Source organism: Streptomyces guryensis (genome assembly GCF_021261325.1).
Lineage (GTDB): Bacteria > Actinomycetota > Actinomycetes > Streptomycetales > Streptomycetaceae > Streptomyces > Streptomyces guryensis.
This window is the reverse complement of record NZ_JAJSBI010000021.1, coordinates 115,344-173,014: the sequence shown is the minus strand read 5'-3', so window position 1 is coordinate 173,014 and position 57,671 is coordinate 115,344. Positions and strand designations below refer to the sequence as shown.

General features: G+C 69.5%; 47 protein-coding genes and 2 pseudogenes (2 of these 49 cut by a window edge). 35 read left to right on the top strand and 14 right to left on the bottom strand.

Annotated features, from left to right (window positions below):
- The 7 genes in view from LJ657_RS33740 to LJ657_RS33710 are tightly spaced (at most 29 nt apart) and all read left to right on the top strand, a layout consistent with a single transcriptional unit that may run on beyond the window.
- Nucleotides 1-248: the 3' end of a VOC family protein gene (locus LJ657_RS33740; RefSeq protein ID WP_232652700.1), read on the top strand. The gene continues 673 nt to the left of window position 1, outside the view; only the last 248 of its 921 coding nucleotides appear in the window; its start codon lies beyond the left edge, outside the window; the stop codon is at nucleotides 246-248.
- 29 nt (nucleotides 249-277) lie between these two features.
- Nucleotides 278-1,726 carry an NAD-dependent succinate-semialdehyde dehydrogenase gene (locus LJ657_RS33735; RefSeq protein ID WP_232652699.1) on the top strand — a complete coding sequence of 483 codons (1,449 nt, stop codon included), beginning with the start codon at nucleotides 278-280 and terminating at the stop codon, nucleotides 1,724-1,726.
- On the top strand, nucleotides 1,723-2,493 hold the full coding sequence (locus LJ657_RS33730) for a fumarylacetoacetate hydrolase family protein (protein WP_232652698.1): 771 nt from the start codon (nucleotides 1,723-1,725) through the stop codon (nucleotides 2,491-2,493). The genes LJ657_RS33735 and LJ657_RS33730 overlap by 4 nt, the downstream gene beginning before the upstream one ends.
- Nucleotides 2,490-2,861, top strand: coding sequence for a VOC family protein (locus LJ657_RS33725; RefSeq protein WP_232652697.1), 372 nt, complete (start codon nucleotides 2,490-2,492; stop codon nucleotides 2,859-2,861). Before LJ657_RS33730 ends, LJ657_RS33725 begins: the two co-directional genes overlap by 4 nt.
- Before the next feature lie 26 nt (nucleotides 2,862-2,887).
- Entirely contained in the window at nucleotides 2,888-3,673 is a 786-nt protein-coding gene (locus LJ657_RS33720) for an alpha/beta fold hydrolase (protein ID WP_232652696.1), read from the top strand.
- Nucleotides 3,670-4,146 carry a GlcG/HbpS family heme-binding protein gene (locus LJ657_RS33715; RefSeq protein ID WP_232652695.1) on the top strand — a complete coding sequence of 159 codons (477 nt, stop codon included), beginning with the start codon at nucleotides 3,670-3,672 and terminating at the stop codon, nucleotides 4,144-4,146. The genes LJ657_RS33720 and LJ657_RS33715 overlap by 4 nt, the downstream gene beginning before the upstream one ends.
- Before the next feature lie 2 nt (nucleotides 4,147-4,148).
- A complete protein-coding gene (locus tag LJ657_RS33710; protein ID WP_232652694.1) occupies nucleotides 4,149-5,177 on the top strand; it encodes a uroporphyrinogen decarboxylase/cobalamine-independent methonine synthase family protein in 1,029 nt (342 codons plus the stop codon).
- Nucleotides 5,178-5,213: 36 nt separating this feature from the next.
- On the opposite strand, the gene LJ657_RS33705 is transcribed toward LJ657_RS33710, so the two are convergent.
- A complete protein-coding gene (locus LJ657_RS33705) occupies nucleotides 5,214-5,501 on the bottom strand; it encodes a putative quinol monooxygenase (RefSeq protein ID WP_232652693.1) in 288 nt (95 codons plus the stop codon).
- Nucleotides 5,502-5,700: 199 nt separating this feature from the next.
- Between LJ657_RS33705 and LJ657_RS33700 the strand changes: the two genes are divergently transcribed.
- From LJ657_RS33700 to LJ657_RS33675, 6 genes are all read left to right on the top strand, one after another.
- Entirely contained in the window at nucleotides 5,701-7,167 is a 1,467-nt protein-coding gene (locus LJ657_RS33700) for an aldehyde dehydrogenase family protein (RefSeq protein WP_232652692.1), read from the top strand.
- Nucleotides 7,160-8,377 (top strand): L-2-hydroxyglutarate dehydrogenase, encoded by a 1,218-nt coding sequence (gene lhgD / locus LJ657_RS33695; protein ID WP_232652691.1) that lies wholly within the window; start codon nucleotides 7,160-7,162, stop codon nucleotides 8,375-8,377. Before LJ657_RS33700 ends, lhgD begins: the two co-directional genes overlap by 8 nt.
- Before the next feature lie 140 nt (nucleotides 8,378-8,517).
- Nucleotides 8,518-9,378: an amidohydrolase family protein gene (locus tag LJ657_RS33690; RefSeq protein ID WP_232652690.1), complete on the top strand. Its 861-nt coding sequence runs from the start codon at nucleotides 8,518-8,520 to the stop codon at nucleotides 9,376-9,378.
- A gap of 13 nt (nucleotides 9,379-9,391) precedes the next feature.
- The gene (locus LJ657_RS33685; RefSeq protein WP_232652689.1) at nucleotides 9,392-11,101 is read left to right on the top strand and encodes a thiamine pyrophosphate-dependent enzyme; all 1,710 of its coding nucleotides are present in this window, start codon (nucleotides 9,392-9,394) and stop codon (nucleotides 11,099-11,101) included.
- A gap of 14 nt (nucleotides 11,102-11,115) precedes the next feature.
- Nucleotides 11,116-12,183, top strand: a complete 1,068-nt coding sequence (locus LJ657_RS33680; RefSeq protein ID WP_232652688.1) for an Ldh family oxidoreductase — start codon at nucleotides 11,116-11,118, stop codon at nucleotides 12,181-12,183.
- 84 nt (nucleotides 12,184-12,267) lie between these two features.
- Nucleotides 12,268-13,629, top strand: coding sequence for an aminomethyl transferase family protein (locus LJ657_RS33675; protein ID WP_232652687.1), 1,362 nt, complete (start codon nucleotides 12,268-12,270; stop codon nucleotides 13,627-13,629).
- Between the two features lie 320 nt (nucleotides 13,630-13,949).
- Here LJ657_RS33675 and LJ657_RS33670 read toward each other — a convergent pair whose 3' ends face one another.
- Both LJ657_RS33670 and LJ657_RS33665 read right to left on the bottom strand, forming a co-directional pair.
- A complete protein-coding gene (locus tag LJ657_RS33670) occupies nucleotides 13,950-14,861 on the bottom strand; it encodes a LysR family transcriptional regulator (RefSeq protein WP_232652686.1) in 912 nt (303 codons plus the stop codon).
- A 443-nt stretch (nucleotides 14,862-15,304) separates the two neighbouring features.
- Nucleotides 15,305-16,648, bottom strand: a complete 1,344-nt coding sequence (locus LJ657_RS33665; RefSeq protein WP_232652685.1) for an aminomethyl transferase family protein — start codon at nucleotides 16,646-16,648, stop codon at nucleotides 15,305-15,307.
- Between the two features lie 138 nt (nucleotides 16,649-16,786).
- Between LJ657_RS33665 and LJ657_RS33660 the strand changes: the two genes are divergently transcribed.
- Complete coding sequence (locus LJ657_RS33660) at nucleotides 16,787-17,281, top strand: MarR family winged helix-turn-helix transcriptional regulator (RefSeq protein WP_232652684.1); 495 nt, start codon at nucleotides 16,787-16,789, stop codon at nucleotides 17,279-17,281.
- Nucleotides 17,282-17,434: 153 nt separating this feature from the next.
- Here the strand turns inward: LJ657_RS33660 and LJ657_RS33655 are convergent, their stop codons facing one another.
- Genes LJ657_RS33655 through LJ657_RS33645 form a run of 3 tightly spaced genes read right to left on the bottom strand, consistent with a single transcriptional unit; the run spans nucleotide 17,435 to nucleotide 21,214 of the window.
- Entirely contained in the window at nucleotides 17,435-18,463 is a 1,029-nt protein-coding gene (locus LJ657_RS33655; protein WP_232652683.1) for an ABC transporter permease, read from the bottom strand.
- Complete coding sequence (locus LJ657_RS33650; protein WP_232652682.1) at nucleotides 18,463-20,046, bottom strand: sugar ABC transporter ATP-binding protein; 1,584 nt, start codon at nucleotides 20,044-20,046, stop codon at nucleotides 18,463-18,465. Before LJ657_RS33650 ends, LJ657_RS33655 begins: the two co-directional genes overlap by 1 nt.
- 16 nt (nucleotides 20,047-20,062) lie before the next feature.
- A complete protein-coding gene (locus LJ657_RS33645; RefSeq protein ID WP_232652681.1) occupies nucleotides 20,063-21,214 on the bottom strand; it encodes a sugar ABC transporter substrate-binding protein in 1,152 nt (383 codons plus the stop codon).
- A 1,311-nt stretch (nucleotides 21,215-22,525) separates the two neighbouring features.
- Here LJ657_RS33645 and LJ657_RS33640 point away from each other — a divergent pair.
- From LJ657_RS33640 to LJ657_RS33590, 11 genes are all read left to right on the top strand, one after another.
- Nucleotides 22,526-24,982 carry an RICIN domain-containing protein gene (locus tag LJ657_RS33640; RefSeq protein ID WP_232652680.1) on the top strand — a complete coding sequence of 819 codons (2,457 nt, stop codon included), beginning with the start codon at nucleotides 22,526-22,528 and terminating at the stop codon, nucleotides 24,980-24,982.
- 163 nt (nucleotides 24,983-25,145) lie between these two features.
- The gene (locus tag LJ657_RS33635) at nucleotides 25,146-25,316 is read left to right on the top strand and encodes a hypothetical protein (RefSeq protein WP_232652679.1); all 171 of its coding nucleotides are present in this window, start codon (nucleotides 25,146-25,148) and stop codon (nucleotides 25,314-25,316) included.
- 462 nt (nucleotides 25,317-25,778) lie between these two features.
- A complete protein-coding gene (gene folP, locus LJ657_RS33630; RefSeq protein WP_232652678.1) occupies nucleotides 25,779-26,666 on the top strand; it encodes a dihydropteroate synthase in 888 nt (295 codons plus the stop codon).
- A 148-nt stretch (nucleotides 26,667-26,814) separates the two neighbouring features.
- Complete coding sequence (locus LJ657_RS33625) at nucleotides 26,815-28,158, top strand: aminomethyl transferase family protein (RefSeq protein WP_232652677.1); 1,344 nt, start codon at nucleotides 26,815-26,817, stop codon at nucleotides 28,156-28,158.
- A gap of 144 nt (nucleotides 28,159-28,302) precedes the next feature.
- Nucleotides 28,303-29,175: a methylenetetrahydrofolate reductase gene (locus tag LJ657_RS33620; RefSeq protein WP_232652676.1), complete on the top strand. Its 873-nt coding sequence runs from the start codon at nucleotides 28,303-28,305 to the stop codon at nucleotides 29,173-29,175.
- Nucleotides 29,172-30,077 (top strand): formyltetrahydrofolate deformylase, encoded by a 906-nt coding sequence (purU, locus tag LJ657_RS33615; protein WP_232652675.1) that lies wholly within the window; start codon nucleotides 29,172-29,174, stop codon nucleotides 30,075-30,077. The genes LJ657_RS33620 and purU overlap by 4 nt, the downstream gene beginning before the upstream one ends.
- A gap of 209 nt (nucleotides 30,078-30,286) precedes the next feature.
- The gene (locus LJ657_RS33610; protein WP_232652674.1) at nucleotides 30,287-31,150 is read left to right on the top strand and encodes a bifunctional 5,10-methylenetetrahydrofolate dehydrogenase/5,10-methenyltetrahydrofolate cyclohydrolase; all 864 of its coding nucleotides are present in this window, start codon (nucleotides 30,287-30,289) and stop codon (nucleotides 31,148-31,150) included.
- 64 nt (nucleotides 31,151-31,214) lie between these two features.
- Complete coding sequence (locus LJ657_RS33605) at nucleotides 31,215-32,303, top strand: chorismate-binding protein (protein ID WP_232652673.1); 1,089 nt, start codon at nucleotides 31,215-31,217, stop codon at nucleotides 32,301-32,303.
- Nucleotides 32,304-32,534: 231 nt separating this feature from the next.
- Complete coding sequence (locus tag LJ657_RS33600; RefSeq protein ID WP_232652672.1) at nucleotides 32,535-33,443, top strand: LacI family DNA-binding transcriptional regulator; 909 nt, start codon at nucleotides 32,535-32,537, stop codon at nucleotides 33,441-33,443.
- Nucleotides 33,444-33,658: 215 nt separating this feature from the next.
- Nucleotides 33,659-34,015 (top strand): hypothetical protein, encoded by a 357-nt coding sequence (locus tag LJ657_RS33595; RefSeq protein WP_232652671.1) that lies wholly within the window; start codon nucleotides 33,659-33,661, stop codon nucleotides 34,013-34,015.
- Nucleotides 34,016-34,221: 206 nt separating this feature from the next.
- On the top strand, nucleotides 34,222-35,967 hold the full coding sequence (locus LJ657_RS33590; protein ID WP_232652670.1) for an esterase: 1,746 nt from the start codon (nucleotides 34,222-34,224) through the stop codon (nucleotides 35,965-35,967).
- A gap of 515 nt (nucleotides 35,968-36,482) precedes the next feature.
- Here LJ657_RS33590 and LJ657_RS33585 read toward each other — a convergent pair.
- The gene (locus LJ657_RS33585) at nucleotides 36,483-38,144 is read right to left on the bottom strand and encodes a hypothetical protein (protein WP_232652669.1); all 1,662 of its coding nucleotides are present in this window, start codon (nucleotides 38,142-38,144) and stop codon (nucleotides 36,483-36,485) included.
- Between the two features lie 100 nt (nucleotides 38,145-38,244).
- Nucleotides 38,245-38,382: pseudogene (locus tag LJ657_RS49395) on the bottom strand (IS630 family transposase); the annotation flags it as partial.
- Between LJ657_RS49395 and LJ657_RS33580 the strand changes: the two are divergent.
- Nucleotides 38,363-38,809: a ribosome-inactivating family protein gene (locus LJ657_RS33580; RefSeq protein ID WP_443735570.1), complete on the top strand. Its 447-nt coding sequence runs from the start codon at nucleotides 38,363-38,365 to the stop codon at nucleotides 38,807-38,809. The pseudogene LJ657_RS49395 and the gene LJ657_RS33580 sit on opposite strands and share 20 nt — an antisense overlap.
- A 90-nt stretch (nucleotides 38,810-38,899) precedes the next feature.
- Here the strand turns inward: LJ657_RS33580 and LJ657_RS33575 are convergent, their stop codons facing one another.
- Entirely contained in the window at nucleotides 38,900-39,925 is a 1,026-nt protein-coding gene (locus LJ657_RS33575) for a CoA transferase (protein WP_232652667.1), read from the bottom strand.
- Between the two features lie 81 nt (nucleotides 39,926-40,006).
- On the opposite strand from LJ657_RS33575, the gene LJ657_RS33570 reads away from it, so the two are divergent.
- From LJ657_RS33570 to LJ657_RS33565, 3 genes and pseudogenes are all read left to right on the top strand, one after another.
- Complete coding sequence (locus tag LJ657_RS33570; protein WP_232652666.1) at nucleotides 40,007-40,246, top strand: hypothetical protein; 240 nt, start codon at nucleotides 40,007-40,009, stop codon at nucleotides 40,244-40,246.
- A 24-nt stretch (nucleotides 40,247-40,270) separates the two neighbouring features.
- A pseudogene (locus tag LJ657_RS49125) lies at nucleotides 40,271-40,510 on the top strand (LLM class flavin-dependent oxidoreductase); the annotation flags it as partial.
- 28 nt (nucleotides 40,511-40,538) lie between these two features.
- Nucleotides 40,539-40,754 carry a hypothetical protein gene (locus tag LJ657_RS33565; protein WP_232652665.1) on the top strand — a complete coding sequence of 72 codons (216 nt, stop codon included), beginning with the start codon at nucleotides 40,539-40,541 and terminating at the stop codon, nucleotides 40,752-40,754.
- A gap of 292 nt (nucleotides 40,755-41,046) precedes the next feature.
- Here LJ657_RS33565 and LJ657_RS33560 read toward each other — a convergent pair whose 3' ends face one another.
- The gene (locus LJ657_RS33560) at nucleotides 41,047-41,691 is read right to left on the bottom strand and encodes a TetR/AcrR family transcriptional regulator (RefSeq protein WP_232652664.1); all 645 of its coding nucleotides are present in this window, start codon (nucleotides 41,689-41,691) and stop codon (nucleotides 41,047-41,049) included.
- Nucleotides 41,692-42,009: 318 nt separating this feature from the next.
- On the opposite strand from LJ657_RS33560, the gene LJ657_RS33555 reads away from it, so the two are divergent.
- Together LJ657_RS33555 and LJ657_RS33550 are read left to right on the top strand one after the other, a co-directional pair.
- Nucleotides 42,010-44,331: a family 78 glycoside hydrolase catalytic domain gene (locus tag LJ657_RS33555; protein WP_232652663.1), complete on the top strand. Its 2,322-nt coding sequence runs from the start codon at nucleotides 42,010-42,012 to the stop codon at nucleotides 44,329-44,331.
- Nucleotides 44,328-45,284, top strand: a complete 957-nt coding sequence (locus tag LJ657_RS33550) for an alpha/beta hydrolase (protein ID WP_232652662.1) — start codon at nucleotides 44,328-44,330, stop codon at nucleotides 45,282-45,284. The genes LJ657_RS33555 and LJ657_RS33550 overlap by 4 nt, the downstream gene beginning before the upstream one ends.
- A 147-nt stretch (nucleotides 45,285-45,431) precedes the next feature.
- Here the strand turns inward: LJ657_RS33550 and LJ657_RS33545 are convergent, their stop codons facing one another.
- Genes LJ657_RS33545 through LJ657_RS33530 form a run of 4 tightly spaced genes read right to left on the bottom strand, consistent with a single transcriptional unit; the run spans nucleotide 45,432 to nucleotide 50,665 of the window.
- Nucleotides 45,432-47,438: a beta-galactosidase gene (locus tag LJ657_RS33545; RefSeq protein WP_232652661.1), complete on the bottom strand. Its 2,007-nt coding sequence runs from the start codon at nucleotides 47,436-47,438 to the stop codon at nucleotides 45,432-45,434.
- Between the two features lie 28 nt (nucleotides 47,439-47,466).
- Entirely contained in the window at nucleotides 47,467-48,288 is an 822-nt protein-coding gene (locus tag LJ657_RS33540; RefSeq protein WP_232652660.1) for a carbohydrate ABC transporter permease, read from the bottom strand.
- Nucleotides 48,288-49,316, bottom strand: coding sequence for a carbohydrate ABC transporter permease (locus tag LJ657_RS33535; protein WP_308117101.1), 1,029 nt, complete (start codon nucleotides 49,314-49,316; stop codon nucleotides 48,288-48,290). Before LJ657_RS33535 ends, LJ657_RS33540 begins: the two co-directional genes overlap by 1 nt.
- Entirely contained in the window at nucleotides 49,313-50,665 is a 1,353-nt protein-coding gene (locus tag LJ657_RS33530) for an extracellular solute-binding protein (protein ID WP_232652659.1), read from the bottom strand. Before LJ657_RS33530 ends, LJ657_RS33535 begins: the two co-directional genes overlap by 4 nt.
- A gap of 498 nt (nucleotides 50,666-51,163) precedes the next feature.
- On the opposite strand from LJ657_RS33530, the gene LJ657_RS48745 reads away from it, so the two are divergent.
- The 4 genes from LJ657_RS48745 to LJ657_RS33510 all read left to right on the top strand — a co-directional run.
- The gene (locus LJ657_RS48745; RefSeq protein ID WP_232652658.1) at nucleotides 51,164-52,681 is read left to right on the top strand and encodes an alpha-N-arabinofuranosidase; all 1,518 of its coding nucleotides are present in this window, start codon (nucleotides 51,164-51,166) and stop codon (nucleotides 52,679-52,681) included.
- A gap of 55 nt (nucleotides 52,682-52,736) precedes the next feature.
- Nucleotides 52,737-54,266, top strand: a complete 1,530-nt coding sequence (locus LJ657_RS33520) for a glycoside hydrolase family protein (RefSeq protein WP_232652657.1) — start codon at nucleotides 52,737-52,739, stop codon at nucleotides 54,264-54,266.
- A gap of 150 nt (nucleotides 54,267-54,416) precedes the next feature.
- Nucleotides 54,417-57,242 carry a glycoside hydrolase family 2 TIM barrel-domain containing protein gene (locus tag LJ657_RS33515; RefSeq protein WP_232652656.1) on the top strand — a complete coding sequence of 942 codons (2,826 nt, stop codon included), beginning with the start codon at nucleotides 54,417-54,419 and terminating at the stop codon, nucleotides 57,240-57,242.
- 154 nt (nucleotides 57,243-57,396) lie between these two features.
- Nucleotides 57,397-57,671 carry the 5' end (the start) of an alginate lyase family protein gene (locus tag LJ657_RS33510; protein ID WP_232652655.1) on the top strand. The gene runs 997 nt beyond the window's last position, so 275 of the gene's 1,272 nt are visible here — the first part of the coding sequence; the start codon lies at nucleotides 57,397-57,399; the stop codon falls past the right edge of the window.

Sequence of the window (57,671 nt, the reverse complement as noted above, 5' to 3'; positions counted from 1 at the left end):
ACGTCATCGAGGGCGCCAACCACATGATCGACAAAGGCTGGCGTGAAGCACGTCGGCTGGGCCGGCACACCATCGGTTCGAACGTCTTCCGCTTCCTGCACGCTCCGTGCGGCGGCCGGGTCGAGTACGCCGCCGACATGGACCGCGTCGACGTCTCGTACGGAACCCGCGTGCACGAGGCCACCCCGCCGCACCACATCTGGGCGCTGCGCACCAACCGCGACCAGCAGGACGCGTCCGCCTCCTGAATCCCCCAAGCCTGAGAGGGCATCCAGCCATGACCACCGACCACGGTTACCCGGCCGTCCGCATGTACATAGCGGGCGAATGGTGCCAGGGTGCCACCGGACGTACCGCCCCGATCGTGAACCCGGCCACCGGGGAGACGATCGGCGAGGTACCGCTCGCCACCACCGCCGACCTCGACCGAGCCCTGGACGCCGCGGCCGAGGGCTTTTGGACCTGGCGTGGCACCCCCATCGCCCGGCGCACCGAGATCCTGCACACAGCCGCGGGCCTGCTCACCGAGCGCGCTGCCGAGGTCGGCCGGATCATGACCCTGGAGCAGGGCAAGCCCCTGGCCGAGGCGACCGGCGAGGCACGCCGGGTCGCGGACACGCTGCGCTGGCACGCCGACGACGCCCGCCGCGCGTACGGCCGCATCATCCCCTCCGCCCCCGGCACCGTGCTGTCCGTGCGCCGCGAACCCGTCGGACCCGTCGCCGCCTTCGTGCCGTGGAACTTCCCGGCGGGCGGGCCCATGCGGAAGATCTCCTCCGCCCTGTCCGCCGGCTGCTCGATCGTCCTCAAGGCCTCGGAGGAGACTCCGGCCACGGCGATGGAACTGGTGCGCTGCTTCGCCGACGCCGGCGTTCCGGCCGGGGTGCTGAACCTGGTGTTCGGCGAGCCCGCCGAGGTCTCCGCCCATCTGATCGCCTCGCCGGTGATCAGGCTGGTCGCCTTCACCGGCTCCGTGCCCGTCGGCAAGCTCCTCGCGGCCGAGGCGGGGAAGGTCATGAAGCCCTCCCTGATGGAGCTGGGCGGTCACGCCCCGGTGATCGTCTGCGCGGACGCGGACCCCGTGACGGCCGCCCGCCGGGCCGCCCAGGCGAAGTTCGTCAACGCGGGCCAGGTGTGCACCTCGCCGAGCCGCTTCCTCGTCCACGAGAGCCTCGCCGAGGAGTTCACCGCCGAGTTCGTCAAGGCGGCCGAGGCCCTCGTCGTCGGTGACGGCATGGCGGAGGGCACCACCATGGGGCCGCTGGCCAACGAACGCCGGCTGAAGTCCCTGGAGCGGCTAACCGCCGACGCCGTCGCCCGGGGCGCCAAGGTGCTCACGGGCGGCGAACGCCTGGACCGCCCCGGGTACTTCTTCGCGCCGACCGTCCTGACCGACGTACCCGGGGACGCGGATCTCCTGCACGAGGAGCCGTTCGGCCCGATCGCGCCCATCGTGCCGTTCACCGATCTGGACGAGGCGCTGCGCACAGCGAACGCGCTGCCGTACGGCCTGGCCGCGTACGGGTTCACCGACTCCGCGGCGACCGCCGAGAAGCTGGCGACCGAGCTGGAGGCCGGGATCCTGTCGATCAACCACTGCGGTGGCTCCGTCCACGAGGCGCCCTCCGGCGGTGTCAAGGACAGTGGTTACGGCCGCGAGGGCGGCCCGGAGGCGCTGGACGCCTACCTGGTCACCAAGCGCGTCTCCCATCTGCTGGTGCCGTGAGGTACGCGCGAGTCTCGGTGGGCGGCCGCGCGGTGTGGGGCCGGGTGCGGGAGACGGACGTCGAGCTGCTGTCCGGCTCGCCGATCGACGGTGATCCGTGCGTCCTCGGCACCGTCCGGCGTGACACGGCTGTCTGGCTGCCGCCCGTCGTCCCGTCCGTGTTCTACGCCGTCGGCCTGAACTATCCGCGGCACATCGAGCATGCCGGTGCCACGGTTCCGGACCGTCCCGAGGTCGGCTATCGCGCCAACAACGCGCTCACCGGCCACCGTTCGCCGATCGTCAAGCCCGCGGAGGTGGAAGGGCGGTTCGAGGCCGAGCCCGAACTCGTCGCCGTCATCGGCCGTACGATCCGGCACGCCACGTATGAGGAGGCGCGCAAGTCGGTCTTCGGCTGGACCATCGGCAACGACGTCAGCGCCCGCACCTGGCAGCACCAGGACCGTACGTTCTGGCGCAGCAAGAACAGCGACACGTTCAAGCCCATGGGGCCCTGGATCGAGACCGACGTCGACGCCCTCGCGCAGACCACCACGCTCCGCCTCAACGGTGAGATCCGCGCCGCGTTCCCCACTGGGGACATGGTGTTCGACCCCTTCGACTACCTCGTCGAGATCACCAGGCACATCACCGTGCATCCGGGGGACGTGCTGTGGATGGGCGCCGAGTCGACGTGCCGGATCGAACCCGGGGACACCGTGGAGGTCGAGATCAGCGGCATCGGCGTGCTGTCCAACCCCGTACAACTCGAAGGGAACCAGTCATGAGCAGTGAGCCCCGCTACATCCACCACGTCAACTTCCCCACCACCGACCCTGACCGGACCGCCGCCTGGTACACCAAGGTCTTCGGGATGAAGCGGATCATGCCCAAGTCGAACAGCCGCGTGGTGCTGATGACCCGGGGCAACTTCGACCTGCACTTCACTCCGGTCGAGGAGATGGAGCGCATGGCGCCCTACCACTTCGCCGTCGAGGTCGACGACTGGGACGACTTCCTGGCCCACCTGGCGGAGCTGGGCATCCGGCACACCCGTCCGATCCAACGCCCCGAGAACCAGTCGAAGTTCTGCTACATCCACGACCCCGACCACACCATGATCGAACTGGTCTGGCACGGCAAGCGCCCCAACTGATCGCGCCGATAGAGGAGTTCACTCCCATGCCCATCGCCGACTCCGATGGCACCTCCATCTACTACGAGCGCCACGGCAGCGGTCCGGCGATCCTGTTCGTGCACGGCAGCGGCGGTCACCACGCCGCCTGGTGGCAGCAAGTGGCCGCGCTGCGCGAGGAGTTCACGGTCGTCACCGTGGACCTGCGCGGCTTCGGCAAGTCCGACTCGTCCATGCCGGAGTTCGACGGCCAGGACTTCCCCGGGGACATCGTCGCCGTCCTCGACCAGGAGCATCTGACCGATGTGATGCTCGTCGGCCAGTCCATCGGTTCCGTCGCCGCGCTGCGGGCCGGACTGCTGCGTCCCGAACGGGTCGGCTCCGTCGTCCTCGGGCACTCCCTGGGCGGAATCAGCCACCCCGAGCTGAAGGAGCTGGCCGCCGCCGACCGCGCCGAGGCCGTCAAGCTGCCCGTCATCGACCGTCTGCTCACCAAACAGTTCCAGCGGGAGCGGGCCGGCCTCACTTTCCTGTTCCAGCAGATGGGCACCTTCAACGTGGCCAAGATGGCCGACCTGCGCAACCTCGACACGGGCGGCCCCACCCTGGAGGACATCCGCGACGCGGGCGTCACGGTGGCCTTCCTGGCCGGCGAGAAGGACGCGGTGCTCAGCGTGAGGACCGTGACCCGCGCTCACGAACTGCTGCCCGGCTCGCACCTGGAGATCGTCACCGGCGCCCCGCACTCCATGTACTGGGAAGTGCCCGACCGGTACAACGCGGCCGTCGCCCACCTGCGCCGTACCCTCACCGCACCGAAGGAAGCAGCATGAGCAGCCTCACCCTCGACGCCGCCGACACGATCGTCGACGCGGCGCTGAAGCACGCCCAGTCCGCCGGAAAGGCGGTGAGCGTCGCCGTCGTGGACGCGGGCGGATTCGTCGTCAGCGTCCGCCGCGCGGACGGGGCGCGCCCGCTCACCCCGGACATCGCGCGCGCGAAGGCGTACACCGCGGCCGTGATGCAACGGCCCGGCAAGATGCTGAAGAAGTGGCAGGAGACCCAGCCCGTCTTCTTCTCCCAGCTCTCCCAGCTCCCCGGCGCCGCCCTGCCGATCATGGCCACCGAGGGCAGCGTCACCATCAAGAAGGACGGCGAGGTCATCGGCGGCCTCGGCATCGCCGGCGGCACCGCGGACGAGGACCAGCAGATCGCCGACGAGGTCCTCGAATCCCTTGGCTACGAGCTGGAGTTCGCCGCCTGGGGCGTCGCGGGCAAGCCGGCCGTGCCCGGAAAGGACGCATGACCATGGCGGATACGTTCAACTACCGCATCGACCACCACGGCAGCCTGGTCCGCCCCGCCGAGCTGACCGCCGCCCGCGCCTCCGGCGACCCGCAGGCACTGCTGGAGGCGGAACTCCGGGCTGTCCAGGAGGCCGTGGCGTACCAGCGCAGACTGCGCTCCACCGTCGTCACCGACGGCGACTTCCCGCGCGAGGACTTCCGCGGCGCCGTCCTCGACGCCGTCTCCGGCTTCCGCCGTACGGACGAGGTGGGCGCGGACGGTCTCACCCGCTGGGTGGCGGAGTCGCTGCCCAAGGCCAACGGACCGCTGCTCGCGGACTGGGCGGCGCGGCTCGCCGAGCTGACGGTGATCGCGCCGAAGGCGTCGCTGCCGTCCCCGGCGTACCTCGCCGCGACCACGTTCCAGCCGGGCCTGGGCCTCGCGTCCGCCCGAGAGCTCGGCGAGGCCCTCGCGGAGATCATCCAAGCCGAGATAGAGCTGCTGGTCTCGCAGGGTGTACGCCTGATCCAGCTGAACAACCCGCTTCTGCTCGGTCAATTGGCCACCGCCCCGGCCGACCCGGGCGCGCTGTCCTTCGAGGACGCGCTCGCCGTCGACGCTCTGGCGGTACAGCTTGACGCGCGCCCCGAGGGCGTACGGATCGGTGTGGCACCCGGCTGGGTGGCGCCGGCGGCGGTGGACCGGGCCCGCGCCGAGAAGCTGTACGGCACGATCGCGGCCGACCGCTGGGTCCTGCCGCTGGACCAGGGGACCGAGGCCGAACTCGACCTCGTCAGGGCGCTGCCCCAGGACTGGGACGTGTGCCTGGGCGTCGTGGACGCGACCGTGCCGCAGCTGGAGGAACTCGACACGGTGATGGCCAGGATCGACGCGGTCGGCGAGTTCAAGGACCTGGAGGACGCGGCCGTGTCACCGTCCCGGGGCTTCGCCGACGTGGCGGACCGGCCGCTGCTGAGCGCGGAGGAGCAGCGCGCGAAGCTCGTGCTGGTGGAGACGGTCGCCCGCTACGTCTGGGGCAACGAGTTCTGACCGCGAGGGGGCCGGGAGTCCCGGCCCCCGACCGGCTCACACCGACTCGGCGAACGTCACCGACCGATCCGTCAGGAGCGGCCACACCATCGTCACGATCAGCTCCTGGAAGTGCTCGGCCGCCTTGTGGGCCTCGAATCCGGCCCGGCCGGTGTAGCGCTCGTAGAGGAGGAAGCCGCCGGGCTCGTCGACCACGGCGTGTACCTCGTACGCCTCGTTGGCGGGCTCCGTCCGGGTCTGCTCGCGCATCTTCTGGAGCGCGGCGCGCACCACTGTCTCGTCGGCGGGTGCGCAGCGGTAGTGGGCGACGACTGTGTAGGCCATCTGTCGGTTCCTCTCGGCTGGTTCGGCCTGCCGATTCCAGCACGGATCGTCTGCCCTCCGACCTGCGCACGGCGCAAGCATTGCCTGCCCTCGCGGGTCTGGTGGGCCGCTCCCGCAAGGTGTTTTGTCGCAATCGGCCCGCACGGCCGTTCTGAAGTGCAGCCCGCGTCACCGCGGGGGACGAAGGAAGTGAGTTCTCATGCGTACGGTGGAAATCCTCTCCGGCGGGGAGTGGGTCACGACCGGGGAGTGGATCGACGTCCACGACCCGGCCGACGTCCGGACCCCGGTCGCCCGCGTCCCCGCCCTCGCCGCCAAGGACGTCACCCGGGCCTACGACCACGCCGAGCGCGGCTTCGCCGTATGGAAGCGCACCAGCCCCTTCGAGCGGGCCCGGATCATGACCGACGCGGCCCGGCTGATCCGTGAGCGGGCCGCCGCCATCGCGGCCGACGTCACCGCCGAGAACGGCAAGACCCTGGCCGAGGCCCGGGGCGAGACCCTGAAGGCCGCCGACTTCCTGGAGTACTACGCCGGGCTCGCGCGCCAGGGCTACGGCACCCTCCTGCACGACGTACGCCCGGACCACCGAACGCACACCCAGCGCGAGCCGATCGGCGTGATTCTCGTGATCAGCCCGTGGAACGACCCGCTGATCACTCCGGCCCGCAAGCTCGCCCCGCTCCTGGCCGCGGGCAACGCGGCCGTGTTCAAGCCGGCCACCGAGACCCCGCTCTCCGGCCTGCACTTCGCGCGCGCCCTGCACGACGCCGGGCTGCCGGCCGGTGTACTCAACGTCGTCACGGGCCGTACGGCCGAGATCGAGGAGGCGCTCCTGGACGACCCGCGGATTGTCGGCATCACCTTCACCGGCTCCAACTCCGTCGGAAACCGCATCCGCCGCCGCCTCGCCGACCGCAACGTCCGCTTCCAGGGCGAACTCGGCGGCAAGAACGCCTCCGTCGTCCTCGCCGACGCCGACCTGCCGGCCGCCGCGAAGGCCGTCGTCGCCGCCGCGTTCGGCCAGGCCGGGCAGCGGTGCACCGCGACCAGCCGGGTGATTGTCGAGCGGCCGGTGTACGAGGAGTTCACCCGGCTGCTGGTCGCCGAGGTCGAGACGCTGAAGGTCGGGCCGGGCGCCGACCCGGCGACCACCCTGTGCCCGCTGTCCAGCCCCAGGCAGCGGGACTCCGTCCTCGCCGACATCGGCCGCGCGGTCGAGCAGGGCGCCACCGTCCTCACCGGCGGCGGCGCGGACACCGAGGGCGAGCGCGCCCACGGCTGCTACGTGCAGCCGACCGTGCTCGCCGGTGTCATCCCCGAGACGGCCGTCTGGCGCGAGGAGGTCTTCGGGCCCGTCCTCGCGGTCCGGGAGGTCGACGACTTTGCCTCCGCCGTCGAAGCCGTCAACGATTCCGGCTTCGGACTGGCCGCAGCCGTCTTCACCCGAGACCTCGCCTGCGCGTATCGCTTCGCGGACGAGGCCGAGTGCGGGCAGGTCGCCGTGAACACGACCACGACCGGCTGGGACGTGCATCTGCCCTTCGGGGGGTTCCGTGACTCCGGCACGGCCTACAAGGAGCAGGGCGACGAGGTCGTGCGGTTCTCCACCCGCGTCAAGACGGTGGCCGTCCACTTCGGCGCCCCGGAGCCGACGCGTGCCTGACGAGACCATAGGCATCGTCGGGGCCGGCATCGTGGGACTGGCCGCCGCCCGCGAGATCGCCCTGAGCCGCCCCGGCACCCGCGTCGTGGTCTTCGAGAAGGAGCGGGAGGTCTCGCTCCACCAGACCGGCCACAACTCGGGCGTCGTCCATGCCGGGATCTACTACGCCCCCGGCAGCCTGAAGGCCGACCTGACGGTCCGAGGCGTGTCCCTGTTGCGCGAGTACTGCCAGGACCGCGAGTTGCCGTACAAGGAGATCGGCAAGCTCGTCGTGGCCGTTCGCGAGGACGAGCTCGGCCGCATGAACAGCCTCTACGAGCGGGCCAGGAACAACCATGTGCCCGACCTGAGGAAGATCTCCAAGGAGGAGATCCGGGAGCTGGAGCCGAACGCCGGCGGAGTCGCCGCCCTGCACTCCCCGCGCACCGCGATCACCGACTACCCGGTGATCGCCCGCGCCTTCGCCAAGGACGTGACCGACTCCGGCGGCGAGGTCAGGCTCGGCTTCCCCGTCACCGGCATCACCGAAGTGCCCGGCGCCATCGAGGTGGCCTCGGCACGGGAACGCGTCCGGGTGGACCGGCTGATCCTGTGCGCGGGTCTGCAGTCGGATGCGGTGGCGAAACTCGCCGAGGGCGGACCGGAGCCGCGGATCGTCCCGTTCCGAGGCGAGTACATGCTTCTCAGGCCCGAGAAGACCGGCCTGGTCCGCGGCCTGATCTACCCGGTGCCGGATCCGCGCTACCCGTTCCTCGGCGTGCACTTCACGCCCCGCGTCGACGGCTCGGTGGAGGTCGGCCCCAACGCCGTCCTGGCGCTGGCCCGCGAGGGCTACACCCGCACCCGCGTCTCGCCGAAGGACCTCCTCGGCCTCGCCGTCTACCCCGGAACCTGGAAGATGGCCGCCCAGCACTGGCGTACCGGGATTCGGGAGTACCGCGGCTCGTTCTCCATGACGTCCTTCATGAAGGACGCCAAGCTGTACGTCCCCGGAATCGGCGCCAAGGACGTCGTCCGCGGCGGCGCGGGCGTACGCGCCCAGGCCCTGGACCGCGACGGCACCCTCGTGGACGACTTCCGTATCCATCGGACGGGCCGCGTCACCGCCGTACGCAACGCCCCCTCGCCGGCGGCCACGGCCTCCATGGCGATCGCCGAGCACATAGTCCACGCCGTCTTCGAGGACGCGTCCACGACCCGGCACCCGTGACTTCCGAGAACGTCCTGCTCACAGCGCACTTTCACGCAACAACAGCTTGCACTCCTGGGGACTCCGCAAGGACGCGAGGCCCGCCTAGCGTTCCTTCGTAACGCCTACCCCACTCCCGCGAACAGAAAGAGGTTCGGGACATGTTCGTCGTCGACACCCAGATCCACATCTGGAAGGAAGAGACCCCGGACCGCCCCTGGGTGCCCGGCGCGCGGGAGCGCATCCGCCTCAACGGGCACCGCGAGGACCCCTTCTCCTACGAGGAGGCCCTGGAGCTGATGGACGAGGCCGGCGTCAACCGGGCGCTGATCCTGCCGCCGTCCTGGGAGGGCGACCGTATCGACTACGCCCTGGAGGCGTGCGAGGCGCACCCGGACCGGTTCGGCATCATGGCCCGCATCCCGCAGAACAAGCCCGAAGAGGGCAAGGCGATGCTGGCGGACTTCGCGCAGAACCCGCACGTGAAGGGCACCCGGCTGACCTTCCACCGGCCGATCGACCGCAACTGGATGATCGACGGCACCAACGACTGGTACTGGCCGATCGCCGAGGAGCTCGGCATCCCGACGATGGTCCACGCGCCCATCTGGAAGCGGGAGTTGGGCCAGATCGCCGAGAAGCACCCCGAGCTGAAGATCATCATCGACCACATGGGCATCATGGCCCGCTGCGTGGACGACGCCATCGGCTACTGGGTGCAGGAGACCGCCGACCTGGCCGTCCACCCGAACATCTACGTCAAGGTCTCGGCGCTCCCCGGCTACTCCACCCAGCCCTTCCCCAACAACAACATTCAGAAGTACGTGCGCGAGATGGTCGACAAGATGGGCCCGCAGCGCTGCTTCTACGGCACCGACATCACCCGCCTGCTCGGCCACGGCATCACGTACACCGACACGATCGAGCAGTTCACCAAGCACTGGGACTTCACGCCCGAGGAGCTCGAATGGATCATGGGCCGCGGCATCTCCGAGGTCCTGAACTGGCCGATCGAGGGCTGAGGAACCACACGACATGACGGACACCGACAACACACGGGGTACCGACGGCGGTGATGCCTTCGTCTCCGCCTTCAACGCCGTCGGCGCTGACTACATCTTCTGCTCCTCGGGGTCCGAGTGGGCTCCCGTCTGGGAGTCGCTGGCCCGCCGGCATCGGGACGGCGAGAGCGCCCCGCAGTACCTGGACCTCACCCACGAGACGGTGGCCGTCGGCATGGCCACCGGCTACGGACTCGTCAAGCGCCGCCCGCAGGGGGTGCTGCTGCACGCGGCCCCCGGCCTGCTCCAGGGCTCCATGGCCATCCACGGCGCGCTGCTCGCCGGCGTCCCGATGGTGGTCGCCTCTTCGGAGTCGACCACGTACGGCGACGGCCTCGGGCAGGACCCGGGCGGACAGTGGTACCGCAACCTGTCCGTCGTGGGCGGCCCGCACGGTGTGGCCCAGCCGTTCACCAAGTGGTCCAACGAGGCCGCCAGCGTCCACACCCTGCCCACGATGATCACGCGTGCCGCCGAACTGTCCTGGCGGGCCCCGGCGGGACCGGCGTACCTGAACATCCCGCTGGAGATCCTCCTCGAGGAGTGGGACGGCCGCGAGGCCAAGCCCGTCGTCGCGCCGGGCTCCACGCACAGCTCGCCCGAAGAGGTCGACTGCGTCGCCCAGTTGATCCGCGAGGCCGCCAACCCCGTGATCGTCACGGAGACCGCGGGCCGCGAGGCCGGCGGCTTCGAGGCCCTTCTCGCCTTCGCCGAGGCCTGGAACATCCCGGTCGTCGAGCCCGACTCGGCGGTGTGCGGCAACTTCCCGCGCAACCACCCGCTGCACGCGGGCGGCGACGTGGGGCCCTGGATCGACGAAGCGGACCTGATCCTCCTGGTCAACTGCCGGGCCCCGTTCTACCCGCCCAGCAGGCGCCCCGTGAAGGCACAGGTCGTCGTCATCGACGAGGTCCCGCAACGCCCGCACGTCGTCTACCAGGTGCTGTTCGCCGACCGGTACCTGGAGGGCAACGTCGCCAACACGCTGCGCCAGCTGGCCAAGCGCGCCAAGAACCTCGACGTGGCCGCCGTCACCGCACGGCGCTCGGCACAGGAGGAGCGGCACACCGACGAGCAGACCGCGATCGCGGCCGCCGAGGCGAGAGCGGCGCAGGCCGAGGGCGTCGACCCGGTGCTCGTCGCCGCGACCCTGCGCAGGCTCCTCGACGGGCAGGATGGCATCGTCGTCGACGAGACCATCACCCACAGCCGCGTGGTCAAGCGCCATCTGCGCACCGACGCCCCCGACTCGTACTTCTACGTGCAGGGCGGGCTCGGGCAGGGCATCGCGGTCGCGCTCGGCGTCAAACTCGCCGCAAAGGAGCGCCCCGTGGTGCTCACCATCGGCGACGGGGCCTTCGCGTACAACCCGGTCATCCCGTCGTACGACGCCTCGAAGGCGTACCAACTGCCGCTGCTGATCGTGGTGTTCAACAACCGCGTCTACAAATCCATGAACCTCAACCACCGTCGCTTCTACCCCGAGGGCGCGGCCGCCGAGACGGGGGAGTGGCTGGGCACCGACCTGCACCGTCTGCCCCGGCTGGCAGCGTTCGCCGAGCCGTTCGGCATGCACACCGAGACCGTCGACACCACGGACGCGCTCGGGCCCGCGCTGGAGCGCGCCCTCAAGGCCGTGGCCGAGGGCACCACCGCCGTCGTCGACGTCCTCGTCACCCGCTGATCCAGGAGGCAGCCATGTCCAACGCACCGTCCAAGGTGCTGGTCCCCGCCGAGGACCTGCGTACCTTCTCCGCCGCCCTCCTGGAGAAGGGAGGCCTCAGCGCCGAGCACGCCGCCACCACCGCCGACGTGTTCGTCTGGGCGGCCCTGCGCGGCGTCGACTCCCATGGCATCGCCCGCGTCCCCGCCTACCTGGAGCTGCTTGCCAAGGGCGTCGCCAACGCGCGGCCCGAGATCACGATCGAGTCGACCACTCCGGCCGCCGCGGTCGTCGACGCGGACCGCGCACCCGGCCCGGTTGCCCTCACCGCGGCCGCCCACGAGGCGGTGCGGCGGGCCCGCGAGACCGGCATCGCCTCCGTCGGCGTACGGCGAACTGTGCACACCGGCGCCATCGGCTACTACGTCTCGGAGATCGCCGAACAGGGCCTGGTCGGCCTCGGCTTCGTCGCCGGCATGCCCAACATGGGCTACACCGGCGTCAAGGGCGCCGCCGTGGCCACCAGCCCGCTCGCCGTCGCCGTACCCGCCCGGGACCAGGCCCCCCTGCTGCTCGACATGGCCACCGCCACCATCGCGCTCGGCAAGATCCGCCAGGCCAGGGCGAGCGGCACCCCGCTGCCCGAGGGCGCCGCCTCGACGGAGGACGGCACGCCCACCACCGACCCGGAGAAGGCGGTCATGCCCCTTCCCCTGGGCGGCGCCAAGGGCTCCGGCATGTCCCTGGCCTTCGAGCTGCTCACCAGCGTGCTGGTCGGCGCGCCGATCTTCTCCGCGTTCCACTCGGGCGACCCGAAGGGCCGCAAACACCGTCAGAACGCCCTGCTCATCGCCCTCGACCCGGCGGCGTTCGGCGACCCGGAAGCCTTCGGCGCAGCGGTCGACGGCACTCTGAACACCCTCAAGGGGCTCCCGGTCGCCGACGGCGCGAACGGCGTGTACTACCCCGGCGAGCGCAGCGCCGGCGTGGCCGAGCTGCGGGCGGCGCAGGGCGTACCGGTGGCGCCGAGGGTCTGGCGCGAACTGACGGAGAGCGCGGCCAGGCTGGGCGTTACACCGCCGGAGACTGCGCCGGACGCATGACCGGCCGACGTAGCCGCACGTTTCAGATGGTCTGGACAGCCGATAGCCCCACAGCCCATAGCCCCATGAGCGGGAGGACGACCCGTGGACATCACCGAAGCCCAGCGCGCCACCTATGAAGCAGTCCTGCGACTGAAGGACGCCCCCTTCGTCGCACAACGGCCGGCGTACTTCAGCCCTGCCGCGGCAGCCCAGGGCGTGAGCAACAACCTGCAGGCCTACGGTCACTTCGCCCAGACCTTGCTGCCTCTCGAGTACACCGGCTGGATCGACGAGTGCACCGCGCACTTCGCTTCCTGCTACATCGGCGACTGGTCGCCGCTGCACAAGCTCGTCGTCCGGGGGAGCCAGGCGCAGGCCTTCCTCGCCTGGCACGGCATGAGGGACCTGTCCCGCTTCGAGGTCGGACAGATCAAGCATCACGTCCAACTCGACGAGAACGGTTGGGTGGCGTCGGAAGGAGTCCTGTGCCGCCTGGACGAGGAGGAGTTCCTCTACACGGCCGGAAGCGGGGACTGGCTGCTGTGGCGGTTGAGCCAGGGGAGCTGGGACGCGGAGATCGAGGACGTCAGCCCCGCCCAGTTCATCTTCGGCATCCAGGGTCCGGCGGCCCTGGACACGATGGAGAAGCTGACCGGGGAGAGCCTGCGGGACATCGCCTTCTGCCGGAGCCGGATGTCCAGCATCAACGGCGTCCCCGTACGTGTCCTCCGTACGGGCATCTCGGGCGAACTCGGCTATGAGCTGCACGGCCCGGTCGGACATGCCAACGAGATCTGGGCGGCCGCGGTCGAGAGCGGCGGCCAGTTCGGGATCCGGCAGCTCGGCTTCCGGTCCCAGCCCGTCCAGCACATCGAGGCGGGCATCGCGACGAACGGCCTCGACTACATCGCCTCGTCCGTCGTGACCCCCGCCGTGCCCAGGCAGTTCAGGGTGGCCTTCCCCGGCGGCAGCTTCGTACCGGAGAACGGCGTCACCGACTACTTCCGCAAGCCGGCCGAACTGGGCTGGGGCTTCCGCAAGGGCGTCCCCGACCGCGACTTCCTGGGCCGCGACGCACTGGTCGCCGACGCCGCCAAGGGGGAGCCGTACCGGAAGCTCGTCGGTCTGCGCTGGAACGCCTCCGACGTCACCGCCGTCCTTGCCGCGACGCTGGGCGAAGGTGACCTCCCCGACGCCATGGAACTGCCCAGGGGACGCGGCCCGGTCTTCGACGAGGTGCTCGTCGGCGGGCAGCGTGTAGGCGCCTCCACGGGCCGGACGGTCAGCGTGAACCTGCGATCGACCATCTCCCTCTGCGTGATCGACCCGGCCCATGCCGGGCCCGGGACGGAGGTGGTGGTGGTGTGGGGGAAGCCGGGAACCCCGCAGCGTGAGATCCGGGCGACGGTGGCCGCACTGCCCTTCAAGCCCGACAGGCGGCGAACGGACGTCTCCGCGCTGTAGCCGAGGTCCCTGGACGTGCGTGGCCGTGGCCCCTCACACGGCGCGCTGCGTGCACAACTGCGGGACGTCGGACGCGCGGTAAGGCTCGCCGTCGGCGCGATCGGCTCCCGCTTCGGTGGCTACGAGCACAGCTGTGGCAACGAGCACAGCTGCCTTGGCGGCTCTGCGCGAGCCTGCTGCGGCTCTGGCGAACGAGCGGCCGCGGTCGATGCTCAAGAGCCATCAGGCATGGCTGTACTGCCTGGTCCGCGCAGCCTCTGAGCTGCTCGACGGCTGACCGGTTGATCGTCACCGAGCAGGCTCCCACGCCGGCGGTGCCTTCAGGTTCCGAGTACGGGAATCGGGTTCTCCCTGAACCACCAAGTGAGGAACTCCAGCAGGGCGACGATCTTCCGCGGCACGGTCTGGCCGGGCCCATAGACCGCGAACAGCGGGCGGTCGGGAACGGGGACCGAGGGGAGCTGGGCCAGGAGTGCCCCGGAGACCAGGTCCTCGTAAGCCGACCGCTGGGGGAGCAGGGCGATGCCGAGGCCCTGGACGGCGGCCTTCTGCAGGGCGATGTACGAGTTCGATGAGAAGGCCACATTACGGATCTTGTGCAGGCTGGAGGTGGCCCCCTCCCCGAGACGCCAGACCGGTTCGTTGGCATGCACCAGACAGTCATGAGCGGTCAGGTCGTTGGGGTGGTCGAGGGAGCCGTTGCGTTTGACGTACTCCTCGGACGCGCACAGGGTGAAGGGGAGCGACGCGATCTTCTTGAGGTGCACCCGGGAATCCCGCAGGTCCCGGGTGTGCAGGGCGACGTCGAAACCGCTGTCCAGGAAGTCGTAGGTGCGCTCCGACAGGCCTCCCAGTTCGAACCGTACGGAGATCTTCGGATGCGCGGCGGCGAACGCGGCGATGGCGTCCCCGACGTCCAGGCTCCCGATCCACTTGGGGCAGACGACGCTCAGCTGGCCTTCCGCCCGGTCGTGCTGCTGCCCGATGTGGGCCTCTTCCGCCTCGATCTCGGCAAGGATCCGGGCTGCGAACTCGCAGTAGCGCAGCCCCTGTTCGGTCAGGCTCACGGACCGGGCGGTGCGGTTGACGAGCCGTACACCGATCTGTCGCTCCAGTTCCGCCACGTGTCGTGAGACGAGGGAGCCGGAGGAGTTCAGCGTTCGGGCGGCTCCATTGAAACTGCCGAGCTGCGCGACGGTGACGAAGCTGCGCATCAGGAGTATGCGGTCCATGGGGATCCTCCGGTAGGACACGGCTGGGGCCTGCCTCCGGCCGTGTCCTACATGAGATGTGCTGGGTGCAGCTAGAACGATTTAGCCGGAGAGTAGCAGAGGCTTCTGTTTCCTGCGAGAGGTTGGAATGTCCCGAATATCGAGCATCTTGGGCGTTGGGCTGGGTTGCAGCGGGGCCCGCGCCTGACCCGAGGTGCGGTCCGCCGCACCGCGGATCCGATCGTCCGCGCCAGTACCCTTTGGCGGCGGGCTTCGCCCTTGAAACGTTCGGCCCCGAACTCCTACGGCGAGGCGTTCAGGGGGTTCTGGCCTTCGCGCGTCGCCGCAGCAGTCCGATGGGCGAGCGCGCGGGCGATCCCGCTCTGCAGAGGCAAGTCATCCATGAAGGCGCTCCCCTCTGCGTCGCCGACGACGACGCCCTCGTGCTTCCACTCGCTGCTTGGTCAGCGCTTCTTCGCCGGGAACGGCCGTGCCATGACCGTTCCGCGCACGCGGGTCTGGGTGTGGCGTTCGACGGCCGGGTTCGGCGAGCCGCCGTTCGGTTCGCCCCATACGATCTCCACCTGGTCGCCGGCCGCGGCGGCCGGGTCGATCGTGCCGAGCGAGATCCAGCCGCGCACGTTCGCGGAGTACGAGGTGAGCATCGCCGCTCCGGCGAGCTCGCCGTCCTTCTCCACCCGGTCGAACTGGCAGGCGGTGTAGAACGCCGCAGGCATCTCGATGTACTTGAAGCGCTGGTCGCCCTTCTCGTACATGCTCGCGAAGATGTTCGCGACGTCGTCGCGGTCCCACAGCACCCAGGCCTTGCGGCGGTGCGGCTGGTCCTTGATCGCCTCAAGTCCCTCGCGCCCGACGAAGTCGTGGTCGAACTTGATGACGTGGCCGTAGCCGAGGTCCCACGGGGTGGTGTAGTAGTCCTCGATCCGGTCGCTGACCCAACTGCCGCCGAGCGCGAGGTTGCCCTCGAACGAGCGCGCCGAATGCCACTCGCGGAACGCCTTCATGTCCTCGCCGGTGTAGGTCGCCGGCAGGGTGTTGGCGATCCAGCCGGACTCGGTGGCGACCGAGGCGTACGCGCGGGCGCCGACCTGGCGCACGCCGTACTCGGCGCCGGCCTCCAGGATGATGTCGCGCACCGACTCGATGTCCGCGTACGGTCCGGTGAACTCGTAGCCCGGGAAGCCGGACATCCGGTGGTTGAGCGCGGTGACCTTGTGCGGGCCGACGTTGAAGCTTCCCATGGTGAAGAACGGGATGTCGGGCATGGGTCCGCCGTTGACCTTCTCGAAGATCGCCGCGGCGTGCGGGCCCTGCAACTGGAGCCGGAACAGCTCCCGGCCCTTCGGGTTGTTCACGGTGCGCTCGTCCCGGCGGACAGTGACGTCCCAGCCGCCGGTGGCCGCGTTGAACTCGACCCAGTTGAGGGCGGGCGGACGGCCGACGATCCGGACGTGGTGGTCGTCGACGCAGAACAGGATGCAGTCGCCGATCATGTAGCCGTCAGGGCGGACCGTGATGAGCTGCTTCGCGCTGCCGGGGCCGAAGCCCTGGAAGCTGTTCGCCCCGAGGTGTTCGAGCAGCCGGTACGTGTCCGGCCCCTGCAGGACGAGGTCCGGCATGTGGTGCGACAGGTCCATCAGCGCCGCACTGTTGCGCCACGCCTCCTGCTCGTCACGCCAGTTGCTGAACTCGGCCTTGATCGGGAACGGGTACGCCCCGGAGCGCCCCTGCCGGAGCAGAGCGAGCGCCCCTCCCGCCTTGTTGATCTCTTCTTCGAGACTGGGCATGGCATTCCTTCCACGCTGCGACGCACACGGCCTCGGTGCCGTGCAACGACGAGGCTATATCAGTCATCTGAGAAGTTTGAAGATGTCTGAAGTAATATTGGGTGCGGATAATGGCTTCACTCAGAACGGAGGGCGACCATGTCGTTGGCAACGGGCGAAGCGGGCTTCGCGTGGGAGCACGGGGTGCCCCATGTGCTCTGGCGGGCCCAACAGGCGGTGCACCGCCGCGTCCATACCGCGCTCGACGGGCTCGGCGTCACGGTGACCCAGCTCGGCCTCGCCGTCCACCTCGACGAACTCGGCCTGCTGTCCGCGTCGGACCTCGCGCGCCGCTTCCACATCACGCCGCAGAGCGTGACAACGGCACTCTCACAGCTCGAGCGCATCGGGTGGGTCCGGCGGCTGCCGCATCCCGTGCACAAGCGCGTCATCCTCAACGAGCTCACCGAGACCGGTCTCGCCGGCGTCGTGGACGGCCGCGCGCGCATGGCCGAGGTCGACCGCGTCCTGACGGAGATGCTGGGCGATGGCAAGGACGAGCTCGTCGGACGGCTTCGGGAGCTGACCGTCACGCTGGAAGGCGAGGACCCGGCCGACGCCGCGATGTGGCCGCTGGCCGGCACCACGTCGTGACGGGCACGCTTCCAGAGGGCGGGAACCCGCAGGCCTGCGTGTCGCTCGTTGCGAAACCGCCGTGACCTACACGCAGGCGCACAGTTGTTCCCGCAGGCCCGCTGCCCGGCCCCTCGTCGGCGTCTCGGCCGGTCGGCCCGCAGCGGGCGTCGATCATGTGCTTCGGCGGCGCAGCACGGTCGCGATGGTGACCGCCGCTATCAGGACACCTCCGTAGAAGACGGAGGAGACCCAGGCTTCCAGGCCCAGTAGTTGGAGCCCGAGGATCCCGGTCTCCAGGAAGTAGATGCCGACGAAGGTGCCGATCGGGTTGAAGCGCCCCGGCTGGAGGATCGCGGTGCCGAGAAAGACCGAGGCGAACGTCGGGAGCAACAGGGTGTCGGACGTGGTCGGGTTGTAACCGCCCAAGGCCGCGACGGCGATGATCGCACCGACGCCGCACATGGCACCGGAGGCTACGAAGGAACCGAGGCGGATCCGGTTCACATGGATGCCCGAGAGTCGGCTGACCTCCCGGTTGGCTCCGACGAAGCGGATGTGGCGGCCCAGCGGCGTGAAGGCGAGGACGTAGGCGAAACCGGCCACCAGCGCCACGCCGTAGAAGAACGAGACCGGCAGGCCGGCCACAGGGTGCAGCGCGAACCTGCCGAACCCGGTCGGCAGGCCGCTGACGGTGTTGAGGTGGGACATCCAGAGGCTGATGCCCCCGAGGAAGGTGCTCATCCCCAGCGTCGCCACGATGGTGTTGACCCCGACCACGACGACGAGCAGCCCGTTGACCACGCCGACGGCGATCGCGCCCAGGACGGCGACGGCTGTCGCCGGCCACACTCCCCACCCGTGGTCGACGACCAGAACGGGCAGGATGGTGGCGGAGAACCCGAAGGTCGCCGGAACGGACAGGTCCACGAACTCGCCGACACAGATGGTGCACAGCAGTGCCATGGTGAGGAACACCAGTGACTGCTGTGAGCCGAAGACGGTCTGGAAGGTCCCCTCGGTCAGGAACAGACCTGGCTCCGCGACCGCGTACACCGCGATCATGGCAGCCCAGACACCGATCACCGCGTAACGCGATGCGACGTGCCCGGCCCGGGCGGCGGCCGAAACCGGCTCTGGGTCGTGCGCCGCCTGCGGCGAGGGTGGGGGAGTTTCGAGATCTTTCTGGCGGGTGACGTCCATCAGTCGACCTGCCCCCTTCTCTGAGACCTTGTGTCGTCGTCGAATACTGCGCGCACGATGGCGTCCGTTTCCGGATCGCCACTTAGCTCCCTGGTCACCTGGCCGTCGCGGAAGACCAGCACCCTGTCGCACAGCACCGCGAGATCGGTCGGGTCGATCGAGGCGATCACGACTGCGCAGCCGTCGCGTGCGGCCGCCCGGATCGCCTCGATGATGTCGTGGCGGGCACCGACGTCGACAGCCTGCGTCGGTTCGTGCAGCACGAGCAGGTGGGGCGCGTCGGCCAGCCACTTGGCCAGCAGGACCTTCTGCTGGTTGCCGCCGCTGAGCGTGTGGATCGGCGCGTACGGGTCAGGCGGCCGGATGTCGAGTTTCGCGATCATCGCGGCGGTCTCCTCGGCCTGCCACGCCGCGCCGATCCGCAGTCGGCCGCCGCGGCGGCTCACGCGAGGCAGGGTCAGGTTGTCGGACACCGTGAGCTCACCGGCCACTCCCGCCTCCAGACGGCGTTCGGGCACGAACGCCACCCCCGCGCGTACGAACTCCTTGGTACTGCCGCGCCGACGGTCCAGTGCCAGATCGCGCCCCTGGACGGACAGCGTGCCCGCGCGGGCCGTGCGTGCGCCCGTCAGCGCCTCGGCCACCTCGACGAAACCCGAGCCGATCAGCCCGGTCATTCCGAGGACCTCGCCGCGTCGGACCTCGAGGTCGAGGCCGGTCACCGCGGCGACCACGAGGTCCCGCACGGAGGCGACGGGCTGGTCCTGGACGTGGCTTTCCCGTCGGCTGTGCGTGACGAGGTGGCGTCCGAGCATCATGCGGGTGAGCGAAGCCTCGTTCACCTCGCGGGTGGACAGGCCCGCCTCGATCACCGCGCCGTCGCGCAGCACGGTGACCCGGTCGGTCACTTCGACGATCTCCTCCAACTGATGTGAGATGAGCAGCACCGAGGTGCCCTCCTCGACGAGGGACCGGACCGTCTGGAAGAAGCGGGCCCGCGCCGACCTGCCCAGGGCCCGCGTCGACTCATCGAAGATGATCAGTCCGCTGCCGGGCGGGTGGTCCTGCACCGCCCGGGCGATGGCGACCACGGCGCGGTCCTGTGCCGGGAGCGAACCGACCTTCTGGCCGGCCTCGAGCGGGCGGCCCAGCCGGGCGAGGACCCGCTCGGCCGCCTGCTGTTCCGCCCGCCGGTTGATCCGCCGGGAGAGCCGGCCCGCGCGGTAGTGGCCCAGCCGTACGTTTTCCCAGACCGTCAGGTCGTCCACCAAGCCGAGATTCTGGTGGACGACCGAGACTCCCGCCGCCCGCTGCTGCAGCGGGCGGATCGGCAGGTCCAGTCGTAGCCCGTCCACGGTCACGGACGCTCCCGGATCGGGTGAGTAGCCGCCCGTAAGGATCTTGACGAGGGTGGATTTCCCGCATCCGTTCTGGCCCACGAGCCCGTGCAACTCGCCGTGAGCGACCTGGAGATGAACGTCGCTGAGGGCGCGCGTCGGGCCGAACGTCTTGGACAGTCCGGCCACTTCCAGCCGCCAGGGCCGCGCCGGGTCCGGTGGACGGGCCTGCGAAACAGCGTTCACGGTGCGCACCCCTTCGTCACCCGACGCTCCAGAGCCTGGCGAAGTCCTCCTGGAACGAGGCGTCGCCGAACCACTCGCCGGAGGCCTGGGCCGCGGCTGTCACCTTGATGCTGCCGATGTTCTGCTTGGTGAACAGCCGCATCGGGATGGGCTCCTCGACGGGCCCGGACTTGGTCATCATGCGCAGGATCTCGTCGGTGAGGGCGTATGCGGCATAGGCCTCGTCCACGGCCACGACCGCCTTGACCGCCGAGTTGCCCTTGAGCAGGCCCAGGCCGTTCACCGAACCCGCCGTCACAGACAGGGAGATGCCGGAGCGCCCCGACTGCTGGATGCCCTGGATGGTGGGCTGGAGGCTGTCTTCGAACTGGGTGAAGTAGTAGGTGGCCTTCGGGTTGGCCAGGATGTTGGAGCTCGCGTTCGAGGCCAGCAGTGCCGGCGTCGAGGCCGTGATCACCTTGACCTTGACCGTGCAGTCGGGGCAGTACTTCTTGTAGATCGGCAGGGAGTCCGTCACGTACTTCGTCGCCGACGGGTTGTCGGCCGACTCCGTGATGATCAGATCGGCCTTGCCCTTGGAGTCTGCGATGGCCCACCAAGCGATGGCGCTCGGCTGGGTGGTCACCCCCGCCACATAGGTCACCTGGTTGCTGTTGGTGAAACCGGACGGAGGGTCCTGGTCCGCGATGACGATCGGGATGCCCTTGGCCTTGGCTGCGTCGAGAGCGTTCTGAGCCATGCCGTAAGGAACGGCGTCCAGGACGATTCCGGCCGCGTCCGCCGCCATCGCCTGCTGGACGCATGCGGCGATCGCGCTGGGTTGGGCCTTGCCGTCGCATACCTGCTGGGAGAGCCCGGCCTTGGCAAGCGCCTCGCGCATCGACCGTGCTGCGTCCGCGAAGGCGGGGATCTGCTGGAGGAACGGGATGTAATAGACCTTGCGGCCCTTGAACTTGGCGACGCCGCGCACGCCGGTGGTGGGAACGGGGTAGTCGGTGACCGCGGCCTGGGAGGCCGCCACCTTCTTCTCGGCCGTGGCGAGGCCCGAGACGGAGGCGGTCCTGCCCGACGAACCGGTGGCGTCGCCGGAGCTGCATCCTGCCAGCGCCGCCGACGCGACGAGCAGGGCCGTGAACGACACCGGCCACTGTCTTCTGATAAGCGCCATTGCTTACACCTCCATGGTCGAGAGCCCGAGCTGCCTCGGCGGGCACGTCACTGCCGGGAGCCACCCAGGGCGACTGCTCGGCGGGGACGAGTCCGAGGGGGAGTTCGGGGCGCGTCGGGCCGCTGTGCGTGATGTCCGGTGGGCGGGCGCCACGCTGTCCATCGCCCACCCCGGTCGCGCTGCACAGACCCGGTTCGCGGGCCGATGCGCGATCAATTGCGGGAAGTCTGGGCACATGGGCAGGTATGCGAAAGGGCGTCGGCTACAACTAAAGATTGCGCTTCGCGTACTGCCCTGGTCTGCCTGGCGGGTGACGTCCCGTCGAGAGGTGTGGCCGAACGGGCCGCGTGACTCCGATCAGAGCCGCGGTGGCGGTTGCCGACCGGCTCGCCCGGTCGCAGTGTGTGCTGCGCGCCGGCATCAGCACCCCCATCCGGCGCGGAGGCGGCTGCATCGCCCGACTGACCTGCGCAGTCACGATTTCCGTGCCGCTGCACCACTCGGCGCGACGCCACCGTCTGCCGCAGGTGTGCGCCGCCGCCCTGGAGCAGATGCCTGGCCCGTGCCTGTTCGGCGCGCAACCTCAGTAGCCGTTGCCGGACCGAGTGGTTCGTCTGCCGGCCGACCGAGGGTTCCCGGCTGGGTGATCTTCCGGTCGCCTCGGCATAACGCGCATCCTCCTGCAACTTATGGATGCGGAATCCGTCGTCTCAGGGCCATTGATCGTCCTGCACCTCGACTATAGGTTGCGGTTCTGGTCGAATATTTTCGATCTTGTTGCGGCTTTGGCTCAATGGAGAGGCCTATTGTCGTGGTACGTGACGTAAATTCGAACAGGATCCAACATTCGGCCTCCGGCTTCGAGCTGTCGGCGTCGTGCGCGACACCGAGGGGCACGTCCCTGGCCGCCGGGGCCGGCGGCCAGGGCGCCGACGTTACGTACGCCCTCGGCCCCGGCCGGGCGTCGATTTCCGCCCGTCGCGCAGTGCCCGCGGCAGCCCCCTGGCTCTCCCATGGCGGAACAGGCGGCTTAGGCACGCACGTCCGCCGGCCCCGGGCCGGTGCCGGATCCGCGTAGTCACCGCACCGCCCTTCTGCGCGGGGGCGCCCGGCTGCACCCTTCGCAGCCCGGCCTACCTCGGCGTAAGGGCCCAGCACGCCTGCACGCGCCGGATCCTCGGCGTGGAGGCATGCGCTCCAACACCTGTTCCGCCGCGCCGTGCCTGCGCCGGTGACCCATGCCCGGGCGCCGGCCTGGACCGCAAGGGCGCGGCTCAGTACAGCGGTACCACCCACCCCAGGAGAACCACCTTGAACAACATCCTGAGTCTGCGCAGCAGACGCATCAGACCGATGGCGGTTCTGACCGTCCTGCTCCTCGCTCTCGCACTGCTCAGCGGGCGCATCCCGACCCCGGCGTACGCCGTCACGAACACCGCGGTCACGGTGGACGGCACGAGCAGCGGGCGCACCTTCGACGGCATCGGGGCGATCAGCGGCGGAGGCGGCAACACCCGTCTGCTGTACGACTACCCGGCCACCCAGCGCAACCAGATCCTCGACTACCTCTTCAAGCCGGGCTACGGAGCCGACCTGCAGATACTCAAGGTCGAGGTCGGCGGTGACACCAACTCCACCGACGGCGCCGAGGCCAGCATCGAGCACACCAAGGGCACCATCGACTGCAACGCGGGCTACGAGTGGTGGCTGATGGAGCAGGCCAAGGCACGCAACCCGAACATCAAGCTCTCCGCGCTGTCCTGGGGCGCGCCCGGCTGGATCGGGAACGGCACCTTCTACTCCCAGGACATGATCGACTACCTGATGTCCTGGCTCGGCTGTGCCAAGCAGCACGGCCTGACCATCGACTACATCGGCGGCTGGAACGAGAGGAATTACGACGCGACCTGGTACGAGAACCTGAAGTCGGCCCTGGTTTCGAACGGCTACGCCTCTACGCAGCTGGTCGGCGGGGACCTTGCCAACTGGAACATCGCCACCAGCATGAAGAACGACACCAGCCTCTACAACGCCGTGGACATCGCCGGCGCACACTACCCGTGCGTCTTCCCCGCGATGAAGAGCTGCTCCTCCACCTCTGACGCCCAGACACTCGGCAAGCCGATCTGGGCCAGCGAGAGCGGCTCCGAGAACGCCGAGAACGGCGCGGCCCCCGTTGCCCGCGGCCTCAACCGCGGCTACATCGACGGCAAGATGACCGCCTACATCAACTGGCCGATCGTCGCGTCCACCTACCAGAACCTCATCTTCCACGACCAGGGTCTGATCACCGCCAATCAGCCGTGGTCCGGCAACTACAGCGTGGGCCGCACCACCTGGTCGATCGCCCAGACCACGCAGTTCACCTCGCCCGGCTGGAAGTACCTCGACACCGCAAGCGGCTACCTCGGCGGCGACCGCAACAACGGCAGCTACGTCAGCTACGCCGCACCCGACAAGAGCGCCTGGAGCAGCGTCTTCGAGACCATGGACGCCGCCGCGTCCCAGACGGTCACCATGAGCGTCGCCGGCGGCCTGCCCGGCGGCACCCTGCACGTGTGGTCCACCGACCTGTCCGCCCCGGGCACCGCCAACCCGCACATGGTCCGCAACGCCGACCTGACGGCCGGCGGCGGAACGTACACGCTGACCCTGGCCCCCGGCCACATCTACACCGTGACCACCACCACCGGTCAGGGCGCGGGCACCGCCACGTCTCCGCAGCGCACCCAGCTGGCGCTGCCGTACTCCGACAGCTTCGCCGGATACAGCACCGGGCAGGAGGCCAAGTACCTCTCCTCGATGAACGGCGCGTTCCAGGCGGCCTCCTGCGGCGGCGGCCGGAGCGGTGAGTGCCTGCGCCAGATGGCGCCGGTCCAGCCGATCCGCTGGGTCACTACGCCCAGTACTCAGCCGTACACCCTCATGGGCGACCTGGGCTGGAGCAACTACACGGTCAGCTCCGACGTACTGATGGAGCAGAGCGGCAGTGCCGCCGAGATCCTCGGCCGCGCCGGCACCCAGGCGAGGGGCAACGACGGTCTGAACGCCTACCACCTGCGGCTGAGCGACACCGGCGCCTGGTCGCTGCTGAAGAGCAACACCTCGTGGACCTGGACCACCCTGGCCAGCGGCACGGTGACAGCCCCCGGCACGAACACCTGGCACAAACTCGCCCTGTCCTTCCAGGACAGCACGATCACCGCCAAGATCGACGGCACCACCGTCGGCACGGTCACCGACGCCAGCTACGGCGGCGGCCAGGTCGGCCTCGGCACCATGGGGTACTACCCCGTCCAGTACTCCAACCTGTCCATCACTCCGGGAACGGTGCCCGACCTCTCCGGCACCTACAAGATCGTCAGTGTCAACAGCGGCAAGGCCCTCGACGCCGTCGGGCGCGGCACCGCCGACGGCACCCTGATCGACCAGTGGACCTACAACGGCGGCACCAACCAGCAGTGGACCCTGGCCCGCAACAGTGCCGGGTACTACACCATCACCGGCGTCGGCAGCGGCAAGGCCCTCGACATCCCCTATTTCAGCACCTGGACCGGCACCCAGCTACAGCTCTTCACATCCAACGGCGGCGCCAACCAGCAATGGGTGATAGCCCCGTCGGACAACGGCAGCTACACCATCGAGACACGCGCGAACGGCTACATGCTCGACGTCGCCAAGAACTCGACCGCCGACGGCGCGGCCATCGACGAATGGCCCACCAACGGCGCCACCAACCAGCAGTGGACCCTCGTCAAGCTCTCCTGACCCACTGACCCACTGACCCACTGACCCACTGACCCACTGACCCACTGACCCCCGACCCGTGGGCGGGACAGCCCGGCACCACCGGCCTGCCCTGCCCACGACCATGACCGCACGGCACCGCGGTCGCACAGGGAACGGCACCCAGCCCACCGTGAGAACGGCCGTGCCCCGCACGCGTCGGCCGCGTAGCCCGGCGACCGCCTCACCGGCCTGCTCCCAGCTGCCCCGGCAGCCCACGGGCGCGCTGAGCCTGCCGTCCGTGATCGGCGCGGCGACGTACGCCAGGTCGGCCGCCGAGTCCCGGTTGCGCTGGAATCCGGCCAGACCGACCTGACCGTCGATGGGCTGGATCGGCGTCTGCTCGCCGGACGTCGCGCCGATGGGGGAGAACGATGCCGCCGGGCGCGAGGTGCCCGGGCGACCCCGACCTCCCGGGGAGCGGCAGCACGACAGGCCACAACTCCCACCGAATCACCGGCCCAACGCCCGACCAGCCAAAACGCGGCGATCACAGCCGGAATGACGACTTCCAGCTCTTGCCCGGCGGACTCGTGACTGACCCGAGCGCGGCGAGACTCCGTCCCACGCCCTTTCACGGCGGGATCCACACGCCTCCGCCGCGCCGTGACCAGAGCTGCGATGACGGCTTCAGTCGCAGTGTGCTGTCGGCTCAGGCCTGCTGCCGGTGTCCGCCCGAAGCTGACTAGAACGATTTAGCGAAGCCTTGTGCCCTCAACAAAATCGATTTAGCATCCCGTTCCCGCCACAGGGCGCGGGATCAAGGAGGTTGCCGCCGATGTCGACCGCGGAAGGTGCCGCCGCCCGGCGGCTGGGAGCATCCCCACGGCCGGAGGGCCTGCCCCGGCAGGATCGATGTCTGGTGATGGGCATTCTCAACGTGACGCCCGACTCCTTCTCCGACGGCGGCCTGTACGCGCAGGCGCAGCAGGCGATCGACCGCGGGCTTGATCTGGCCGCCCAAGGCGCGGACATCGTCGACGTGGGCGGTGAGTCCACCCGGCCGGGAGCGCGGCCCGTGGCCTTGGCCGAGGAGCTGGCCCGGACTGTCCCGGTGGTGCGCGAACTCGCCCGTGCGGGGGTGTGCGTGAGCATCGACACCATGCGCGCGGCCGTGGCCCGAGCCGCTGTCGAAGCGGGAGCGTGTCTGGTCAACGACGTCAGCGGCGGCCTGGCCGACCCGGACATGGCGCCGGTGGTCGCCGCGTCCGGCATCCCCTACGTCGCCACACACTGGCGTGCGCCCAGCCGGGAGATGGACCGCCATGCCGACTACCGTGACGTCGTCGTCGAAGTCATGGCCGAACTCGATCTGCGCGTACGGCGGTTGAAGGACCAGGGGGTCGACCCGGCCCGCATCGTCCTCGACCCGGGACTCGGCTTCTCCAAACGAACCGAGCACGACTGGACGCTCCTGGCCGGCCTGGGGACTCTGCGGCGACTGGGCTTCCCGCTGCTCGTCGGCGCGTCGAGGAAGCGGTTCATCGGCGCGGCCCTCGCGAGCGGAGGCGCCGGCGACGTGCCGCCCGGGGAGCGGGACTCGGCGACGGCCGCTGTTTCCGCGCTCGCTGCCGCGGCGGGCGCGTTCTGCGTCCGTGTGCACGACGTACGCGCGAGCCTCGACGCGGTGCGCATGGCCGCCGCGTACGCAGCGCCCGGCTTGTGACGGCCTGTCCGTGGTGCCCATGGGTGCCCGCAGGGTGCATGTGGCGCAGGCAATGCATTCGTAACGCCGTAGTCACCTGAACGAGGGTGCTGCGCTAGCGTACTAAATCGATCTAGTTCTCTTCGGGCATTCCGAAAAGGAGCCGCACATGACCATCCCCTCCCTCCAGGACGGCATCGACAAGGCCGGATCGGCGATCAAGCTGCTGTGGAAGCCGGATGCCGAGCCGTGGACCCCTGAGGTCGTCGCGCGCGAGTACGTCGGCTGGCGTCAGGAGCAGGCCGCGTGGCACGAGGGCGTGGCCCTGCTCAACCTCTCGCACCACATGTACGACATGTGGATCGAGGGCCCCGACGCCACGCAGGTGCTGGCCGACCACGGCGCCAACAACTTCGAGAAGTTCGCGATAGGCCAGGCGAAGCAGTACGTGCCGGTCACCCGCGACGGCCACATCGTCACCGACGGGATCCTCGCCCGCGAGGGCGAGAACAAGTACCTGCTCAGCGGCATCCCGGCGGCGCAGCACTGGGTGCAGTACCACGCGGAGAAGGGCGGCTACGACGTCGGCTTCGTCACCGACCCGTCCTCCGCCTTCCGCCAGGGTGGCGGCGACCCGAAGCTGTTCCGCTACCAGATCCAGGGCCCGCTGGCCGCGGAACTCGTCGGGCGCGCCTTCGGCGGGCCGCTGCCGGAGACGAAGTTCTTCCACTCCACCGCGATCACCCTGGACGGACGCCCGTTGCGCGCCCTGCGCCACGGCATGGCCGGCCAGGTCGGCTTCGAGTTCATCGGTCCCTGGGAGCATGCCGCGTACGTTCACGAGCAGTTCCTGAGGGTCGGCGAGCCGCTCGGCCTGATCGAGATCGGGGCCCTGGCGTACACCTCGGCCAGTGTGGAGAGCGGCTGGATCCCCTCGCCGGTGCCCGGTATCTACACCGACCCGGATCTGCCGGAGTACCGCAAGCACCTGCCGCTGTTCGGCATCGAGGGCAAGCGTCCGCTGAACGGCAGCTACTTCAGGGAGGACATCGAGGACTACTACGTCTCCCCGTACGAGCTGGGCTACGGGAAGATGATCTCCTTCAACCACGACTTCCTCGGGCGCGACGCCCTGCTCAAGGCCAAGGACGGCCCGCTGCGCACCAAGGTCACCCTCGTCCTCGACGCGGACGACGTCCGCACCGTGGTCGGACAGGGCGAGGCCCCCGGCTTCGTACTCACCTATGCCCGCCACCGGGTGGAGACCGCTGCCGGTCTGGTCGGTATGACGATGCAGACCGCGTCGGTCGACCCGGTGGGCACCGTCCTGGCCCAGACCCTGATCGACTCCGAGCACGCCGCACCGGGCACGGAGGTGACGGTGGTCTGGGGCGAGCACCCCGGTCCCGGCACCGACCCCGAGGCCGACCTCGGATTCCCCCGCATCCGTGCCACCGTGCAGCCCTCCCCGTTCAGCGAGCACGCGCGCACCCTCTACCGCCGCGGCCGCTGACGACAGGCGGCTGCCCGCGCATCGCGCCGTTCCTCCGCGCCCTCGTGGCGGACCGGAGGCGGCGCAGGTTCCTCACCTCTGCCTCAGTGGTGCCCCGGGTGCCCAGGAGACGGCGCCTTGGACCAGAAAGCGAGACGAAAGACGATGACTCCCGCCAGCACGGCACGAACAGCGGTCAGCACATCACTACTTGAGGACTTCTCCCTGGAGATGACGGGTAAGGACGTCTCCAGACTGGAGGAAGCCGGCGACGCCATTCCCCAGGGCACGCGCATCAACGTCACCTTCCTCGGCAACGAGGACCTGCAGATGCGCCTGGAGGCGGCCCGGGCGGTCAAACGGCTCGGGTTCGTGCCCGTACCGCACATATCTGCCCGCCGCCTCGGATCGCGCGACGACTTCGAGCGCTTCCTGGCCGCGCTGCACGCCGACGGAACGTCCGACAACGTGTTCGTCGTCGGCGGAGACCCGGCACACCCCGAGGGCCCCTACGCCGACTCCCTGTCCCTGATCGACACCGGGCTGTTGCAGGAGTACGGAGTCCGGCACGTCAGCGTCAGCGGATACCCCGAAGGCCACCCCGAGATCGACGGCACCACGCTGTGGTCCGCGCTGTGTGCCAAGTACGCGGCACTCGGCGCGCAGTCCCTGGAGAGCGGCATCATCACGCAGTTCGGGTTCGACGTCGACCCGGTGCTCGCCTGGGTGGAAGAGGTCCGCAACCGCGGTATCGGGGTCCCGATCAGGATCGGGGTGCCCGGACCCGCCGGAGTGCGCCGGCTCATGGGGTACGCGGCCCGTTTCGGGGTCGGCACCAGCGCCTCGGTCGTCAAGAAGTACGGCTTCTCCCTGACCAACCTCATGGGCACCGCGGGGCCGGACCGTTTCCTGCGCGACCTCGCCGAGGCCCACGATCCCGGCCGCCACGGCGAACTGAAGATCCACTTCTATACGTTCGGCGGGCTCAAGGCCACCTCCGACTGGGCCGCCCGCTTCCGGAAGGAAAGCCTGGCATGACCCTCACGCAAGACATCCCGGCCCGCACCGACCCGAGCAAGCCGCCGGCCCAGCAGGCCTCGCTCATCGTGCAGGGTGCCGACGCCACGGGCATCGTCGCCGCCGTGACGTCGGTCCTCGGCGCCCACGGTGCCAACATCGTCTCCCTCGACCAGTACTCCGACAACCCGCAGGGCGGCGCCTTCTTCCAGCGCACCGTCTTCGGCCTGGACAACCTCCCGGTCGCGCTGCCTGCTCTGCGGACGGACCTCGACCAGCACCTCGTGAGCACCTTCGGGCTGAGCTACACGCTGCGCGATCTGTCGGTGCCCAAGCGGGTCGCGATCTTCGCCTCGAAGTCCGACCACTGCCTGCTCGACCTGCTCTGGCGCCATCGGCAGGGTCAACTCCCCGTCACCGTCGCCATGGTGGTCTCCAACCACCCCGATGTGGCCGAGGAAGTACGCAGTTTCGGCATCCCCTTCTTCCACGTCCCCTGCCAGGGCGCGGACAAGTCCGCCGCCGAGGCCGAGCAGCTGCGGCTGCTGCAGGGGAACGTCGACTTCGTCGTTCTCGCCCGCTACATGCAGATCCTCTCCGGCGACTTCATCGACAGCGTCGGCGTCCCGATCATCAACATCCACCATTCCTTCCTGCCCGCCTTCATCGGTGCCGGCCCCTACGCGAAGGCCAAGCAGCGGGGGGTGAAACTCGTGGGAGCCACCGCCCACTACGTCACCCGGGATCTCGACGAGGGACCGATCATCGAGCAGGACGTCGTCCGCGTCACCCATGCCCACACCGCGGCCGACCTCACCCGTCGCGGCGCCGACGTGGAACGCGCGGTGCTCTCCCGCGCCGTGCTGTGGCACGCCGAGGACCGCGTCATCCGCGACGGCAACCACACCATCGTCTTCGCCTGACGGCGGGACGCGGGACATCCCACGGACAGGGAAACCGCCCGGTGCAGGGAGCAGGCGGTCTTGTCGTGCGCCGTACGCCATTCGACCGAGCCGGCCGTTCCGGCGGCCGGCCGGTCACGGCGCCGTACAGCCGCGGTCACGGTGACCGCACACAGCACCCCTTTCACCTGGGCGAATCGTTCCTCATCACAAGAAAGCGGTTCGCCACCATGACCACCACGATCAACGGCACCCGCATCGCCCAGCGGATCCGTTCACAAGTCGCAGAGGAGGTCGCCACGGCCGCGCGTTCGGGGAGGATTCCCGGGCTGGCGACCATCCTCGTCGGCGACGATCCGGCCAGCGCCGTGTACGTCGCCGCCAAACGGCGCGCCATCAAGGAAGCCGGCATGCGCGACTTTCACCGCTTCCTGCCCCAGCACGCCACCCAGGACGACGTCGCCGCGGTGGTCGACGAACTGGCCGCCGACCCGCAGGTGTCCGGCATCCTGCTCCAACTCCCCCTGCCGCCCCAGCTCGACGCGGACGCGCTGATCGACCGCATACCCGTCACCAAGGACGTCGACGGCCTCACCACCGCCAGCGCGGGCCTGCTGGCCCGAGGAGAACGGGGCCTGCGTCCCTGCACACCCAGCGGCGTCATCGAACTCCTCGACGCCGAGAAGGTTCCCCTCAAGGGCGCCCGCGTCGCCGTCGTCGGCTGGGGCGAACTCGTCGGCAAGCCCTTGACCCACCTGCTGCTGCGGCGCGGAGCGACCGTCACGGTCGCCCACGAATTCACCACCGACCTCGCGGCCGTCACCCGGCTCGCCGACATCGTCGTGGTCGCCACCGGCGTCCGCGGCCTCATCGGTCCCGAACACGTCAGGCCCGGCGCGGTCGTCATCGACGTGGGCATCCACCGCACTCCCTCCGGTCTGAGCGGCGACGTCCGTTCCGCCGAACTCGACGGCATCGCCGATCGCATCACTCCGGTACCCGGCGGTGTGGGTCCCATGACCATCGCCATGCTCATGGTCAACACGCTGCGCGCGGCCCAATGGGGCGCCGAACGCGAGGCCGTCGTGGCCTGAGCGCTCCGTAGGGCGAAACTCCCACCGCTCGTTGCACGGCAGGCCACATCACAGGAGGTGCGGAATGGAGGGGTTCCCTCCGATGGCGCTTCTCGGCGGCCATCTCGCAACCGGCCTCATGGACGTCACCAGCGATCCCTCGGCACTGGACTCCGAGGGCTTCTGGGCTGTCGCGGCCACTTTCGAGGGTCACCTGACGTGCGCCCGGTTCCGCGACGTGCGACAGGCCGAGTGCCACGGTCTGCCGACGCCGCCGTGGCGCGGGCCGGGTGCCGGGACATGGTTGACCTCGCTCGACCGCATCGCGTACACGAACGGGGTGACGCGTATCCGCGAGCACATCGCCGCGGGTGAGGTCTACCAGGCGAACCTCTGCCGGGTCCTGTCCGCACCGGTCGCGCCGGACGCCGATGTCGCAGCGCTGGCCGGACTGCTGGCGCGCCACAACCCGGCTCCCTACGCCGGCGTCATCCGCATCCCGCGGTACGGCATCGAGGTGGCCACCGCCTCCCCGGAACTCTTTGTGCGGCGCGCCGGCAGGGACATCGCCTCGGGCCCGATCAAGGGAACCGGCCGGACCGAGGCGGACCTGCTGGAAAAGGACTACGCGGAGAACGTGATGATCGTCGACCTGGTCCGCAACGACCTCGGCCGCGTCTGTGTTCCCGGTTCCGTGACCGTCCCCGATCTGTGCGCCGTGGAAAAGCATCCGGGGCTCGTCCACCTCGTGTCCACGGTGAGCGGGCGGCTGCACGACGGTGCGGGCTGGCCCGAACTGCTGGCGGCGACGTTCCCGCCCGGATCGGTCACGGGGGCTCCCAAAGCGAGCGCCCTGCGGATCATCGCGGCACTGGAGACGTCGGCGCGCGGTCCCTACTGCGGCGGACTCGGCTGGGTCGACGCCGACCGCGGTCGCGGAGAACTGGCCGTCGGCATCCGCACCTTCTGGATCGACCGGTCCACAGGACTCCTGAGATTCGGCACGGGAGCAGGAATCACCTGGGGTTCGGAGCCCGAGCGGGAGTGGCAGGAAACCGAACTGAAGGCGCGGCGGCTGCTTTCCATCGCGTCAGCGGAACATCCGAGCACGTCTTCACGGCGCGGCCTTGGGGCGGAGCGGCCTGCGGGTGGCCCGCCGTCACAGATTCCTTGAGCAAGGGTTCGCGCTGACGGTAGATCCGGGAATCCTGAGGCAGGCTGTGTGCGGGCGCACGGGCGGTCTGGCTCGGGGCGCGGTGAACTGAAACGATCTAGTGACGTTAGACTGGGCTGCAGTGCTTAATCGTTCTAGAGATGGGGTGCCACTTTCCCGGCGACACCACATGCGGCCGGGGGCCCCAGCCCGATGGAGAGGAAGTGGGCCGGCATGGGCCGTTCTGGCCGAGTGACCTTGACCGACGTGGCCAAGGCGTCCGGCGTGTCGCGGGCCACGGTGAGCTTCGTGCTGAACGACGACCCACGGCAGACGATCTCGGCGGCCACCCGCGAGCGGGTCATGGAGGCCGCCCAGGAGCTGGGATACGTCGCGCACGGCATCGCCCGCGCGCTGCGCGAGGGCTCGTCGCGCATCGTCGTCCTCAACGTCGACTGGGGCATGGAGGGCAACTTCTCCCGGAGCTACGTCCGGGGCCTGGACGAGGAGCTTGCCGAGCACGGCCACATCCTCCTGGTCCGGCACGGTCACGCGATCCCGGAGGCCACCCAGCAGATGCTGGACACCATCGCGCCACGGGCGGTGCTGCGGCTCGGAGAGGCCTACCTGCAGGGACACGAGCCGACCGAGGCGGACTGGGAGAACGGGTTCGCCGCCAACGCCGCGCTGCAGATCCGATACCTCGCCGAACGCGGGCACACCCGGATCGCGATGGGCATGACCGACCGTGAGTATCCGCTGACCGGGGTCCGACTGGGATTCGCCCAGGAGGCTGCCCGTCGGCTGGGACTTCCGCCCCTGGAGCGCTTCGTCGTTCCGCGGCCCCGCCAGGCCGGCGCTGCCGCTGTCGAGACGTTCCTGGCCGCCCACTCGGACGTGACCGCCCTGGCCGCCTTCGACGACGACATCGCGCTGCGCGCCCTGACGGCTTTGCGCGACCTCGGGCTGCGGGTGCCCGAGGACGTGGCGGTGATCGGTTTCGACGAGACCGAGTACGGTTCCCTGTCGACCCCCGCACTCACCACCGTCCACATCGACGCCGAAATCCTCGGACGGATCGCGGCCCGCAATGCCCTCGGCATCGACCCGGGTACTCTGGCGCCCCCGCCCGGCCGGATCGTGACCCGCGCGTCGGCGTGATCGCGCAGGTTGTCGAACTCCGGCCCAGCTGTACCAGCAGGGCCGCGATGATCCGGCAGTGCAGCTGGGTGGGCGGCACGATGACGACCGGGTCGCCGAGTCCGTCTCCGCCGGCAACCTCGGCTGGTCCGGCTTCGCGGCCCGTCTCCGGTGGCAGGAGCGACGCGAGCGATGTCGTCGACAACACTGCCAACTCCTTCTCACTGTCGGCGCAGGTGAGGGCCAAGGACAAGAAACCCGCGATGGTCCATCTCAAGGACGGCGTCTACATCGACCGCCTCCTCGAGAAAGGCGTTGTCCCGCCGGTGAAGGATCTCGACGCCAGGCTCAAGACGACCGACAACGCGGGCTGGACGACGTACGTCCACGGCCTGGCCAGCAACGCGAAGAGCTTCCAGCTCTCCTGGGACCGGGCGCCCCCCGAACTCGGCAACGAACCGCTCACCCACCTTGACCAGCTCTTCCTCGGCGAGGCCAGCCCGCAGCGGTTCTGCGCCCGGATGGGCAAGGTGCGCAGGAGTCAGTGCCCTTACCGCCTCCGGGGACCCGTCGGCGCGTTGCGGCGACGGTGACCCGTAGTTCCTCATCGGGGCGAGTGGTCAGCCGAGGATGGGTGCAGTCCCAGACCGACACACCTGCGGCGCCTTCGGCGTCGTGAGATCTCCCTGCAGCTCATTGTTCTAACGAAACTGTCATCAAAATTGGCAACAATCACAGACTCGATGTCTACAGTCTGGCTGCGAATGAGCCGCACAGCCCGACACAAGGAGGTCTACGGGTGGACATCAACCGCAGAACGGTCATCCGGAGTGCCACGGCCGTGGCCGCGTTCGGAATCGCCGAAAGCGCGGCGGGCACGGCTGTCGCCGGCACATCGTCGTCGCACGGCGCGTCGAGCGCGTCCTCGGCGTACTCGCTGGAGTTCGACCCCACCGCCTGGTCGTACGACTCGACCAACGACGTGTACTACCAAGTCGGAAAGGTGTACGTCGCCAACCCGGCCGCGACGGACTACGAGAACCTGTCGATCTACGTGCCGGGTGCCTATCTGACGGCCACCGCGAACAGCGACGGGACCACGTACACCGCGAAGGTCAACCCGAAGGGCACCGTCGGCGACTACTCCGGACGCACGGCGCCGATCGTGATCCCGGTCAACACTCCCGGCTACGCCGCGCAGAAGCCGGCTACGTCATACAGCTACAGCAGCGTGTCGAAGTACCTGGAGGCGGGGCACATCTACGTGTGGCCGGGCCTGCGGGGCCGGGACAGTTCGACCAGCGACCGCTCCGACGCGGCCGCCTGGGGCGTGACCGACCTCAAGGCCGCGGTCCGCTTCCTGCGGTACAACCGGAGCGTCCTGCCCGGCAGCACAGACGACATCGTCCTGTTCGGCATGAGCGGTGGCGGCGCACAGGACACCGTGGCGGGCGCGTCCGGGGACAGCCCCCTGTACGAGCCCTATCTGCGCACGATCGGCGCTGCCATGGCGGACGCTCACGGCCGGCCCCTCAGCGACACGGTCGCCGGCGTCATGGCCTGGTGCCCGATCACCAGCCTGCACGAGGCCAACCTGTCCTACGAGTGGAACATGGGCCAGTTCGCCTCGACCGGCACGCGCGCGTCCGGCACCTGGACCAGCGCCTACTCGACGGACCTCGCGAAGGCCTGGCCCAGGTATGTCAACCGGCTGGGGCTGCGCGACGAGCACGGCAGGCGTTTGGAGCTGACCGAGTCGAGCAACGGCATAGGCCTGGCCGGGAGTTACTACGACCACCTCATCGAGGTGATCACCACCTCGCTGAACAACTTCCTGGCCGACAACACCTTCCCGTACACCGTCACGACGATGGGCGGTCCGCCCGGATCGGGCCAGACGGGATCCTCCACCACGTACGAGACGGTCGAGGACTACATCGCCTACCTCAACACCGACAGCGACTGGGTCACCTACGACTCCGCGACCAACACCGTCACGGTGTCCAGCCTCGAAGGCTTCGTGAAGAGCCAGAAGACCGCGAGCAAGCCGGTCGGCGCGTTCGACGGGTACTCCCGCGGGCAGACCGAGAACAACGTCTTCGCGATGGGGCTCGGCGTCCCGGCGCACTTCGCGCCCCTCACGCGAGACGTCATCAAGGCGAACGAGGCGACCTACGCCACGTACTCCGACTGGCAGTCCGACTACGGCTCCTCGGCGTACGACAGCGACTTCGCGAAGAAGGACAGCGTCGGCAAGGACATGGCCTGGCGGGGCGACGCGTACAACCCCCTGTACTTCCTCTCACCCGCCTTCGGCGGCTACCGCAGGTCGCAGGTGGCGCGTCACTGGCGCATCCGCACCGGCATCATGCAGGGCGACACCGCGAGCACGACCGAAGTCAACCTCCTGCTGGCCCTCCAGAACTACGGCATCCACGACGTCGACTTCGCTACCGTGTGGGCTCAGGGCCACACGATGGCCGAGCGCACCGGCGACTCGACGACGAATTTCATCACCTGGGTGGCATCCATCACCAGGAAGTGACCACGCCTCCGGACACCCCGGGCGTCTGGTCGACGAGCCGTGACCGGACGCCCGGCGCCCAAGGGCAGGCGCTTCTGACGGTGAGCAGATCCCTCGCAGGCAGCAACGCCACGACGGACCACCGAACCCACGCGAGCGATTCCAGTTCGTCGACTGCCCCTCGACGGTGCCCAGGTCCGCCGTCCCCCTGGCTTGTACCGATGGTGGGTGGCCCCGCACGGGGTGACCGGGCACCCCGACCCGTGCGTGGAGCGGGTGTTCCGGATGACCCCGCCCTGCTGTGAACTGCCATGGAGGGCAGCGGCGACGTCGTCGTCCTGCGAATGCGGTTCCGCTGCTGGACGCTGTGGGGCCGTGAGCGTTCCGGTGATCGTCGTCGGTCCCCGGCGGGACATGGAGACCGTGGTGGAGGTGCTCCGGAGCAGGGCTGGACATCTGGTCGCGGATGGTTAATGAGGACGACGGTTTGATGTCGTCTCGTGACAGGCGCGCCAGCCGGAGAGAGACCTGTTATCTCAGGGCCGCACCAGTATTCGTGTGACCCCGGCGACCAGCGTCGTGGCTAGTGTCCAGCCACTGATGATTAGCGCATAGGCCAGCACCTGACTGGACCCGCTCGGATTCCACGCGCCCGATTGACCGAGGCTCACTACCGGCACCAACAGGTCGAGCGTGTAGGCGACCGGGTTGAAATGCGGGCCGCCCGTGCCCAGCGGTGCGGGGTGGTGGGAGGCGAAGTAGACCGATCCAGCGGCGAGCAGGCCCAACAACCACAGCCCGGCCAGCCACGGCCGATACCCGTACCCGACCGTTGCGTCCTGGAGAAGGCCCCATGCTTTCGCCGGCACGCCCGCCGCCTCACGTCGCCGCCGCTGCTGGGCCAGCAGCACCCGCCGCGACTCGCCGTCACGCCCCACCGCGCGGTAGCGCGCGGCCAGCTGCTCGTAAGGCTGAGGCTGATACGCGTCACGAGCCAGCCACGGCAGTCGCGTCCCGGCCGTCGGCAACGGCATCAGTTCGTCATAGACGAAGCCGTCCAGGCGCAGCTTGTCGGGCCAGGACGCGGCGTCGTCCTCGAACGTCGTAGTCCGTGCCCGCCGCAAGTCCAGGCTGTGCGCGGTGAACCCCTCATTGCAGAACATCGCCCCTTCGACGCGCGCGCCGGAGGCGTCGAGCGTGCCCAGTCGCGCACCGCTGAGTGTCAGCGGCCCGACGACGCGGGCCGAGTTGAGCCGGACCGCGCCCGAAGTCGTGACGCCCGACAGGTTGACCCCGCCCTCGACCGAGATGTGGTCTGCGCGCAGCGCCGTTTGGCTGTGGTCGTCCACCAGGTCGGCGTCGGGCAGCATGAGCCCGCCCTTGATCGTGGCGTCGCTGAGGTCGACGCCGCCGGTGACGGTGAACCGGTTCTTCGCGCGGGTGTTGCCACGGCGGGCGAACATGCCGGTGTCGACGCGCAGCCCCTGCGCCAGCAGGGCGGGCGTGGGTGGGCGGTTGCGCTCCTCGTGGGTGATCCGGGCGCCGTCCAGATGCAGGTATCCGCCGATGCGCGCGCCGGGGAGCCGGAACTGTCCGTCGATGACAACGTCGTGGCAGTACATCGCGGTGTCGACGACGAGCAGGTCGCCGTTGATGGCGGTGCGCGGCGGCGTCCAGTCGGCGTCGGGGGCCGGTGGTTCGGGCGGGGGCGCGGTGATCGTGGTCCCGCTGATTTCGATCTCGAAGACGCGTGCCGCGTAGAGGCTGAGCCGGTCGAGGCGGCAGCCCTCCATCTGGAACTCGCCGCGGATCTCGGCGCGGTTGGCTTCCAGTACGGTGAGGTAGCAGCCGCGCAGGCGCACGCTGCGCGTCTCGGCTTCTGCGAGGTCCAGGCCGTCGTCGAAGCAGCAGTGCTCGAAGTCGAGTGCGTAGGGGACTTGCGTGTGGGCGAGCGTGAGTCGCCCGACGACACGAGCGCCGGCCAGTTTGACCCCCGCGCCGCCGTTCGCATCGGGCCCGCTGCCAGTCAGCAGCGCCGCGATCACCTCGGCGCGAATCTCGCGGGTGCGCGGCCACGACGTCGCCTGGCCGGGGCCGTCGTCGGGTCGGGAGCGCAGGTCGACCAGGGCGCCGGTGGGAAAAGCGTGCCAGAGCCGCTCCTCGGTGGCCGTCAGGGTGCTGATCTGGAAGCCGCTCACGGCATCCGAGCATCGCTGGACAGGGTCGGCAGCGCAAGGGGATTGCCTGCGCGGCGGACGATCGCGGCGGGCGAGTTTCCGACGACAATGTTTCGCGACGTCATGGCGGTAGCGGGTGGAAAATCAGGCCGGTCTCCGCGAGGAAGCCGTCGAGGACGACGGGCCGGTACTGAAGGCGCTTGAGTCGGTTGCGGATCAGCGTCTCCAGCGCATCGACGGTGAGCGCGGCCAGGTTGGACGATGGATGGCCCGAGGGCTATGACGCTCTGGCGCGGGCCGCGGACCGGCCGCTCACCGATGTGCGCATCGGGTTCTCGCAGTTCGAAGACGCCGTGAGAACTTTCCACAACCCCAGGAGCACCTACCGGGACACCGCCCGGGCGATGCTGACCTTCATCGTGGGTGTCGCAGAGGCAGGACGGATCCTGCCGCTTCACAACCGGATCCGCACGGCCATCGGCGACTGGACCTCATACGGCCTCACCACCGAGGACGTCTACGCCCTGCACCACTGGGCAGACGCCAGCGAGGTCTACCGAAACGACAGAGGTCGGGTCAACGTCTATGGCAGGACCTACACCAACGCGAAGAGTCTCGTAGCGCTGTTGATCACCTGTCTTGGCGCCAAGGCAGTACAGAACGGCAACCCGAAGACAGAGCTGTAAGAGGGCGTTCTGCGGGTCTCGGCCTGATGCCGGACTGACTCCGTCCTCGAGGGTGTGGAGCGGATCCTTCAGCGGGCCGCTCCCACTGCCCTAGGGAGGGTGCCCGAGCCGACCGGCGCGAGGTTCAGTGTCACCGGCATCGCCCCGTGCGCCTCCGGCGCGGACGGCGAACCGGTCAGCCATCGTGATTCCCGGGATCTGGCGACATCCCTCGGCCAGGCGGCCGCGGCCGCCTGAAGTACTTGGGATCAGGCGTTGCTGAAGGCTCTTGGTCGGCCGCCAAGTGGCCGATCCGCGCGACGGTCGATCTCCTGGGCAAACCGATCGAACGAGGCCAGCGCCCTGTGCATCCCCGCCGCAGGGTACGGGGACCAGTACGGGGATTCCTCGGCCGCGAGCAGTTCCGCCAGCTGTACGAGGGCGACGTCGGACTGCGCCACCGCCGACGTGCCGGCCGACACCGGTACGCCAGCGGTCCAGCAGGCAGGCAAGCGCCGTGATCGCCCCCACGCGCGCCGCGACGTGGTCCGGATACATGGTGATGCCGTCGCCGAAGTACGTCGAGTCCGGGCCCTGACGCCACAGCCAGGTCAGTCCGGATCCGGCCCGCACCAGCGGCCCGTACCCCATCGCGGTGCGCCAGGGACCGGCGTTCCCGAAGGCGCTGCTCTCGACGCAGACGATCCGCGGTTTGACGCGGAGCAGGTCGGCGTGGGAGATACCGAGACGTTCCAGCGTGCCGGGCTTGAAGTCGGACGTGACCACGTCCGCCCGGCGGACGAGTTCCTTGAAGATCCGCACGCCTTCGTCGCTGCGCAGGTCGAGGCCGAGGCTCTCCTTGCCCATGTGCCCGCGCGCGAGAGCCGGTGTGAGCCGCTCGAAGGTACGGCGCATGCCGTCCGGGAACTGACGGTTCTCGACCCTGATGACCCGGGCCCCCTGCTCGGCGAAGAGGAGGCCGGTCTGGGCGCCGGCGACGATGACGCCCAGGTCGAGCACGGTCACGCCCGCCAGGGGGAGACCACCGGGGTGTGACGGCCCGTTCTCACCGGCGAACCCCGGGCCCGTCGGCGAGGGCGGCCGGGGCACCGTGCGGACGCTGTCGATCCGCGCCATGCCTTCGGCGGAGACGACGTCGCGGCCGTCAGGGCTGGTCAGCTCGGTCAGCAGCCCGACCTCCCGGAGGGGCCGAAGAACGTGGCGCAGACCGCGGAGATCGCGGACGGCTGGATCCCGATCTTCTACTCGCCCGCTTCCGCGGGGATGTACCGGCCGTGGCTCGACGAGGGCTTCGCCCGGCCGGGCGCCAAGCGCACCCGCGACACCTTCGAGATCGCGGCCGCCTGCCACGTCCAGGTCACGGACGACCCCCGGCCGGTGCTGGACCCGCTCAAGCCCCTCATCGCGCTGTGCATGGGCGGCATGGGCGCGCGATAGCAGAACTTCCACAAGAACGTATTCGAACGGCTGGGGTACGCCGACGTCGCGGACAAGGTCCAGGAGCTGTTCCTAGCCGGACGCAAGCAGGAGGCGACGGCGCTGATTCCCGAGAGCCTCGTCGACGAACTGCACATCGTCGGGGACGCCGCCAAGGTCCGCGACCGCATCCAGGCATGGCAGGAGAGCGGCGTCACCACGCTCGTCGTCTCGCCCCGTACACCGGCCGAGGTTCGGCGCGTGGCGGAGGTCGTCCTCGGCTGAGCGGGGGCCACATCGGAAGGGAACCACGATGAAACTCGGATACCACCTCGGCTACTGGCAGTCCGGGCCGCCGGAAGGCGCGCTGGAGGCCGCCAGGCTCGCCGAGGAACTCGGCCTCGACTCGCTGCGGACCGCCCTCGGCACCGAGCGCGAAGGACCGTCCCACCTGTTCGGCACGGCGGACTTCGCCGCCCGTGTCGCCGCCTTCCGTGAGAAACGCCGACCGGACTTCTCGGGGAGGTGATCGTGCGGCGACGGCGCGCGGACGCCGACCGGCCCCACGGCGCCCTGTTGAGGACCGCGGCGTGCAACGCTCCCACGCGGCCCTTTCGACGGCAGCCGTGCGTCGGGTGACCGAACGGGGCACCACCGCCTTTCCCGCCGCGGGCAACGCCACCGATGTGCCCGGCCTGATCAGCGCCGTGGTCGTGGTGGCCGCGTCCATGCCCGATCACCCCGTCCGGACCATGGTCCGGATCAGGCCGCCGCCGACTTCCGCTCGGACGCCCCGGAGGGCGGAGGCCGTCAGGGCCGCTTCACACGGCAGAAGTCAGATCGAGAGGGGCGGGCGAAGCCTGCAGGGTGAGAGCGAGCTGTTCCAGATAGCCGCGCATGAGTCCGACGAGGTCGAGGGCGCCGCCGCTCAGTACCCACTGGAGCTGCAATCCGTCGCTCATGGCGATGTAGCGCCGGGCGACGGCTTCATAGTCGATGTCGGCCCTGAGGAAGCCCTGTTCGGCGGTACTGCGGAACTCTTCTGCGATCGTGCGCACCACTCGGTCGTAGTGGGTGGCGTACAGGTCGTGAGCGGGGCTGGCGGGCCCGGCGGCCTCGGCCGACATCAGAACGAACAGCTCGATGAGTCCCGGTTGGGTGACCATTCGCTCCGTGATGCTGAGCATCACACGGAAGGGGCGGGTGCCGTCGTCGGGCCGGGGCGCTTCCCTGGCCCAGGTGGCGAGCAGGTCGAAGCGGCGACCGGCGACCGCGACGAGCAGGTGCTTCTTCGTGGGGAAGTGATGCCGAAGCCCGGGTTCGCTGAGGCCGACGTCCGCCGCGATCCGGCCCATCGACGTGCGGTGATAGCCGGCCTGGGCGAAACGCTCGGTGGCGGTGTCCAGGATGGCGTCCTGCCGGGCGCGGCCCACCGCGTAGCTTCCGGTTCTTCGCTGCCTCGGCATGGCGGCATCGTACCCAGCCATAAAAACCATTGCTCAGATGGTTTTTACGACCTACTCTGATCCAGCCCACGACCGGCACCGTTGCCATGAGAGAGCGAGGACGCACATGGGCCAGGTGTGTCGCCGCAGCCTCAGGGCAGACCATCCGCCTCGCCCCCCGGATCGTTCCGCTTGATCGTCACGTTTCTCCAGGACCTCGGAGGGCGGCAACCTCAGGGCCGGAAACACCGAGCACCACCGTCCCGCGCAGCGGTCGTACGGGCAGCACCTCCGGGGGTGTACCGGATGGCCGCGCCCCGCCCCCGTCAGGAAGACGACATGCCTCAGCACCAGTGGACCGCACAGGTCATCGCCGCCCCATCGGATTCCCCGGCCGCCGCCCCCTCCGATTCACCGGGACCCGGCATATTGCTGCGTACCGGTTTCACCGTGCGTGGGCCGGTGTGCAGCGCCCGCATGCTGATCACGGCCCTGGGCGTGTACGAGACGGAGCTGAACGGCACGGTCGTCGGCGATGTCGTGCTGGCCCCCGGCTGGACGAGCTATCACCATCGGCACCGCTACCACACGTTCGACGTCACCGGTCTCCTGCGGCCGGGCCCCAACGCCTGGGGCGCCCACCTGGCCGACGGCTGGTACCGCGGGCTGCTCGGGTTCAACGGCGGCACCCGGAACCTGTACGGCTCGCGCACCGGCCTGTTCGCGGAACTCCACATCACCTACGCCGACGGGACCACCCAGACCGTCACCACCGGACCCGGCTGGCGTGCCGGCAGCGGACCGGTCGTCGTGACCGGGCTGTACGAGGGCGAGTCGTATGACGCCCGCCTCGAACAGTCCGGTTGGAGCGCACCGGGATTCGACGACTCCGCCTGGATGCCGGTGCAGGTCCTGGGCGGCTTCGACTCGTCCGTCCTCTTCCCCGCCGACAGCCCGCCGGTCCGCCGGGTCGACGAGTTCGGGCCGGTCTGCGTGAGCAGGAACGACCAGGGGCGCACCGTGGTCGACTTCGGGCAGAACCTGGTCGGCCGGCTGCGCATCCGGGTCCGCGGCGAGGCCGGCCACACCGTCACGCTGCGCCACGCGGAGGTCCTGGAGAACGGGACGCCGTCCGCTCGCTCCCTGGGGGGTGCCGAGGCCACCGACCGCTATGTCCTGCGGGGCGACGCGGAGGCGGAGGAGTGGGAGCCCCGCTTCACCTTCCACGGCTTCCGTTACGCCGAACTCGAAGGCTGGCCGGGTGAGTTGGGGCTCGGGGACATCGCCGCCGTGGTCCTGCACAGCGACCTGCGCCGCACCGGCTGGTTCGCCTGCTCCGACCCCTCCCTGGAGCGGCTGCACGAGAACGTCGTGTGGAGCATGCGCGGCAACTTCCTCGACGTGCCCACCGACTGCCCGCAGCGCGACGAGCGTCTGGGCTGGACCGGGGACGCCCAGGTCTTCGCCCCCACCGCCGCCTTCCTCTACGACGTCCGGGACTTCCTCGCCTCTTGGCTGCGCGACCTGGCCGCCGAACAAGCCGCGGACGAGGGCGGTGTACCGCCGCTGATGAGCCCCGCGGTCCCGCTGCGTTTCCAGAGCTCCCCGCCGCCGAGCAGCAACCGGCCCATGGCCGGCTGGGGCGACGCGACCGTCGTCGTCCCGTGGACCCTGTACGAGCGTTACGGCGACGCCGAGGTGCTCCGTGCCCAGTACCCGTCCATGCGCGGTTGGGTCGACACCGTCGACGCGGTCGCCGGACCGGGCCATGTGTGGGGCGAGGGCTTCCAGTTCGGCGACTGGCTCGACCCGACCGCGCCACCGTCGATGCCCCCGAAGTCGAGCACCTCCGGACCTCTGGTCGCCACCGCCTACTTCGCGCACTCGGCCCGGCTGCTGGCCCGTACCGCGGAGGTTCTGGAGGAGAAGGACGACGCCGTGCGCTATCACGCGCTGGCCGACGCGGTGCGCGAGGCGTTCCGGGACCGTTTCCATCGGGGCGGTGGCCTGCTCCACGAGGAGACCCAGACCGCGTACGCGCTGGCTCTGTGCTTCCGGCTGATCGACGACGCCGCCGAACGCGCGCGAGCCGGTGAGCAGTTGGCCGCACTGGTCGCCGCACGCGGCCACCGCATCGGCACCGGCTTCCTCGGCACACCGCTGATCTGCGACGCGCTCACCGACACCGGCCACGCCGACACCGCCTACCTGCTTCTGACCCAACGCGAGTGCCCCTCCTGGCTGTACCAGGTGGACCGCGGCGCCACCACGATCTGGGAACGCTGGGACGCGGTACTGCCCGACGGCAGCCTCAACCCCTCGCCCCTGAACTCCCTCAACCACTACTCCTACGGGGCGGTCGCCGACTGGCTCCACCGCACCGTCGCGGGACTGGCACCCGCCGAGCCCGGCTACCGCCGGATCCGGTTCCGCCCGCTTCCCGGGGGCGGCATCACCTGGGCCGACGCGGCACACGAGACGCCGTACGGCCGCGCGGAGTCCTCCTGGCGGATCGCGAACGGTGAACTTCGGCTGGACGTCCTCGTCCCGGACGGCGCCACAGCCACCGTGGAGCTGCCCGGCAGCGCGCCCGCCGAAGCCGGCCCCGGCGGGCACACCTTCCGCACCCCCTGGCCCACCACCGCAGAGGACCTCCGATGACCGACCCGTCCTACCCCATCGACCCCGAACTCGCACCCCGCCTGGAGTTCGTCGCCCTGTTCGACTTCACGGACCACGAGGCCGCCCGCGCCGGCATGAATCGGGGGCTGGCCTACCAGCCCCCGTACGAGTCGCCTGTGCCGCTGACCGTCCAGGACGAACTGGTGCCCGGGCCCGCGGACGCGCCGCCCGTCGCGGTGCGCGTCCACCGTCCCGCGGGCCAGGGCGAAGTCCCGGGGCTGCTGTACCTCCACGGTGGCGGATTCGTCCTCGGTTCCATCGCCACCTCGGACGCCGACGCCCGCCGCCTGGCTGCGGAGACGGGAGCGGCCGTCGTGCTGGTGGACTACCGTCTCGCGCCCGAGCACCCCTACCCCGCCGCGATCGAGGACTGCTACGCCGCCCTGGAGTGGGTCGCCAAGAACGCGGCCGGTCTCGGCATCGACGCGCACCGGATCGGGGTCTTCGGGGAGAGCGCGGGCGGGGCCCTGGCCGCCGCGCTGACCCTCCTCACCCGGGACCGGGGCGGCCCGGACCTCTGCTTCCAGTGCCTGCTCACCCCCGTGCTCGACGACCGCCTGCTCACCGAGTCGATGCGCGCCTACACCGACACCCCCGGCTGGAGCAGGCCCGACGCCGAACTCAGCTGGGACCACTTCCTCGGAGAGGGCGTACGGGGAGGGGACGGCGTGTCCTCCTTCGCGGCGCCCGCGCGCGCCGAGGACCTGTCCGGACTGCCGCCCGCGTTCGTCGGCGCCGCCCAGTTCGACCCGCTGCGGGACGAGGCCATCGCCTACGCCCAGCGGCTCGCGCAGGCCGCCGTGCTCACCGAACTGCACCTGTACCCGGGCACGTTCCACGGCGCTAACCAGGGCAGCCAGGCCACCGTGGCCACCCGGATGAACACGGACGTGATCGCCGCCCTCCGCCGAGGTCTGCACAGTCCTCGCTGAGTGGCAGCGCCGGCGCTCGGCGAGCGACGCAGGGGCAGGCCCGGCTGTCTCACTCCGCCACACACATGTCCAACCGCAGGAGCGAGGCCGGCTCGCGTGGTGCCCCTCTCGTTGGCCGGACAGCTGCCCGACACCGGGACCCGTGCGTCAGCCGTGCCGCGGCTCGCGTACCACCGCGATCTGTCCCGGTGCCAGCGTCACCGAACCCGGCGTCGCCTTGCCGGTGAGGAGTTCGGTCGCGTCCTCGGCAACGGTCACCTGCGCGCCGTGCCCCCCGTGGTCGATGAGGAACAGGTAGTCCGCGGAGGGCGATCGGCGGCGCACCACCTCGACGCCCTCCGGCGCCGTGCGGACCGGTTCCACTCCGGCCGCGGTGTACGCCGTGGTGAGGAGGGAGGCGAGGGTGGCTGGGTCCGGGTGCGTGGCCAGGTACCAGGCCGTGCCGTCGCCGTACGTGTTCCGGGTCGCGGCGGGTACGCCCGCCATCAGCCCGTCGGTGTACGTCGTCACCGCCTCCGCTCCCGCCAGGCGCAGGCGTTCCGACCACAGTGAGCCCGTACCGCCCCCGCTCAGCCCGATCGTCTCGCCGGGCTGGAGCGGGAGGTACTCGTCCGAACGGACGCCCAGCACCTCGCGGAACGCTCCGGGGTAACCGCCCAGCCGGACATGGCAGTTCTCGTCGACGGCTCCGCTGTGGAAGCCGACCGCGAGCGTGCCGCCCCGCTCCGCGAACCCTGCCAGGTTCGCCGCGCCCTCATCGTCGACCAGGTACAGGCCCGGCACCAGGACCAGACGGTGCGACGACAGGTCTGCGTCCGGGCGTACGAAGTCCACGGCGACGCCCGCCCGCCACAGCGGCTCGTACCAGGAGCGCACCAGGTCCACATAGCGCAGCCGGCTGTTGGGCTGGGCGGGGACCTCCAGGGCCCAGCGGGCGTTCCAGTCCCAGGTGATGGCGACCTCGGCCGTGCCGGTGCTGCCGCGGACCTCGGCCAGCGCCTTGAGGTCGGTGCCCAGGCGGACCACGTCCCGCCAGATCTGGCTGTCGGTGCCGGCGTGCGGAACCATCGCCGAGTGCCACTGTTCGGCGCCAGCCTTCGACGCCCGCCACTGGAAGAAGGCGATGCCGTCCGCGCCGTGGGCCACGTGTGCGAGGGCGTTGCGGCGCAACTCCCCAGGTCCCTTCGGCCGGTTGACGGTGTGCCAGTTCAGCGCCCCGGTGGAGTGCTCCATCAGGAACCAGGGGCCGCCCGCCAGCGACCGCATCAGGTCGCTGCTCAGCGCGATCTCGATCTCCGGCTCGGGGTCGGTGGACATCGTGTAGTGGTCATTCGCCACCACGTCCAGCTCGGGGGCCCAGCGCCAGTAGTCCAGCGCGTCGGTGATCGCCATGAAGTTGGTGGTGACGGGAGTGGCGGGGGTCGTCGCCCGCACCACGTCACGCTCCGCCTTGTAGAGCGACAGCAGTGCGTCCGAGCTGAAGCGGCGCCAGTCCAGGAGATGAGACGGGTTGGGCCCGGCGCCGCTCGCCCGCGGGGGCAGGATCTCGTCCCAGTCGTAGTACCACTGGCCCCAGAAGGTGGTGCCCCAGGCGTCGTTCAGCGCCGCCAGGTCGTCGGCGTACTTGGTACGCAGCCAGGCCCGGAACGCCGCCGCGCTGGTGTCGCAGTAGCAGGCGTTGTTGTGGCAGCCGTACTCGTTGTGGATGTGCCACATCGCCAGCGCCGGGTGGCCGGCGTACCGTTCGGCGAGCGCGCGCGTGATGCGCAGAGCGGCCTCGCGGTAGGCGGGGCTGGACGGGCAGAGCGTCTGGCGGCTGCCGTACGACAGCCGGCGGCCGTCCTTGTCGACCGGCAGCGCCTCCGGGTGGGCACGGTAGAACCACGCCGGGGGCGCCGCGGTAGGGGTCGCGAGGTCGGCGGCGATGCCGTTCTCGTGCAGCAGGTCCAGGATCCTGTCCATGCGCGAGAAGTCGTACACGCCGTCCGAGGGCTCCAGCAGGGCCCAGGAGAAGATGCCGACGCTGACGAAGTTGACACCGGCCTCGCCCATGAGGCGCATGTCCTCGGCCCACACCTCCTCGGGCCACTGTTCGGGGTTGTAGTCGCCGCCGTAGGCGATGCCGGGGACGGAGAGGACGGGTTTCGTGGTCACTGTGTGGCTCCGGGATGGGCAGACGTGGTCACTTGAGTCCGGATGTGGCGGTGCCGGCGACGAAGCCGCGTTGCAGGATGAGGAACAGGACCAGCGAGGGCAGGATGTAGAGGATGGCGCCCGCGCCGACGACGGTGTAGAGGCCGGTTCCGTGCTCGTTGACGTAGCCGGTGGCCATCTTCACCGCGAGCGTGGTGCGGTCGTCGTCCAGCAGCAGGGCGGGGGAGATGTAGTCGCCCCAGCTCCAGCTGAAGGAGAGGACCAGGCTGGTGGCGATGACGGGCCAGGACTGCGGGAGGAAGATCCGCCAGAAGATGCGGATCTGACCGCAGCCGTCGATGATCGCCGCCTCCTCCAGTTCCTTGGGCATGTTGGTGAAGAACTGCCGGAAGAGGAAGATCAGGTACGGCGCTCCGGCCAGTCCCCACAGCACCCACGGCACATAGGTGTTGGTCAGCCCGGCCTTGGCGAACAGCAGGTAGGTCGGGATGAGGGTGATGATCTGCGGCGTCATCATCGTGGACAGCATCAGGCCGAAGATGATCCGCTTGCCTGGCCCGCTCAGCCGGGCGAAGCCGTAGCCGGCCCAGGCCGAGGCCAGGGTGATCAGCACCGAGTAGATGCCGGCGATCGTCAGCGAGTTGCGGGCGTAGCCGAAGAAGTCGAAAAGAGTCAGGGCGAGGTGGAAGTTCTCCAGGGTCGGGCGGTGCGGCCACCAGTGGATGGGCACCGCGCGCAGTTCGGAGGGGTCCTTGAACGCGCTGATCAGGAGCCAGCCGAAGGGGCTGAGCATGAGCACCAGGATCGCGACCAGGAGCATGTGGACGACTTTGCGTCGGGCCAGGACCATCAGTTGTCTCCGATCGTCCGGGGCTTGGTCTTTGCCTGTTCGGGATCCACGGAGTAGAAGACCACTCCCTTGCTCAGCCTGAAGACGAGGAAGGTGACGGCCATGACGAACGCGAAGAGCACCCAGAGCAGGGCGGAGGCGTAGCCGTAGCGGCCGTTGGAGAAGTACTGCGCGAAGACGTCGATCATGATCAGCTGGTTGCTCTGGGGCACGGCCCCCACTCCCTTGGGCGTGGGATCGACCGCGATGAGGAGGGGCAGGAAACTCTGAAGGGTCGCGATGATCTGGGTGACCAGCTGGAAGAACAGCACGGGGGAGAGGAGGGGCAGCGTGATCCGGGTGAAGGACTGCCACCAGTTCGCCCCGTCCACCCGCGCCGCGTCGAGCAGTTCGGCGGGGATGTCCTGGAGTCCGGCCAGCGAGATGATCATGACGTTCCCGCAGCCCCACACGGTCAGCGTGATCAGCACCCAGCGGGCGTACGGATCCTGCAGCCAGGCCAGCCCGTTGACGTCGAAGATGTCCAACAGGCCGTTGGCCGAACCCGAGTCACGGTCGAAGATCAGCTTGAAGGTGAGGGCGGCACCGACCGGTGGCACCACCGCGGGCAGATAGACCAGCGTGCGGAACACGCCCCGGCCACGGATCGGCTGGTTCAGCAGCACCGCGAGGAACAATCCCGCCGCGATCGTCAGCGGCACCGTGATCGCGGCGAACAGTCCGGTGCGGGCCAGGGAGGCCAGGGTGTCCGGGTCGGAGAAGACCTCCCGGTAGTTGGCCAGCCCCACATAGCGGGCGTTCGGGGACAGCCCGTCGGAGTTGGTGAAGCTCAGCCACAGCGCGTAGCCCAGCGGGAAGACCGTCATGCCGAGGAAACCCAGCAGCCACGGGCCGGCGAACACGTAGAAGGCCCCGGTGCGGCGGGCCCGCAGCGAGCGGGGACGGCGCGTTCGCGTCGAGCCGGGCCGGGTGACGGCCGCCCGCATCGACGAACGCGCGTCCGCACCGGCGAGTTGATCGGTGCTCACCCCACCAGCTCCTTGCCCCGCGCGAGCTGTTCGTTGATCTGGGAGTTGAGCGTGTCGGCGATCTTCCCTGCCGAGGTGCCGGACTTGACCGCGTCCGGCAGCACCTTGGTGAGCACCGCGTTGAGGGCGTCCACCTGGGCGTACGGGCTGACGGGCAGCACCGAGAAGTAGTCCAGCTCCCGTTGCTGCACCTCGTAGGACTGCTTGTGGAACGCCGTGTCCCGCGGCATCTTCGAGCGCAGCGAGTTCAGGGAGGGGATGCCCCACCCGCTGGTCGCTCGGTCCTGGGCGGGCTTGCTGGCGAAGTACCACTCGAAGTACCTCCAGGCGGCGTCCTTGTTCTTGGCCTCCTTGGGGATCCAGTAGCCGGTGCCGCTGAAACAGGGGCTGATGCGGTGGCTGCCGAGCTGGGGTGCGGGGGCGAACCGCGAGACCTCGGAGATCTTGGCGTCGCCGCCGATGGTGCCGCCGAACCAGTAGCCGTCGGTGGCCATCGCCATACGATTCGCCTGGTAGGTGGGCCAGTCCCAGCCGTCCGGGTTGGGGTTGACGACGCTCGGGCCGATGTCGGCCTTCGCGTAGTCCAGGTACCACTGCAGTGCCTTGAGCGCTTCGGGGGAGGAGAAGTCCACCGTGGCCAGGTCCTCGGCGAACAGGCTTCCGCCGGCCGACGCGGCCATCCACATGACCTGGGTGAGGGGGCCGCCCAGGGGCGTGCCGCTGAGGCCGTACACCTTCACCTTGCCGAGCCGGCGCTTGACCAGGCGCTTGCCGAGGTCCAGCCACTCGTCGCAGGACAACGGTTCGGTGTCGCTGGGGAGTTCCAGCTTGGCCGCCTCGAACATGTCGGTGCGGTACCAGAACATGCAGTCCTGCGAGTAGTCCTTGGCCATGCCGTAGCGGGGACCGGTGCCCTGCTTCTTGGTCGTGTGGTCGTAGCGCCACACGTCGTTGGCCGGGGCGAGGTCGGAGGGCTTGAGCGCGTCGCTCTTGGCGAAGTACGGGTCCAGGTCGGCCATCAGACCGCGCGCGGCGAAGTAGGGCACGTCCGTGGCGCCGATGCCGCGGACCACGTCCGGCGGGTTCTTGCCGGCCAGCATGGCGTTGAGCTTGGTGATGTCGTACGTGACGATCTCGAGGTTCATGCCGAGCTCGCGCTCGGCGTTCTGCTTGTCCTTCTTGGTCCAGGCGGTGTCCATGATGGTGAGCGTCTCCTTGGCGCCTTTGGCACCGCTCCCCGAGTCGACGGAGGCGGCACAGCCGGGCAGGGCGGCGGCCGAGAGAGCGGCACCGGCGGAGGCGGCCAGGAAACGGCGCCGGTCGAGGGAGCCTCTGGGGGAAACAGGCATGACGGTGAAGCCTTTCGCGCGGGGAAGGACATCAGAGGGAGAAGGGAAGCGCTGGCGTGCACACCTGGATGTCGTGTACGACCTCGTCGGCTGCTGCCGAACGCACGGGTGAGGGCCGAGAGTTGAGGAACCGGTGCTTCGTCTGTGCGGCGTCACGCCCCGAAACGCCCGCTACGGGAAACCGGTTGGGGTAACTTCCGGCGAACGCTAGGTGCGGTCTCCGATGGGTGTCAAGAGCTCGGAACATCCCAAATACCTCGGCCCGACCGGGTATTCACGTCCGTCGACGTGACCTTGACGCACCCCTCTTGACTCATTCGGCGGATCGGTGGCAGCTTCTTGTATCGCTACAAGAAACCGGTTGCTAACACTTTCGACACCTCGAACAAGGCAGCCACGATCGGGATCGCCGCGCCCCCACCCCCTGCTCGCGCCCCGCAACACCGCTCCGCAACTCATCGCCCCCATGCACCTCCCCATCGACGCAGGAGTACGTCCGTGCCCCACGCCACCGCGGTCATCAACCTCGACATCGAGGGCCCGACGATCAGCCGCCATCTCTACGGCCACTTCGCCGAGCACCTCGGCCGCTGCATCTACGGCGGCTTCTGGGTCGGGGAGGACTCGCCCATCCCCAACGAAGGAGGCATCCGGCTCGACGTCGTCCAGGCGCTACGCGCCCTGGACATCCCCAACCTGCGCTGGCCGGGCGGCTGTTTCGCCGACGAATACCACTGGCGTGACGGCATTGGCCCCCGCGAGCAGCGGCCGAGCATGGTCAACACGCACTGGGGCGACGTCGAGGAGAACAACCACTTCGGCACCCACGAATTCATGGCCCTGTGCGAACTCCTCGGCGCCGAGCCCTACATCAGCGGCAACGTCGGCTCCGGCACCGTGCGCGAGATGAGCGAATGGGTCGAGTACCTCACCCGCGACGGCGACAGCCCCATGGCCAGGCTGCGCAGGGCCAACGGCCGCAACGAGCCCTGGCGAGTGAAGTACTGGGGCATCGGCAACGAGACCTGGGGCTGCGGCGGCAACATGCGCGCCGAGTACTCCGCCGACCTGGCCCGCCAGTACGCCACCTACTGCCGCGACCACGGCGACAACAAGCTCTACCGCATCGCCTCCGGCGCCTCGGACGCCGACTACAAGTGGACCGAGACGCTGATGCAGCAGATCAGCTGCTTCGGCTGCGAGGCCACCCCGAAGAACTTCTTCCAGGGCCTGTCCGTGCACTACTACACGATCGCCGGGCCCTGGGAGGCCAAGGGCAGCTCGACCGTCTTCGACACCGACGACTACTACCGCACCATGGTCGCGGCCCGCCGCCTCGACCGCATCCTCACCGGCCACTCCACCGTCTTGGACGTCTACGATCCAGGTCGCACGGTCGGGCTGGTGCTGGACGAGTGGGGCACCTGGTGGGACGTAGAACCGGGCACCAACCCCGGGTTCCTGTTCCAGCAGAACACTTTGCGCGACGCACTCGTGGCGAGCACCCACTTCGACATCTTCCACAAGCACGCCGCACGTTTGCACATGGCCAACATCGCCCAGACCGTCAACGTTCTGCAGGCGATGCTCCTCACCGACGGCGACTCACTCGTGCTGACCCCGACCTACCACGTCTTCGAGATGAACAAGGGCCACCAGGACGCCACCTCGCTCGCCATCCATCTGACCGGGAACGACGCCCGACGCACCGTTGGTGACACGGAGCTGGAGACCCTGTCCGCCTCCGCCAGCGTCAAGGACCGGACGGTCCTCATCTCGCTGTCCAACCTCGATGCCGAGGAACCCGCCGAACTGACTCTGGACCTGCGCGGCCGGTCCGTCAGTGAACCGAGCGCCCGCATCCTGACCGCCGACCGGCTGCACGACCACAACACGCCGGGCACGCCTCACACGGTCGCCCCGCGCCCCTTCGACGACCTCAAGGCCACCGACCAGGGTCTCACCCTCACACTGCCGCCCCACTCGTTCGTCACGGTCCGCGCCCAGCTGGACTGACGCAACATCAGTTCCCATTCCCGCAACCGCACTTTCCGCCTGACAGGAGCCGCACATGGACACGAACCTGACCCGTCGCAGAACCCTCCAGGCGGCCGGAGCTGCCGCCCTCGCCGCCGGCCTGTCCTCCCTGACCGCCACGGCGGCGCACGCCGACGAGACGGCCGACGCCCCCGCGCCGCAGCTGGTGACCTACCCCATCCCGTCCGGCGCGGGGACCCAGGCCAGCTTCAAGGTGCGGGTGCGCACCGCCCCCGACGGCGAGTGGCAGACCCTTTCCTGCTACGCGCCGGGTACCAAGGAGATCAACCCCACCACCGGCTCCGGCAAGGTCTGGGGCTCCTCGATGGTGTACTTCGACTTCTGCGGACCGGTGGAGCTGGAGGTCACCCACCTCAAGGGCGGCACCACCAAGGCCCGGGTGCGGCCGGACTCGTACGGCATCAAACCCGAACTCCTCGGTGACACCCTGCGGTTCACGCTCGACGAGCCGAAGGACGTCATCGTCCAGATCAACGACGAGATCTTCGACTGCCTGCACGTCATCACCAACCGGGTCGAGAAGCACGCCCCGTCCGCCGACGACCCGGACGTCCTCTACTATGGCCCCGGCCTGCACACCGTCACCGGCAACATCCTCACCGTCCCCAGCGGCAAGACCGTCTACCTGGCCGGCGGAGCCGTCCTCAAGGCGCAGATCGACGTCAAGGGCGTCGAGCAGGTGACCGTCAAGGGGCACGGCGTCCTGCTCGCCCCGAACTCCTCGGTCGGCGGCCTGCGGATCGAGAACAGCAACAACTGCCAGGTCGACGGTGTCATCTTCCTGGGGAGCGGCATCGGCTGCGGGCAGGCCGAGAACGTCCACGTCCACAAGACCCGCGTGTTCACCTGGGGCACATGGGGCGACGGCTACCCCGTCTACTGCTCCAAGAACCTCACCTTCGACGGCTGCTTCGCCCGCACCTCCGACGACAGCTTCTCCATCTACGCCCACCGCAACGACTTCTACGGCGACACCCGCAACCTCACCATCAAGAACTGCACCCTGTGGGCGGATGTCGCCCACCCGATCCAGGTCGGAACGCACGGCGACCCCGACAACCCCGACGTCATCGAGAACCTGCTCATCAAGAACGTCGACATCCTCGACCACCGCGAACCCCAGATGAACTACCAGGGCTGCATCTCCCTCAACGCCGGCGACTCCAACCTGATCAGGAACGTGCGCGTCGAGGACGTCCGGGTCGAGGACTTCCGCTGGGGCCAACTCCTCAACTTCCGGGTCATGTTCAACAAGACGTACAACACCTCGGTCGGCCGCGGTATCGAGGACGTCTACATCAAGAACCTCACCTACACCGGCATCCACGCTAACCCGTCACTCTTCCTCGGCTACGACGCCGACCACGCCATCAACAACGTCACCTTCGAGAACCTCGTGGTCAACGGTGTGGTCATCGCCGACTCGATGCGCAAGCCGCGCTGGTACTACACCACCGACACCGTGCAGTGGTACGTCAACGAGCACGTGACGAACCTGAAGTTCCTCACCACCGCCGAGGCTCAGGCGGCCGCCGCGTCCTGATCCCGTCGCGGGCCCCGGCCCGTGCCCCAGCCCGGATAGAGCAGGCCGGAACGCCGGTGTCCGGCCTGCTCCATCCCACCCGCCCCGCACGCGGCACGTCCTGCGCGACCAGGCCCAAGCTCACCACCATGTCAAGGAGCCGGAACCCGTATGACCGACCCGCTGACGACCTTCAGCCCGGGTGAGGGCCGACGGCCCCCGAGGGCCGCGTTCCGCTCGGACGCCCCCCGACTGATCCTGGACGGCGACTGGAGGTTCCGGCTGTCCCCGTCCACCGCCGAGGCGCCGACAGGCATCGAACGGCCGGACTTCGACGACTCCGGATGGGACGAGCTGCCCGTCCCCGCCCACTGGCAGTTGCACGGTCACGGTGCCCCGATCTACACGAACATCGCCTATCCCTTCCCCCTCGATCCCCCGTACGTCCCGGACGACAACCCCACCGGTGACTACCGCCGGGCTTTCGACCTTCCCGAGGAGTGGGGCGATCTGGGAGCGGTCCTGCGCTTCGACGGGGTGGACTCCTGCTTCACCGCCTGGCTCAACGGGCAGGAACTGGGGTGGTCCACCGGCAGCCGGCTGCCCACCGAGTTCGACGTCACCGGGATCGCCAGGCCGGGCCGCAACGTCCTCGCGGTCCGTGTCCACCAGTGGTCTCCCGGCAGCTACCTGGAAGACCAGGACATGTGGTGGCTCTCCGGCATCTTCCGCTCCGTCACGCTTCTCGCCCGCGCGCTGGGAGCGCTCGACGACTACTTCGTGCACGCGGACTTCGACCACACCACAGGACGTGGCACCCTGCGCGTCGACACCTCCGCACCCGCCCGGCTGACCGTCGAGGAGCTCGGCCTGCGGGACGTCCCCGCCCAGGGGCCGTACGACCTCGCGGCGGTCGAGCCCTGGACGGCCGAGACTCCCCGGCTGTACGCGGGTGAGCTGCGGGCCGGGGGAGAGACGACCCCCCTGCGGATCGGCTTCCGCAGCGTCGCGGTCGAGGACGGGCCGCTGAAGGTCAACGGCCGGCCCGTCCTGCTGCGGGGTGTCAACCGGCACGAGTTCCACCCCGACCACGGGCGCGTCCTCGACGAGGAGACCATGCGCGAGGACATCGTGCTGATGAAGCGCCACAACATCAACGCGGTGCGCACCAGCCACTACCCACCGGACAGCCGGTTCCTGGAACTGTGCGACGAGTTGGGCCTGTGGGTGATGCTGGAGTGCGACCTGGAGACGCATGGCTTCTCCCTGACGGGCGACTGGCGCGGCAATCCCAGCGACGACCCGCGCTGGCGCGAGGCGTACTTGGACCGCATGCAGCGGACCGTCGAACGGGACAAGAACCACCCCAGTGTCGTCATGTGGTCGTTGGGCAACGAGGCCGGTGACGGCTGCAACCTCCAGGCCATGGCGGAGTGGGCCAAGAGGCGCGACCCGGACCGGCCGCTGCACTACGAGCACGACTGGGACAGTCGCTACACCGACGTGTACAGCCGTATGTACACCTCCCACGAGGAGCTCGACGCCATCGGGCGACGCGCGGAGGAGCCGCTCGCCGACCCGGTCGCCGACGCGCGGCGGTGCGGGATGCCGGCCGTCGTCGTGGAGTACGCCCACGCCATGGGCAACGGTCCCGGCGGACTCGCCGAATACCAGCGCCTGTTCGAGAAGTACGAACGATGCATGGGCGGCTTCGTCTGGGAGTGGATTGACCACGGCCTGCGCCAGGACGGTCACTTCGCCTACGGCGGCGACTTCGGGGAGGAACTGCACGACGGCAACTTCGTCTGCGACGGCCTGGTGTTCCCCGACCGCACCCCCTCGCCGGGCCTGGCCGAGTACAAGAAGGTCGTGGAACCGGTGCGCATCACCATGGCACCGGACGGCATCGAGATCGCCAACCTCCACGATTTCCGAGGCCTCTCCCATCTGGTCCTGACCTGGTGTGTGGAACACGAAGGAGAGGAGACCGCCTCCGGTGACCTGCCGCTTCCGGCGATTCCCGCGGGCAGCCCTCCGGCCCTGCTGCCGTACCCCACGGCGGACACCACCGGCCCACTCACCGTCAGCGCCCGCCTCGCCAAGGACGAGCCCTGGGCCCCGGCCGGCCACGAGGTCGCCTGGGCCCAGCGCATCCCCGAGCCGATTCCCGCGCGCCGACCGACCCGCGGGACCAGGCCCGACCCCGGCCTGTTCGACACCCGCACCGGTCGACTGACCCGGCTCGGAGACCTGCCCGTCACCGGCCCCCGACTCGACTTGTGGCGGGCGCCGATCGACAACGACCGGCTCGGCCACGATCCGGTGGCGGACACCTGGCGGCGCATCGGCCTGGACCGCCTGCACCACCGCCTGCTCGGCATGGACACCGAGGACGACACGCTGGTCGTACGCACCCGGGTCGCCCCCGCCGCCACCGACCTCGGCATGTACGCCACCTACCGCTGGCAGGACACCGGCGAGGGACTGCGCCTCACCGCCGAGATCGAGCCGGACGGGGACTGGCAGGACATCTCTCTGCCCCGCCTCGGCCTGCGGATGTCCCTGCCCGCCTGGATCGACCACGTGACCTGGTACGGGCTGGGGCCGGGAGAGGCCTATCCGGACAGCCGCCTCGCCGCCCGCCTGGGCCGTTACAGCAGCACGGTCGACGCCCTGCAGACGCCGTATGTCTTTCCCCAGGAGAACGGCAGCCGGGCCGACGTCCACTGGGCGGAGCTCACCGGCCCGCAGGGCGGACTACGCCTCACCGGCGCCCCGACCTGCCACCTGACCGCCCGCCGCTGGACCAGCGAGGACCTCGACACCGCCCGGCACACCGACGAACTCCGGCCCGCAGACGCCGTACACGTCAACATCGACCTCGCCCAGCACGGACTGGGGTCCGCCGCGTGCGGCCCCCGAGTCCTGCCGAACCACCGGCTGACCGCCCGGTCCGCCGCCTTCGCCGTCACCTTGTCGGAGACAGCCGACGGGTGATCGCCGAGTCTCAGGAGGTTCGCCCGCTGCGGGTCGGCCGCGGGTTGGCGATCACCCCCCACGCAAACCCCTGCGCTCGGCACCACAGTTCGACCACGTCGGCATCACCCCCGATCAGAGCCGGTCGGGCCCGTTCGATTGGAGTCGCACACCCATGAGCCGCAACGGTCGCCCCCCACACGGTCATGACACACCCCAACCCCTGCGTACCGAGTTGCTGAGCCGACGAGGCATCCTGCGCGCCGCAGGTGGAGTCGCTCTCGCCGGCGTGCTCGGTGCCGCCGCCATGCGGCCCGCCATCGCCGCGCCGTCTGTCTGGGCCCACCCCGGCGGGCTGCACAACTCGGGCGACATCAACCGCGCCAAGGTCCGAGTGGCCGCGGGTGCCGACCCGTGGTACGCGGGCTGGCAGCGCCTGGTCAACAACTC

What these genes read in the sequence shown, in the direction of transcription:
- LJ657_RS33735 (WP_232652699.1), top strand. Translation starts at nt 278, where the DNA reads ATGACCACCGACCACGGTTACCCGGCCGTCCGCATGTACATAGCGGGC.
- LJ657_RS33725 (WP_232652697.1), top strand. Translation starts at nt 2,490, where the DNA reads ATGAGCAGTGAGCCCCGCTACATCCACCACGTCAACTTCCCCACCACC.
- LJ657_RS33720 (WP_232652696.1), top strand. Translation starts at nt 2,888, where the DNA reads ATGCCCATCGCCGACTCCGATGGCACCTCCATCTACTACGAGCGCCAC.
- LJ657_RS33715 (WP_232652695.1), top strand. Translation starts at nt 3,670, where the DNA reads ATGAGCAGCCTCACCCTCGACGCCGCCGACACGATCGTCGACGCGGCG.
- LJ657_RS33710 (WP_232652694.1), top strand. Translation starts at nt 4,149, where the DNA reads ATGGCGGATACGTTCAACTACCGCATCGACCACCACGGCAGCCTGGTC.
- LJ657_RS33705 (WP_232652693.1), bottom strand. Translation starts at nt 5,501, where the DNA reads ATGGCCTACACAGTCGTCGCCCACTACCGCTGCGCACCCGCCGACGAG.
- LJ657_RS33700 (WP_232652692.1), top strand. Translation starts at nt 5,701, where the DNA reads ATGCGTACGGTGGAAATCCTCTCCGGCGGGGAGTGGGTCACGACCGGG.
- LJ657_RS33690 (WP_232652690.1), top strand. Translation starts at nt 8,518, where the DNA reads ATGTTCGTCGTCGACACCCAGATCCACATCTGGAAGGAAGAGACCCCG.
- LJ657_RS33685 (WP_232652689.1), top strand. Translation starts at nt 9,392, where the DNA reads ATGACGGACACCGACAACACACGGGGTACCGACGGCGGTGATGCCTTC.
- LJ657_RS33680 (WP_232652688.1), top strand. Translation starts at nt 11,116, where the DNA reads ATGTCCAACGCACCGTCCAAGGTGCTGGTCCCCGCCGAGGACCTGCGT.
- LJ657_RS33670 (WP_232652686.1), bottom strand. Translation starts at nt 14,861, where the DNA reads ATGGACCGCATACTCCTGATGCGCAGCTTCGTCACCGTCGCGCAGCTC.
- LJ657_RS33665 (WP_232652685.1), bottom strand. Translation starts at nt 16,648, where the DNA reads ATGCCCAGTCTCGAAGAAGAGATCAACAAGGCGGGAGGGGCGCTCGCT.
- LJ657_RS33660 (WP_232652684.1), top strand. Translation starts at nt 16,787, where the DNA reads ATGTCGTTGGCAACGGGCGAAGCGGGCTTCGCGTGGGAGCACGGGGTG.
- LJ657_RS33655 (WP_232652683.1), bottom strand. Translation starts at nt 18,463, where the DNA reads ATGGACGTCACCCGCCAGAAAGATCTCGAAACTCCCCCACCCTCGCCG.
- LJ657_RS33645 (WP_232652681.1), bottom strand. Translation starts at nt 21,214, where the DNA reads ATGGCGCTTATCAGAAGACAGTGGCCGGTGTCGTTCACGGCCCTGCTC.
- folP (WP_232652678.1), top strand. Translation starts at nt 25,779, where the DNA reads ATGTCGACCGCGGAAGGTGCCGCCGCCCGGCGGCTGGGAGCATCCCCA.
- LJ657_RS33625 (WP_232652677.1), top strand. Translation starts at nt 26,815, where the DNA reads ATGACCATCCCCTCCCTCCAGGACGGCATCGACAAGGCCGGATCGGCG.
- LJ657_RS33620 (WP_232652676.1), top strand. Translation starts at nt 28,303, where the DNA reads ATGACTCCCGCCAGCACGGCACGAACAGCGGTCAGCACATCACTACTT.
- purU (WP_232652675.1), top strand. Translation starts at nt 29,172, where the DNA reads ATGACCCTCACGCAAGACATCCCGGCCCGCACCGACCCGAGCAAGCCG.
- LJ657_RS33610 (WP_232652674.1), top strand. Translation starts at nt 30,287, where the DNA reads ATGACCACCACGATCAACGGCACCCGCATCGCCCAGCGGATCCGTTCA.
- LJ657_RS33605 (WP_232652673.1), top strand. Translation starts at nt 31,215, where the DNA reads ATGGAGGGGTTCCCTCCGATGGCGCTTCTCGGCGGCCATCTCGCAACC.
- LJ657_RS33575 (WP_232652667.1), bottom strand. Translation starts at nt 39,925, where the DNA reads ATGGCGCGGATCGACAGCGTCCGCACGGTGCCCCGGCCGCCCTCGCCG.
- LJ657_RS33565 (WP_232652665.1), top strand. Translation starts at nt 40,539, where the DNA reads ATGAAACTCGGATACCACCTCGGCTACTGGCAGTCCGGGCCGCCGGAA.
- LJ657_RS33560 (WP_232652664.1), bottom strand. Translation starts at nt 41,691, where the DNA reads ATGCCGAGGCAGCGAAGAACCGGAAGCTACGCGGTGGGCCGCGCCCGG.
- LJ657_RS33555 (WP_232652663.1), top strand. Translation starts at nt 42,010, where the DNA reads ATGCCTCAGCACCAGTGGACCGCACAGGTCATCGCCGCCCCATCGGAT.
- LJ657_RS33550 (WP_232652662.1), top strand. Translation starts at nt 44,328, where the DNA reads ATGACCGACCCGTCCTACCCCATCGACCCCGAACTCGCACCCCGCCTG.
- LJ657_RS33540 (WP_232652660.1), bottom strand. Translation starts at nt 48,288, where the DNA reads ATGGTCCTGGCCCGACGCAAAGTCGTCCACATGCTCCTGGTCGCGATC.
- LJ657_RS33530 (WP_232652659.1), bottom strand. Translation starts at nt 50,665, where the DNA reads ATGCCTGTTTCCCCCAGAGGCTCCCTCGACCGGCGCCGTTTCCTGGCC.
- LJ657_RS33520 (WP_232652657.1), top strand. Translation starts at nt 52,737, where the DNA reads ATGGACACGAACCTGACCCGTCGCAGAACCCTCCAGGCGGCCGGAGCT.
- LJ657_RS33515 (WP_232652656.1), top strand. Translation starts at nt 54,417, where the DNA reads ATGACCGACCCGCTGACGACCTTCAGCCCGGGTGAGGGCCGACGGCCC.